The sequence below is a fragment of the Bradyrhizobium sp. Ec3.3 genome (genome assembly GCF_000472925.1).
GTDB lineage: Bacteria > Pseudomonadota > Alphaproteobacteria > Rhizobiales > Xanthobacteraceae > Bradyrhizobium.
Map to the genome: position 1 here is coordinate 1 of NZ_AXAS01000068.1, position 40,766 is coordinate 40,766.

Genomic DNA, 40,766 nt, shown 5'->3' on the forward strand with positions numbered 1-40,766 from the left:
CGTCATCAACGTCTCCGGCCACCGCATGGGCACCGCCGAGGTCGAGAGCGCCTTGGTGGCGCATGAGAAGGTCTCGGAGGCCGCCGTGGTCGGCTTCCCGCACGACATCAAGGGCCAGGGCATCTACGCCTATGTCACCCTGATGGCCGGCGTCGAGCCGACCGAGGATCTGCGCAAAGAGCTCGTGACCTGGGTGCGCAAGGAGATCGGCCCGATCGCCTCGCCCGACCAGATCCAGTTCGCGCCCGGCCTGCCCAAGACGCGTTCCGGCAAGATCATGCGCCGCATCCTGCGCAAGATCGCCGAGGACGAGCCGGGCAGCCTCGGCGACACCTCGACGCTCGCCGATCCCGCCGTGGTCGACGACCTCGTCAAGAACCGCCAGAACCGCCGACCGGCGTGAAGCCAGTACGTCGGACACGATCGTGCGATGGAGGTGAGCATGAGAATCATTCTGTTGGGACCGCCCGGTGCGGGAAAGGGAACGCAGGCCGGCCGATTGGTCGAGAGGCTCGCTGTTCCCCATCTGTCGACCGGCGACATGTTGCGCGCCGCGGTGCAAGCCGGGGCGGACATCGGGAAGAAGGCGGCAGGCATCATGGCGCGAGGCGAACTGGTGCCAGATCAGCTTATCGTCGCGGTCGTCGTTGGTCGCGTTTCGCAGGCCGACGCGCAGCGCGGCTTTGTCCTCGACGGGTTTCCTCGCACGATCGCTCAAGCCGAAGCATTCGACCATCATCTGCGCGGTATCGGCATTGAACTCGATCATGTGATCGAATTGAAGGTAGACGAAGCGATCTTGCTGGATCGCATCATGACGCGCGCAAGCGAAGCGAGGCTAAGGGGAGAAGCGGTTCGCGCCGACGACAACAAGGAAGCGCTAAAGATCCGGCTTGATACCTATAACCAACAGACGTCGCCGTTGATCGAGTTTTATCGGTCGTTGAGGTTGCTGAGGAGCATCGATGGCCTCCAACCGGTCGATACCGTGACCAAAAGGCTATTCGAGGCGATCGGATCCAACGCTTCTCAAGTGCACGTTAGCGCAACCGGCAGCGCATAGACGCCAGCTGATGGGCATGCGCCACTTGTCGGTGACGCGTTCTCAACCCAGCGTGTGAGCGCCGATGGCGCCGCGCGCGGGGTCGTATTTCTTACCCGTCATCTCTCGTCCACTCGGACGTGACATAAGGGCAAGGCACCTATCCAAGCACGCGGAGTGATGCCGATTGCGCTGCTTAACGGCGTTCTGCCGTTGACCTTCCCCATCGACGCGCGCAACGTCGGCCTCTACGTGATTCCGCCATTTTAGGAGCTGGCTCGTGACCGCATCAATTCAAGGCATCATTCCCGTGATGCTGACACCCTTCACCGAAGCGGATGCCATCGACTTTCAGGGGCTCGAAAACCTCATTGAGTGGTACATAGCGAACGGCGCCGATGCGCTGTTCGCCGTGGCCCAGTCGAGCGAGATGCAGTTCCTTGGCCTCGAGGAGCGCGTTGAGCTGGCCCGTTTTGTCGCGCGAAAGGCAGCAGGCAGGCTGCCTGTCATCGCGTCCGGCCACATCAGCGAATCGCGCCAGGATCAGTTGACCGAGCTCACCTCGATCGCCGCCACCGGCGTCGACGGCCTGGTGTTGGTGACGAACCGCCTCGATCCAAAGCGCGAGGGCAGTGCCGCTTTCATGGATCACCTGCGGTGGTTGCTCGATCGCCTGCCGGCCGATCTGCCGCTCGGTCTTTACGAATGCCCCGCGCCGTTCCGCCGGCTCTTGTCCGACGACGAGCTGAGATTCTGCGCCGAGAGCGGACGGTTCGCGATTCTCAAGGACGTATCCTGTGATCTCGCCACCGTGCAACGCCGGGTGGCGCTGACGAAGAATTCAAAACTTGCCGTCGTGAACGCCAATGCGGCGATCGCCTTCGATGCGATGAAGGCCGGTTCGCGAGGCTTCACTGGTGTGTTCACGAACTTTCACCCGGACCTCTACAAGTGGCTCATGATACACCATTCCACCGAGCCGGCACTGGCGGACGATCTTTCCGTCTATCTCGCGCTCGCCGCGATGGCCGAGCCGATGGGCTATCCCAAGCTGGCGAAACTGTATCACCAGCGGCTCGGCACGTTCTCCTGCATCAGGAGCCGGGCTGTCGACTTCGACATCCATGAGCGCTTCTGGGCGCTCGACGCGCTGCTTGACAAGGTCATGCAGGGGCAGGCGAGCTTCCGCGCCAGGATTGCGGCGGCGTGCTGAGAATCGTCGCAGCCGCTGTCCGAAGGGAGCGCGAACGTGACCGTTGCAAACCTTGATCATGGCGGCAAGGCGGCTGTCGAAGGTGTTTTTCGAGTATATCGACGGCGCGGCCTTCAGCGAGGAGACCGGCAAAGGACGAAGCGAGACTGCCCGTGCAATTTGTCGGCCCGATCCACGTGCACCCAAATGGGCGGTTCGTTTATCTCGCCAACCGCTCGGACGGAACGGTCGAGTTCGCCGGCCGCAAGGTGCATGGAGACGGAGAGAATTCCGTTGCGGTCTTTTCGATCGATCCCGCAAGTGGCGAGCCGACGCTCATCCAGACGATCGATACGCAAACGTTCCATTGCAGAACATTCTCGATCCATCCAAGCGGCCGGATGCTTGTTACGGCAGCCGTGGTACCTCTCGACGTTCGCCAAGGCGACAATGTCCAGACCAGCCGGGTTGACCGTCTTTTCCGTTGGTGACGACGGCAAGCTGAGTTTTGTGCGAAAGTACGACGTTGAGGTCGGAAGCGACTGGATGTTCTGGTGCGGAATGGTGGCACTCTAGATCCGACCGATCCAGTCCAGCCGGGGCGCTGGGACGAGACCATAGTTGTAAAAGTTCAGCCCTTTGGCGCCTGCCTTCATGCAAGCGTCGGCCTGGCGTCTCAGGCCTTCGGCGCCGGTGACGTCATGCGGGAACACGCGGAGCCCAGCGCCAAGAAACTTTTCGTTCCCAAGCGCGGCTTTGCCTTGCGTCAAGGTCGCGGCACATTCATCCGGCGAACGTCCATAGACGCAAAGAATCGCCCCGTCGCAGACCTTGCCTATCGCCTCGAGATCGCAGCCTCCGAGCCAGCCGTTGGCAACATCAATCAAGACGACGCGACTGTCCGCGTGCGCGCGTGCCTTCATTTCCGCGATGAGACTCGTCACCGGCTCCGTTCGCCAAAGCAGATAATCATAGAGCGCTGGAAATTGGCGGAAGCTGTCGAGACCGCTGCCGGGAAATTCCGGAAAGCGCGGTTGTGGCGTCTCGCGCTCGCACGCCTCGACGATCCATTGTGCGACCAGACGACGGGCGGCCTCGACATCGACGCCGGCTGCCCCGGCGCGGGCGCGACAGCTCTCGCAGAAGCAAAGCGACAAGAAAAAATCGTCCTCGGCCGTCAGGCCGACACCGTCTTTCTCGTGATGGAACTCATGGGCGAAGCCCATGAAGGACGGACTCTCGAGTTCGACCATGTCCGGGCGGTAGGCGTGAGTGACGTCCTCGACCAGGGCGCAGACATAGGCGCGCGCGTCGGGATTGGACGGGCAGAGACTATAATAGTTCGGATCGCCGAACGCATTGCGCGTCGTGACGCCTGGGTGAAGGAGACCAAGGCGCGTATTGTGCAGGCATACCGTCCAGCAACAGACTTTCAGGCCACCGGCGTCGCGACGACGCACGAGCTCACGCAAGACGTCCCCGCCTTGTGCGATGACCTCGGCAACCTTCGGTCGGACCGCCACCCCATCCCAACGCGACGGCGTCGGATGAAAGTAGATCGTTCCGTCTTCGGGAAAATAGGCCTTACGTACCGGGCTGCGCGGCTGAACGAAGCGGCCCGCATGGTAGGACGTCGCGAGACTCACGCTGTTCACGCCGGCGCGGTCGCGCAATTCGTCGATGACGCGATCGAAGCCAAGGTCCTGTATGTCCCAGGCGTAAGTCCACATTGAGCGATGCATCGGTGACCTTTCAGCGCCGAAGCGCTTTTTTGCAGAAATGGAGTTTGCGCGCGTCGGCACCGTCGACTGTCCGGGCTGAATGATCCTTCATCTTCGAGCCAGAATTGTCCGCTCTGCAATCTCGGGGACCGGAACAGGGCAAATCGCCACCTACAGCGCCGCGATGGCGGTTATCTCGATGCGCAGGTCGGGGTCGGCGAGCCGTGCCTCGACGCAGGCCCGAGCCGGCGGCTTCTCGGGATCGACCCAGGCGTCATAGACGCGGTTCATCACCTCGAAGTCGGTGATGTGCGGCAGGAAGACGTTCACCGCGACCAGTCTGGACTTGTTGGTTCCGGCTTCGGCGAGCAGAGCGTCGATCTTGGCGAGAACCTGGCGCGTTTGATCCGCGATGTCCGCCTTGCGATTGTCGGCGACCTGGCCGGCGATATGAACCGCGCCATTGTACGTCACCGCCTGCGCCATCCGTGGGCTGACCTTGTAGTGTTTCATCATTGCAGGCCCTTGCCATTGTGAGATCGAACGATTGGACGATATAGTCGAAGCAGGTGGCAGGCGGCGACGCCTTTCGTGGAGCCCGCGCGACATTGAGGTATGACGGCCCGATCATCGACGCGCATCATCACCTTTGGGACTTGAGCCTTGGTCGGCATCATTGGCTCGCGGTCAGAGCCGGTGAACGCGGCGGTCTCGGTGATCTTGCGTCGCTCAGGCGCGACTATCTGCCTGAGGACTATCGTCGCGATGCGGCGCGGCAAAACGTCGTGGGCAGCGTTCACGTGGAAGCCGGTTGGGCGAGCGATGACTGCCTCGGTGAGACGCGGTGGCTCGAAACGCTCGACAAGACGGACCGCGTTGCGGAGCGCTATGTCGTTCACGTTCCGCTGGCGAGCGCAAAAGCGCCGGCCTTGATCGAGGCGCAGGCACGCTTTTCGCGCGTGGTTGGCGTCCGCGATATCCTGAGTTGGAGCGAGGACCCCGCGCGCCGTTTCGCCGCTCGGGGCGATTGCATCGACGATCCGCAATGGCGATCCGGCCTTGCACGGCTGGAGGCTCACGCGCTTGCCTTCGATCTGATGGTCTTCCCCAATCAGCTTGCTCGGGCGGAAAGATTGGCGCGGGACTTTCCGAACCAGCTTTTCGTTCTCGACCATTGCGGCAGCCCGATCGACCGCGATCCCGACGGGATGTCGCGTTGGCGAAAGGCTCTCGCGAGCCTGGGCCGCGCGCCCAATGTATCGATCAAGATCTCCGATCTCGTGGCCTATGATCATCACTGGACGCTCGAAAGTCTGGCCGAAGTGGTGCTCCACTGCCTCGAATGTTTCGGCGTGGCACGGGCGATGTTCGCCAGCGATTTCCCGGTGGCGGGGCTCCACGCGTCGTTCGATGAGGTGTACGACGCCTTCAAGGCCATCGCCTCCCAGCTTTCTGCCGATGAGCAGAGGGCCCTGTTCTTTGCCAATGCGGCGCGTCTCTATCGGTTCGACGACCTCTCATCTTCGCCGCGACTCTCGCCCCGAGACCAGGAGCAGGGCGAGGATGAGTGATCCGAAGAGAATGCTTCGCCACCCCGGCGAGGCATTGACCACCGTGATGAGTGCTGTGATCGTCACGAGAAGAACGGCGCCGGGAATGGAGCCGGCATATGTGCCCGAACCACCGAGGATCGACGTGCCACCGAGCACGACTGCTGCGATTGACGAAAGAAGGTAGGGATCGCCGATCCCGACGTAACCCTGCCCGTTCATGCCGAGGAGGAGAAGACCCGTCATCCCGGCGGTCAGGCCACTGATCGCGTAAACAGCGACGGTCGTCGATCGAACATTGACGCCGGAGAGGGTGGCTGCAAGCGAATTAGCGCCGAGCGCGAAGACGCGCGCGCCGAATGGCGTCGCGTGTAGCGCGATGAGCGAAAGGGTCGACGCGACGGCCCAAACGAGGACGCCGGCAGGGACGCCGGTCGGCCGCGCGGAGCCGAGCCACTCCAGCAATGGACTCTGCGCTGAAACTGCGCTGCCGCCGGCAAGCAGGATCAAAAGACCCTGCAGAAAGGTCGCCATGGCCAGGGTCATGATCATGGGATGGGCGCGCAAGAGAGCGACGCCGATTCCGTTGAGGGCCCCGATCACGGTCGCAGCGGCCAGGGTTATGAGAGCTGCAAACGCACCACTCTCGTCGCCGGCAAATGAGACGAGAGGCACGCCGACGGCGCTGACCGTGATGATGGCGCCGACCGAAAGGTCGATGCCGCCTGCAATGACGACGAACGTCTGCCCAATAGCGGCAAGACCGACGACGGCGCCAAGCTCGACGAGATAGCGGAGATGGCCAAAGGCCCCGAAACCTGGCTTTGCGAAGGACGCGGCGATCCATAGAGCGGCGACGATCAGAACCGTCAGGAAAGGCCGGCTCATCAGCAGCGTGCGCCGTTGGAACTTTGGAAAGCGGACCGTCTCTGTCGATCTCATGGCGAACTCCTGCGCGCCGTAAATTCCGGCAGCGCGACGGCGCCGACGATGATCAGGCCTTGCGCGATGTAATGCGCGACCGGCGGGAAGCCGAGGAAATACATCACGTTGATCATGACGCTGAGGAGGAGGCTGCCGGCAACCGCGCCGCGCATCGCTCCGCGGCCGCCGAGAAAGCCCACGCCGCCGAGAACTGCCGCGGCAATCGAGTTGAGCGTGAATGCTTCGCCGATCACCGGATCGCCCGAGCCCGTTTGTGCGGCGACGAAGAGGCCCGCGCAGGTCGAAAGCAGCCCGCTGACGGCATAGGCAGCGATCCGTGCCGAGTCGACGGGCACGCCGGCGCGGTACGCGGCGACGGAATTTTCTCCGGCCGCGTAGAGGCTAAGGCCAAGGGGCGTGGCGAGATAGAGTTTCCAGAGGACGACGGCGAGGATGACGAGCAGTGCCGCCACAGGCGTCTCGCCGGCAAGCGAATCCGACAACCATGCGGGGATCGCGCCGCCCGGTCTTGGCAGGATCAGCAGGGCGGCGCCGCCAACTATGAATGAGGCAGCGAGCGTGACGACGATGGCGGGCAGGCCAAGACGCACGACGACTATTCCGCAAGCCGCGCCGGTGACGAGACCTGCGACCATCACCAAAGCCGCGCCACCGGCGACGCCGAGCGGGCCGGCCATCGTGGTCGCGGCGATGACCGCGCCCAGACTGACCATCGCGCCGATCGCCAGGCTGACGCCGCCGGCAAGCATGAGTATTGCTTGCGCCATCGAGACCAGCACGAGCGGCAGCCAGCTCTGCGAGAATTTCGCGACGCCGCTCACGCTGATGAGGCCGGGGAAGAGATAGGCGTAAAGGGCCAGAAACGCCGCTACGACGGTCAAAAGGCCTTTGACGCCTCGGTTGCGCTGTCGTTGCGCCGGCCAATACAGCCGCGGTGCACTTCCGGCCGCGCTCATGCTGCCGTCCTCATGAGGTCTGCGCCCATCGAGGCGGCCACGATGGCCTCTTCGCTCAGGGCCTCGCGTTCGATGGTGGCGACGATCCGCCCCTCGCGCATCACGGCGACGCGGTCGCAAAGATGAACGAGTTCGGGCGTATCGGAGCTTGAAAGCACGATCGCCTTGCCTTCGCCGGCGAGACGGCGCAGCAGCGCGTAGATTTCGCGCTTTGTTTCGACGTCAACGCCGCGCGTCGGATCGTTCAGCAACAGAACTTGCGGCTCGGCCGGCGTCCATTTCGCCAGCGCCACTTTCTGCTGGTTGCCACCGGACAACGCCTGCACTTGCCGCGTGAGATCGCCCTTGATCGTGAAGCGGTCGGCGAGCGCGCTGGCGAGCGCACGCTCTTTCGTTCGGTCGCGCAACGACAGCCCAAATGCGCGTGCGAAGCTTGGCAGCATGAGGTTCCAGCCGATGTTGTGAATGAGATGAAGGCCTTCGCGTTTGCGATCAGCCGGCACATAGGCAAGTCCCAGCGCGTTGGCCTTGCGAACCGACGAGGGAAGCTTCGCTCTGCCGTTGAACTCTGCGGTCCGCGCGGAGGCGGGCAGGGCGCCATAGAGACTGAGGAGCAAATCCTCTTGTCCTTGCCCGACCAATCCGCCGACGCCGAGAACCTCGCCGCGCCGGATCGAAATATCGATGTTGCGCAAGACGCCGGCGGAAAGACCCGAGACCGACACGATCGGATCTCGGTCGGTGGTCGGTGTCCAGGCGGGGAAGAGGTGGCCTGTGTCGCGGCCGACCATCAGTCGCACCAGATCCGCGGCCTCGACGCCCTCAATCGACCGGTCCGCGGTGACGACGCCGTCCTTGAGGACGGTGACGTGCTGGCACACCCGCATGATTTCGTTGAGTCGATGCGATATATAGAGAATGGCGACGTTCTTTGCGCAAAGGCGGTCGAGCAGGCTCGTCAGCGTCTCGACCTCGTGTGCGGACAAGGACGATGTCGGCTCATCGAGAATGAGAACGCGCGGCTCTCGAAACAAAGCCTTGGCGATCTCGACCATCTGGCGCCGGCCGAGCGGCAGGTCGCCAACCGGGGTCGCCAAATCCTCGTCGAGCCCGACGAGGTCCATCGCCGCCCGCGCGCGCCGGGCGAGGCAGCGATAGTCGATCAATCCATAGCGGCGCGGCAGTGCGCCAAGGCCGATGTTCTCGGCGATGGAGAGCTGGCTGGTGAGGCCGAGCTCCTGTTGCACTACTGCGACGCCCGCGCGATGCGCGTCGCGGGGATTGAGCCCGCGAAACGAGCGGCCGTCGATTTCCACGACGCCCTCGTCGGGGAGCAGAGCCCCCGACAGGATGTTGATCAGCGTCGACTTGCCCGCTCCGTTCTCGCCGAGCAGCGCGTGAATCCGGCCCGGATGAAGCGCGATGGACACGTCGCGCAGCACGGGATTTCCGAAGAACGACTTCGACACACCGCGTGCGGCAAGGGTCGGAGCAGGCGTCATCTTCGCGACCGTTCCCGGTTCTGGCCTATTTTTGAGCCAGAAGCTCGTCAAAGAGCTTCTGATCGTAAGGAGAGTAGATGTAGCCGTCAGCCGGGAAATCTTTCGCCTTGGCCAGATACTGGTCAATGTTCGAGTTATCGATGATCGGCAAAGGAATCTTGACGAAGGCGGGGACATCCTTGCCAGTCAACGCCTGCACGGCCGCGTAGGTCGCAAAAGCGCCGAGCCAATTGGGCTGCATCGTCGCCCAAGATTTGAGGCTCTTTGCCTTCCACAGTTCGAGGAATTGGCGCGCGTTCTCCCCCGTGATCGGAACCTGCTTGCGGCCTTGCTTGTCAAAGGCGAGAACCGCGCCAGCCGAGAGAGCGCCGCCGAGCGACAGGATTCCGTCGATCTCGGGATGGGCGAAGAGAAGGTTGGTCACCGCTTCCTGGGCCGGCGCGACGTTATAGGCGGTGTTCGTCTCGGCGAGGATGGTCACATTGGGGTTGGCCTTGAGCACCGGCTCGGCGCCCTTGCGGCGGTCATCGCTGACGGAGATGCCGGCCGGGCCGTTCAGTACGAGGATCTTGCCCTTGCCGCCGATCGCGTCGATGAGGAATTTCGCCGCGCTCGCGCCCCACTGCTCCGAATCCGTATTGATCTTGGCGGTGACCTGATCGGTGTCGACGAGGCTGTCGAAATTGATGACGGCGATGCCCTTGGCGCAGGCGTCGGCGATCACGCGGCCCGGCGCGGAAGACGAGCCGGCAATGAGGATGATCGCATCGACATTGGAATCGATCATCGACTGGATTTGCTGGATCTGGGTGTTGGCATCGCCCCGGGCATCAGTGACGACGAGTTTCGAGACGAGACCCTGCTTCTTGAGTTCGTCGACCTCTTTCTCGATCGTCCCCTGTGTCTCCTTCATCCAGGTCGGCACCGAATAGATATCGGCCCAACCGATTGTGAATGGCGGCTTGCGATCGCCCTTCATGCATTTGGCCGCGGCGGCGGCTTCGCTTGCCGTTCCGATCAGAGCGAATAGGCCAAGGCAAATGGCGCTAACCGCCGACAACGACGACTTCATCATCCTTCTCCCTCCAATGCGCGGCGCGCGGCGGCGCCTTCAAGGCCTGGCGCTGAGCGACGGATCGGCAGGGGCCTCCACAGGCCGATCGCAACGGCTTGCTCCTGATTCCACTATAATGGACATACTTTCATTATAGCGGACGTCGAAAAGCTAGCGTCGTTTTAGAAATCGCGCAAGAGACCGAATGCGTCGACGCTCCGAAATCGATGAGCTGCGAACTCGTCAATCTGATGCCGGCGGCCGGGATTCTCGAATGTGCCGACAAGGAGGGCCGCGTTTTTCTTGGCCGCAAATTGTACTTCCTTGGCCTTGCCTATCAGTCGCAGTTCGTCCTGAACCGCGAATGCCGGTCGTATCTCGATGAACTCGCCGAGACGGCGCGCGAGACGTCTCAGTTGTGCATGCTCGATGGCGACAAATACGCGAAGGCGCCAGGCCGTTTCGCATCAGCTCGGATGTTGGCGAGAGGATTCCGACTCTCTGAACCGCGTCGGGGCGCCTGCTGGTCTCGCTCATGAGCGACGAGAAGATCCTCTCCTTCATTCCAGAGGAGGACTTCGTTTTGTCGAGCGGCGTCAGGCTGGACCCGAGGGCTCTTCTTGCCGATGTTCACAAGGCCCGGGAGGACGGGTTTTTCTCGTCCGACACGGGCGTGGCGTAGCTTTTCCGCTGCTTCTGCGATCTCACGCAAGTTCGCCGGTCAGAAGCTGGGCGCGGCTGCTCCCCGCACTGAATGCTTGATCGCAGACGATACGCGGTACATAAAAATGCACATCAACGAACGGGATTGCGACTCTATTGTGCAGAAAGTGTAGGATATGGATTGGGAGCGGGTGAGAATATTCCTGGAAGTCGCGCGCGCAGGGCAGATGCTCAAAGCGTCAAAAAATCTGCGATTGAATCACGCGACGGTTGCGCGTCAGATAACCGCGCTGGAAAAGAGCCTGAAGGCGAAGCTGCTCGAACGACACACATCCGGCTGCTCGCTAACTGCCGCAGGGGAGGCCCTGGTCCAGGCGGCGGAGCGCGCGGAAAGCGAGTTTCTCAAGGTTGGCGCCAGCATCGGCGGCAGTGCAGACGCCGTCACCGGCACGGTGCGAGTTGGAGCACCCGATGGACTTGGCAACTACTTCCTGGCTGAGCATCTGGGCGCGTTGGCTGCGCGCCATCCGGGGCTGATCATTCAACTCGTGCCACTCCCGCGCACGTTCTCGCTTTCGCGTCGGGAGGCGGATATCGCGATCACACTCGACCGGCCGAAGCAGGGCCGGCTCATCTTGTCCAAGCTGACCGACTACACCCTGAGCGTATACGGCTCGGAGAGCTATCTCGAGCGCGAGGGGCCGATAAAGGCTCATTCCGATCTAGCCGGTCGTCTCTTCGTTACGCACATCGAGGACTTCGCTTATAGCCGGGCTCTCGACTATGCGTCCGTTCTCGGCCGGCTGATGTCTCGCCGCTACGAGTGCGGCAGCGTCATTGCCCAGATGGAGGCGGTCCGAACCGGGCACGGGATCGGCATTTTGCACGACTACGCTGCAAGGCGTTACCCGGAGCTGCGGCGCTTGCTTCCCGACGTCCGCTTCGTTCGAAGCTATTGGCTGACGTCACATCCTGACACGCACGGAACGCGCAGGGTTCAGGAAGTGCATCGGTTCATCGCCTCGTCGGTCAAGGCAGCCAGATCGTCCTTTGAGTTGGACTGATCGCGATGCCGGCCCGAGCTACGCACCGCGATACCAGCTCGCCAGATTCCAGGTCGTGACGTCCCAACCCGAGATGTCGGCCATGAGGTTGTTGACGCCTGCGCCGACGATGTTGCGCGAGAGCAGCGGCAGGAACACGTTGGCATCGCAGAAGGTTTCGTCGACCTTGATCAGTAATGCGGCGCGCTTGACCGGATCGAGCTCGTTCTGCGCGGCCTTGTAGGCCTTGTCGGCCTCTGGATCGGACCAGCGCGAGATGTTTCGGCCGAGCCATTTGTTCTCCTTGTTGGCGATCTCCCAGGAGACGCACTGGTTCAGGAACCGCTCCGGATCGGGCTGCGGCTGCGTCGTGTTGTACATCTCCATGTCGGCATAGAATTTCGAGTAGGTATCGGGATTGCCGACGTCCGACGAGAAGAACACCGATGCGACGACCGACTTGAGCTCGATCTCGATGCCGGCGCGCTGGCAGGCCTGCTTGATGATGGCCTGCGTCTTCTGGCGCGGGGCGTTGATCGAGGTCTGGAAAACGAATTTGAGCTTCTTGCCGTCCCTCTCGCGGATGCCGTCCGCGCCCCTTGTCCAACCGGCCTCGTCGAGGATCTTGTTCGCCTTGTCGACGTCGAACGCGTATTTGAGCTTGCCCGACTTGAACTGCGCAGGCTGGTTGACGAAGCTCGCCGTTGCGATGCCGCCGCGGCCGTAGATGAATTTCTCGATCGCCTCGCGATCGATCAGGAGGTTGATCGCCCGGCGAACGGCCGGATCGGACAGCGTCGGGTGCCTGGTCTTGACGCTGGAGCGCTCGCCGTCGACCTCGGTCCACGGGTCCGTCGTGTTGAGGATGATGAACTCGACGTTGCCGGAGGGCGTGACGTCGACCTTGCCCTTTCCGTTGGCCTCCATGCGCTTGAGGACCTCCTCCTCCACCAGGAGGTTCCAGGCATAGTCGTATTCGCCGGTCTGGAGCACGGCGCGCGCGGCGGAGACCGCGTCGCCGCCACCCTTGACTTCGAGCGTGTCGAAATGCGGCTGGTTCCTGACATGATAGTCGGGATTGCGTTCGGCCCGGATCATGTCGCCCGGCTTGAACTCGACGAACCTGTACGGGCCGGTGCCGATCGGCTTCAGATTGCCCGGTGCTTCGCGCGACTTCGCGCCGACATAGTCGCCGAAATGATGTTTTGGCAGGATCTGGCCGACCGAGCCGACGAAGGGATCGGCCCAGAACGGGGTCGGGCTCTTGAACTTCACCTTGACGGTGTGGTCGTCGATTTTCTCGACGGTGATGTCCTTGTAGGAACCCGTGGTGTACGCCGCGGTCGCGAGATCCGCGGCGTACGTCCAGGTGAAGACGACGTCGTCGGCGGTGAAGGGCTTGCCATCGTGCCATGTCACGCCCTGCTTCAGCTTCCAGGTCACGCTCATGCCGTCGGGCGCAAGGGCGCCGTTCTGCTTGCTCGGGACCTCGGCGGCGAGGCAGGGGATGAGGTTGCCCTCCTTGTCCCAGCCGGCGAGCGGCTCGAAGAAAATGCGCGAGGCGATCTGGTCCTTGGTGCCGAGCGCGAAATGCGGATTGAGCAGCGTCGGGGCCTGCCAGAGCAGGATTTTGAGCGGGCCGCCGCCGCCGGCCTTGGTCGGCTTGTATGGCAGCGTGGCGTCCGCCATCGCCACGTCGTTCCAGGCCAGGATCTGGCTCGCGACCGGCGCTGCGATCCCGATCGCAGCCAGTTTCTGGATGAACGAGCGACGAGATAGCGCGCCTTGCTTCACCTCCGCGATGAACCCGCGGATTTCGTTTTCGTTCATCGTCCACCTCTCAAAGAAGACTCGTCACCGACTGAAGCCCATCATGTTTCATCATAGCGGAGGCGGCAATGCCGACAAGGCAGGGAAAGCCTGCGGCGAAATGGCGTGTCTAAGCGTGAGATGCGAGTTCGAGGGTGCGCGACGTCGTCATTGCAATGACGACGCTGAGGCCGGATGCATGAAGGCTGTCGGCTGTGCAATCTGCGCGAGGCCCCTATGCTCTCGGTTCCCGACATCGCTAATCCGTTGCCCTTCACAGGCGCGTCTCATTATATTGCCTCGGTAATTGCGACCGGAGCAGCCTGCGCGGCGCTCCGCGATGAGGACCACGCGATGGATGACACGATTGGCTTCCCCGATCCCGGCCTCGACCTGTCGGACGGCTTCAAGCCGCACACCTCGCACTGGGGCGTGTTCTCGGCGCGGAACAGTGAAGCCGGGTTAGAGGTCAGGCATTATGCAGGCGATCCCGATCCCAACGGCATCATCGACAATTTTCCCGGCGCGCTCCGCCACCAGGCGCGCATCGCCCAGCCGGCGATCCGCCGCGGCTGGCTCGAGCGTGGGCCCGGCCCCGATGATCGCCGCGGCCGCGACGAATTCGTCTCCGTCAGCTGGGAGAAGGCGCTCGATCTTCTGGGGGACGAGCTGACGCGCATCCGCGACACGCGCGGCCCCTCGGCTGTGTTCGGCGGCTCCTACGGCTGGTCGAGCGCGGGCCGCTTTCATCACGCGCAGAGCCAGGTTCATCGCTTCCTCAACATCGCGATGGGCGGCTACGTGCGGTCGGTCAACACCTATTCCTCGGGCGCGTCCTCCGTGCTGCTGCCGCAGATCCTGGCGGGCTATGAAGACATCACCAAGCGCAACGTCACCTGGGAGCAGATCGCGACCGAGACCGATATCGTGCTGGCGTTCGGCGGCATGGCGCTGAAGAACTCGATGGTGGCTGGCGGCTCGATCAGCAAGCACGTCGAGCGCGGCGCCATGAGTGCTGCGCGCCGGCGCGGCTGCGAGTTTATCCTGGTCAGCCCGCTGCGTGACGATCTGCCAGTGGAGGCCGGCGCCGAATGGATGACGTGCGTGCCCGGCACCGACACCGCGCTGATGCTCGGCATCGTCCACTCGCTGGTGGCTGAGGGCCTGCATGATCAGGCTTTTCTCGATCGCTACACCGAAGGCTGGCCGGTCTTTTTGCGCTATCTGACCGGCGAGAGCGATGGGCAGGCCAAGAACGCCGAATGGGCCGCCGCGATCTGCGGCGTCGAGGCGAACACGATCCGCAAGCTGGCGCGGCGCCTTGCCGGGAAGAGGGCGCTCATCACCGTCTCCCATTCGCTGCAGCGTGCCGAGCATGGCGAGCAGCCGGTGTGGATGGGCATGGTGCTGGCGGCAGCGGTCGGCCAGATCGGCCTTGCCGGCGGCGGCTACGCCTATTCATTGGGGGCGATCGGCTATTACGGCCGCCGCGTCAACGACGCGCCGGGGCCGACGCTGGGGCAGGGCCGCAATGGTGTCGCCGATTTCATTCCGGTGGCGCGCATCGCCGACATGCTGCTCAACCCTGGAAGCACCTATCGCTACAATGGCGAGACGCGCACCTATCAGGATATCCGTCTCGTCTACTGGGCCGGTGGCAATCCCTTCCATCACCATCAGGACATCAACCGCCTGCGCAAGGCCTTCTCGAAGGTCGATACGCTGGTCGTGCACGAGCTCGCCTGGACCGCCACGGCGCGGCACGCTGACATCGTCCTGCCCTCGACGATGACGCTCGAGCGCGAGGACATCGGCTATTCCACCAACGATCCTCTGATGATCGCCATGCACCGGATCGCCGAGCCGTTTGGGCTCGCGCGTGACGACTACGAGATCTTTGCCGATCTTGCCGAACGGCTCGGCGCGCGCGAACCCTTCACGGAAGGACGCAACGCGCGGCAGTGGCTGGAACATCTCTATGAGCCGACCCGTGCTTCGCTCGGGGCGCGCGGTCTCGAGGCTCCGAGCTTCGAGGAATTTTGGCGACGCGGCAGCCTGGTCGTGCCGCAACAGCCCGATGACGGCGGCAGGCTGCGCCGCTTCCGCGAGGATCCCCTCGCTCATGCCCTACCGACGCCGAGCGGACGCATCGAGATCTTTTCGCAAAAGATCGCCGGCCACGGCGATGCGGATTGTCCGGGCCATCCGGTCTGGCTCGCGAAGACCGATGTACCAAAGCCCGGCTCGCCATGCTTCCTCGTCGCCAACCAGCCGGTGACGCGCCTGCACAGCCAGCTCGACTTCGGCGGCCATTCGGCGGCAGCAAAACATCGCGGCCGCGAGGTCGCGCGCATGAACCCGCGCGACGCTAGCGTTCGCGGCATCAAGGATGGCGACATCATCCGCCTGTTCAATGAGCGCGGCGCCTGTCTTGCCGCGGTGCATGTCACCGACGGCATAGCGCCCGGTGTCGTCCAGCTGCCGACCGGCGCGTGGTACGACCCGATGGATCCGGAGGACGACGCGCCGCTCTGCGTTCACGGCAATCCGAACGTGCTCACCCGCGACATCGGCACCTCGTCCTTTGCGCAGGGCTGCACCGGCCAGCTTACGACGGTCGAGGTGGAGCGCTTCACCGGCAACCTGCCTCCGATCCGCGCCTTCGATCCGATATAGCTTGTGTAGGATGGGTGGAGCGCAGCGAAACCCATCAGCTTCGTCGCCCGATAAAAGTTTGATGGGTTTCGCCTTCGCTCTACCCATCCTACCGATCTTCGAAAGCGGTGCCTCAGCCCGCCTTCGTGCCCGTGATGATTGCGAGCGCCTCGACAAGGCGGTCGAGATCGGCCTCCGTGGTGTAGAGCGCCGGCGTCACGCGGATGCATTGCCCCTTGGCGACACCTGCGCGGCGCACTGTGTGCACCTTGAAGCCATCCCTGAGTTTTGCCACCACGGCGTCATTGTCGGCCTTGCTCGTCTTGCCGGCAAGGCGGAAGGAGGTGATGGCGCCGTAGGAGCCGGCCTCGTCCGGCGTCAGGATCTCGATATCCCTGAATGCGCGAACACGGCTCACCCAGTAGTCGCGCAAGTAGCGCAGGCGGGCCTGCTTGGCGGGTGCGCCGATCTCCTGGTGTAGCGAGACCGCCGTCGGCACCGTCAGCACGGTCGCGAAATTCACGGTGCCGGTGTGCACACGCGAGCGGATATCGGTTGCCGGATAATCCTCGTCGCCCATGTCGCGGTCGATGTCGGCGATGCGGTCTTTCCTGATGTAGAGGAAGCCGACGCCGAGCGGCGCGCCGATCCATTTGTGCAGGTTGAAGCCGACGAAATCGGCCTCGAGCTCACCGACTTTGAAGTCGAGCTGCCCCCAGGAATGGGCGGCATCGACGATGGTGTCGATGTCCTTGGCCTTCGCCATGCGCACGATCTCGGCGATCGGCATCACGAGGCCGGTGCGGTGGCTGACATGCGTCAGCAGCAGCAGCTTGGTCTTCGGGTTGGCATCGATCGCTTTTGCGTAGGCGTCCAGCACGGCCTGCCGGGTCGCTGGCTCCGGCACGTCGAATTTGACGACGTCGACGCCGCGCCGCGCCTTCAGCGCGTTCATCGCATACTGCATCGAATCGTAGTCGAGATCGGCATAGAGCACGGTGTCGCCCGTCTTCAGCCTGTTGTAGCCGCCGATCAGGAGCTGCAGCGCCTCGGTTGCACCGCGCGTCAGCGCGATCTCCTCGGGCGCAGCGCCGACCGCTTCCGCCACCTTGACGCGCACAGCCTCGAAATCGGCACCAAAGCGCTGCCGGGCATAATAGGAATTCTGGGAGTTGACCATGTCGGCCTGGCGGATGAACTCGCGCCGCACCGGCTCGGGCATGATGCCCCAATAGCCGTTCTCCAGGTTGACGATGTCAGGTGTCACGGCATAGAGCCCGCGCGCTGCATCCCAATAGGCCTTGTCAGTGGCGATCGCGGCCGCAGGTCCCGTCGGCGCCTTCGGCAATCCTTCCGCCGCCATCACCGGTGCCGCAAGCGGCGCGACCGCCGCGGCCGCGAGGCCTTTCAGAATCGACCGGCGATTGGACGACAGCGTCTTGATCAAATGCATCTTGAGCCTCTCACTTTAGCGCGGCGACCAGAGCAATGGTCCACGAAGCGGAGATGACGGGACTGTGACCGTCCAAAGGTGGCGCGTCGATCCGGGACGCGGCGGGGAGTGCGTAGGATGGGTTGAGCACTTGCGAAACCCATCATGCTTCATCGCCGGACGACCGCGATGGGTTTCGCTTCGCTCTACCCATCCTACGGGGTGGCCGCCGCCATTGACGCCCCCCGCCCGAGACACGACATATCCTGCATCCCGACTCCGCACCCCCCGCCCCGGAGCAAGCCATGAACGCGCCGTCCAACGTCGATCCCGTCACCGCGCAGCCCGAGCGCGACGTCCTGCACTGGCTGACCAACGAGACCCGCGATCAGCGCTTCATCGACAACATCTTTGCCGAGATGTGCATCCGCCTCCAGCAGGCCGGCATTCCGGTCGCGCGGGCGACGCTTCATGTCGTGGTCAACCATCCGCAATGGCTGGGCGCGCGGATGATGTGGGCCGACGGGATGCGCGGGGCGGAGATTTCGCGGGTCGATTACGATGTCAGGGAAACATCCCAATATATCGGCAGTCCCGCCAACGAAATCCATGACGGCGCTACCGAGGTGCGCGAGCATCTCGAACGGGGCCCATCAGCGGGCCGCAAGCATGCCGTCTATGACGAGATGCGGGCGAAGGGCCTGACCGACTATGTGGCATGGCCGATGTACCATACGCTCGGCAAGCGGCACATCGTCACCTTCGCGACCGACCGTCCCGACGGCTTCGACGACGCGCATGTTGCCGCTCTCAAGAGACTGTTGCCGGTGCTGGCGCTGGTCAGCGAGATCCGGATCAAGAACCGCCTGGCGCGAACCCTGCTCGAGACCTATGTCGGCTCGCATGCCGGCGAACTCATCCTGGCCGGCGCCACAAGGCGCGGCAGCGGCACGACCGTGCACGCCGCGATCCTGATCTGCGACTTGCGCGATTTCACCCGCATCTCCGACAACTGGCCGCGCGATGACGTCATCGATCTCCTCAACGACTATTTTGACGCGATGTCCGAGCCGATCGTGCGGCATGGCGGGGAAATCCTGAAATTCATCGGCGACGGCCTGCTCGCCATCTTTCCGCTCAGCCAGCCCTCGGCCTGTGCAAACCTGCTGCGGGCCGTGAGTGAGGCCCGTCAGGCCATGGCGGTGCTGAACGAAAACAACAGCGTCACCGGCCGCGCGCCGCTGCATTACGGGATCGGTGCCCATGTCGGCGACGTCATGTACGGCAATATCGGCTCGCGCTCCCGGCTCGACTTCACCGTCATCGGCCCTGCCGTCAACATGGCCTCCCGTCTCGAGACGCTCACAAAACAGTTGGGGCGAACCGTGCTGCTTTCGCGCGCCTTCGCCGACCTCGTGAAGAACGAAGTCGAACTCGAACGCGTCGGCGAACACCCGGTGCGCGGCTTCAACGAGCCGGTCGAGGTGTTCGCGTATCACGGCTGAAGGTCGGTCTGCTGCGCGCTCCGTAGCCCGGATGGAGCACAACGTAATCCGGGGTTGACTCCATCGGCGTGTTTCCCGGATTTCGCTGCGCTTCATCCGGGCTACGATCGCCTCCGGCGCGGGGAGGTCGGATTGCGCCTGTTTCGTTGGGGTTCGCCAAAGCTTCTACCGATCCTACGAACCCCAATGATGGCATCATGCCCCTGATTTGCCCGACGTGTCAAATGATTTCGTAAAATCGGAAGCCATCGCGCCGTCCGCCACCGGCTACTTTGCATGGGGTTGTTTTCGATGTTTTGGTTTTGGCGACGCGGCTAGCGCGCCTCAGGCGCTGCTGCCCTTCAGCCGCTCGTTGCGCCGGCGCAGGCCTTCCATGGTGGCGAGCAGGATGACGGAGACGGTGGTCAGGATCACCGCCGCCGCCGTGATGGTCGGGCTGATGTTCTCGCGGATGCCGCTGAACATTTCGCGGGGCAGGGTGCGCTGCTCGGGGCCGGCCATGAACAGCACGATCACCACCTCGTCGAAGCTGGTGGCGAAGGCGAACAGCGCGCCTGATGCCAGACCCGGCAGGATCAGCGGCAGGATCACGCGGCGGAATGCGTAGAGCGGCGGCGCGCCGAGGGAGGCTGCGGCGCGCGCCAGGTTCATGTCAAAGCTTTGCAGCGTCGCGCCGACCGTGATCACCACGAACGGCGTTGCCAGCGCGGTGTGGGCCAGGATCAGGCCGAGATAGCTGCCGGTCAGCCCGATCGGCGCGAAGAAGAAGTAGAGGCCGACCGCAGTGATGACGCCGGGCACCACGACGGGCGACAGCACGATCGCCAGCACCAGCGGCTTGAACCGGCTCTTCCACTGTGCCAACCCCAGCGCGGCCAGCGTGCCGAGCACGACCGACAGCACCGTCGCGGCGACGCCGATGATCATGCTGTTCTTCAGCGACGTCATCCAGCGCGCCGAATGGATGAACTCATCGTACCAGCGCAAGGAAAGGCCGGGCAGCGGATAGGTGAGGTAGGCGCCGGAGCTGAAGGATAGCGGCATGATCGCGAGGATCGGCGCCATCAGGAAGATGAAGACCAGCGTGGCAATGATGATGGTCGCGCCCCACGCGATGCGCTGGCTGGTCGTGCGGAGGGAAGCATCGCCGCTCAATTCTTCATTCCTCCGGTGACCTGCTGCCCCTGCACCAGCCTTCCGTAGAGGACGCCGAGCAGCAGCGTTGCGACCAGCAGCAGCGCGCCCAAAGCCGAGGCAAGGCCCCAATTGGCGGTTTCGGTGGTGTAGAGGGCGATGAAGTAGCTCATCATCTGATCGGCGCCGCCGCCGACGAGTGCGGGCGTGATGTAGTAGCCGAGCGCCAGGATGAAGACGAGCAGGCTTCCCGCGGCGATGCCGGGCAGGGTCTGGGGCAGGTAGATCCGCAGGAAGGCGGTGAGCGGCGGCGCGCCGAGCGAGGCGGCGGCCCGCATATAGGCCGGCGAGATCGCCTTCATGCTGCTGTAGAGCGGCAGGATCATGAAGGGCAGCAGCACGTGGGTCATCGCCACATAGACGCCGAAGCGGTTGTAGATCAGCCGCATCGGCGCATCGATGATGCCGAGGAAGCGCAAGCTGTCGTTCACCACGCCATTGCTCTGCAACAGCACGATCCAGGCGCAGGTGCGCACCAGCAGCGACGTCCAGAACGGCAGCAGCACGAAGATCATCAGGAGATTCGATCTCCCGGCCGGCAGCGTTGCCAGGAGGTAGGCGACCGGGAAGCCCAGGATCAGGCACAGCACCGTGACACTGAAGCTGATGATGAAGGTGCGGACGAAGACGTCGCGGTAGATGGCCTGATCGGGCGGGGCGGCGACGATCGCGCCGTCCACGTTCCGCGTCAGGTCGAGCGCCGCCAGCAGGTAGAAGCCTGTCACCGGCCCGCTCGCGCCCTTGATCGCCGCCCAGGTGGTGCGTTCGCGCCATGCCGGATTGATCTTGCCCAGCGTCTCCTTCGCCGTGCCGGGCTCAGGCGGGGCCTTCAGATTGCGCGCCGTGCTGGTGAGGATGGTGCGGAAGCCGTTGACGGCGTAGTTGAGCCGCTTGGCCGCGATGGCGAGCGTCCCGGCGGCGCGCGCCGCCAGGATGTCGTCGGCCAGCGCAGCATAGGCCTTTTCGTCCGGGAGGTCCCTGCCGTCCCAGTCGGCCAGCGTCGCCACCGTGTGCGGCAGCACCTTGCGCACCTCCCAGTCATCGACGGCGTGCCAGAGCATGCCGGCGATTGGTCCTAAGAAGGTGAAGAGCAGGAATGCGAGAAGCGGCAGGACCAGCGCCAATGCCTTGACCTGGCGCGCCCGCTCCGCCCGTTTGAGGCGGCGCTTGAGCGGCACGTCGGTCGGCGCATCGGCGCTGGTCAGGAACGCTTCCGTCATCGCTTCAAGCCCTGCGGGCGCGTTATTTCGCGGTCCACTTGTTGAAGCGTTCGGTCAGGCGGTCGATGTTCTCGAGCCAGAATGCAACGTTGATCTCGACCGCATTCTTCATGTTGTCCGGCGCCGTCGGCAGATCCTTCAGAACGGCCGGCTGGATCAGCCCCGCGGCGTCCTTGTTCGAGGTGCCGTAGGCGATGTTCTCCGACAGCTTGGACTGGTTTTCGGCCTTGCCGGCGAAGTCGAGGAACTTGTAGGCGGTGTCCTTGTTCGGGCTGCCCTTCAGGATGACCCAGCTGTCGAGCGTATAGAGCGCGCCGTCCCACACCATGCCGAAGTTCTTCTTCTCGTTCTTGTTCGCGGTGTCGATGCGGCCGTTATAGACCGAGGTCATCGCCACTTCGCCCGAGGCGAGCAACTGCGGCGGCTGGGCGCCGGCCTTCCACCAGACGAGGTCGCCCTTGATGGTGTCGAGCTTCTTGAAGGCGCGATCGACGCCCTCGTCGGTGGCCAGCACCTTGTAGACGTCCGCCGGCGGGACGCCGTCGGCGATGAGGGCGATCTCCAGCGTGGTCTTCGGACCCTGGCGCAGGGCGCGCTTGCCCGGATATTTCTTGGTGTCGAAGAAGTCCGCCCAGCCCTTCGGCGCCTCCTTCAGCTTGTCCTTGTCGTAGCCGAGGACGAAGTCGTACAGGATGGCGCCGACGCCGCAGGGATTGACCGACGGCGGCAGATAGGCGGCCTCGCCGCCGATCTTGGTGTAGTCGATCTTCTCGAACAGGCCCTCATCGCAGCCGACCGCGAGTTCCTCGCTCTCGACCTGGACGACGTCCCAGGTCGCGGCGCCGCCCTGCACCTTGGCCCGCAGCACGCCGATGCCGCCGTCCCAGGACTCGTCGTTCATCGGGATGCCGGCCGCCTTCTTGAACGGTTCGAAGTAAACCTTCTTCTGGGCGTCCTGATATGCACCGCCCCACGATACGACGGTGAGATCGCGCGCCTGCGCGACTGTTGCCAGCGCGACGCCGGCGGTCAGCGTGGCGGCGAATCCGAGTGCCATCTTGAGTTTCATCATCGTCTTCGTTCCCTTCTTGTTGCGAGTTGCGTCCTGGAAGTGATGTGTCCCGGCCCGATCGCCTGGAGGAAGTGGTTCGATTACACCGGATCGAGGGCCAGGCAGTCTTCAGGGCGGAACGTGACGGACACGTTTTCACCCTGCCTCAAGCTGTGATGTTCGCCCGGCTGGAGCTTGACCATGAACTCCTCGTTGCCCGCGACCTCGAGCACGGCCAACGTGTGGTCGCCGAGATAGATGGTGCTCTGTACGGTGGCCGGCAGGCGGTTCGGTCCCTCGCTCGTCGCCCCGTCCATGATAATGGAGATCCGCTCCGGTCGCACCGACAGCGAAGTAGTGGCGCCACTGCTTGCCACGTTGACCGCCCGGGCCATTATGGTGCCGCCGGAGGCAAGCGCGACGCGGCAATATCCCTGCTCGATCGTCTCGACGGTGCCGGCCAGCACGTTGTTCTCACCGACGAAGTGAGCGACGAAGCTGTTCACGGGGTGCTCGTAGAGCGCGTCGGGCCGGTCGATCTGCTGCACGATGCCGTCGTTGAACACGGCGATGCGGTCCGACATGGTGAGCGCCTCGCTCTGGTCGTGCGTGACGTAGACGACGGTGATGCCCATCGTCTCGTGCAGTTGCTTGATCTCCAGCTGCATCTGCTCCCGCAGGCGCTTGTCCAGGGCGCCGAGCGGCTCGTCCATCAGCACGATCTGGGGATTGAAAACCAGCGCGCGGGCCAGCGCAACGCGCTGCTGCTGGCCACCGGACAATTGTCCCGGACGCCGCTGCGCCAGGGCCTCCATCTTGATCATGCGCAGCGCCGCGCGCACGCGCTCCTGTGCCTCGGCCTTGTTGACCTTGCGGACGGACAGCGGGAAGGCGACATTCTCCTCGATCGTCAGGTGCGGAAACAGCGCATAGTTCTGGAACACCATTCCGATGTCGCGCTTGTGCGGCGGCATGTTCTTGATCGGCCGGTCGGCGAGGTAAATCTCGCCATGGGTCGGGACCTCGAAGCCCGCCAGCATCATCAGCGTGGTCGTCTTGCCCGAGCCGGACGGGCCGAGCAAGGTGATGAACTCGCCCTTCCTGATGTCGAGGTCGAGGTTCTTCACCACGAGGTGCTCGCCGTCGTAGGTCTTCTGGATGCCGGAAAAGCGCACCAAGGCCGGCGCGGCTGCGATCATGGCGCCTTCCATGCTGTCCTCCCGTCTGCTGATGAGTACCGAGCCGGGACCATTATCAACCGGGATAGCGAGATGTGGCGTCAATCTTCCGGCGGTGTCCGGGTGCTGCGTCCAGGACGCGGTCGATCCGCGAGGCCAACGGGTAACGGCGAAGGTCGCACGCCGTCATCGAAACTTCATTGCCGCAGGCCATACGCAATACACTTTCTCCGCCAGGCGTGGTCGTCCGTGCCCTGAACGGAGCGCGGACGCTGTGTGGCGTTGGATCAGTCCCCTGATCCCGCTGCCCGCGCGCTTACGGCCGCAGGCCGGCAAGGCGCCGTCAGCTCCCCGTCCAAGGTCGGACGGGAAGCTTAGCATCCTGCGAGGAGAATACCAGCGGCGCAAAGCCGCCCGGGCTGCGCCTGCAATGACGCCGCCGTCGATCCGCCCAGCGCGAATACCGCAAAGGCTCACACGCTCGCGACGCGTATCCTGTCGGAAGGCTCGTCGGTCCTCAGCCGGTCGTTGGCGCGCTCGAAGCTCGCACAAAGGAGCTCGATCTCGTCGGGCGAAATCGGAGCACGATAGAGCCGGCAGGTATACTCCGTGCCGGCGCGCCCCTTGGGCGCGCTACGCTCGGCGAGAAACATGCAGTCCCGGCAGATGCTGGCGTTGAGGCGCTGATGTGTCGCGTCGAGATGATTGAGGATCTCTCTCAGGGAATCGCGCAGCCGGATGCGTTCCTCAGAGTCGAGTGCGGTCACGGCGTTCAGCACGGGATTGATCGGATCGTGCTGCGCGAGGCACTTTTCGCCCTGGGCGGTGACGCAAAGCACCACCGAGCGCTTGTCCTCGTGCGAAGGCTTGCGGATGATGTATGACTTGGTCTCGAGCGTCTTCACGATCTGCGAAGCCGTGGCCCTGGTCGCGCCGATGAAGCCCGCCAGTGCGGACGGTGTCCGCGAGAACCGGTTGGCGCGCCCGAGGAAGCGCAGCGCCATCCATTCCCGATCACGCAACCCGTGTCGGTCGCCTTCGAAATACCAGGCTCTCGCCGCCTGGATCAGCAGCTCGACTGCTTCGCGTGCCAGCGGCATGACCTACCCCGACCGTCGCGACGCGGGTCGCCGCGGATCGCGCCGTCGATGGCGTGTCTGATGTGGCAGTGTTGGACGGAAGTCGCTGTCGCCATCAGCGTCGGACGATGGCTCGAATTTGCTCAACCGAAGCCCCTGCATTCCAAGTCACTCAGCCCGCATTTCTTATCCAGCGCAAAAACGATGACTGACCTTGTCATGAAAAGCAAGTAGAGACGCTCTTGGATATACCTGCGTATAACCAAGTCTTGCGTCCCTGCGCGAGTTCTCCACAGTGTGCAACTTGAACCGGCGTGCCCACGGCACTCCAGCTGCGTGAATCACCTCATGCGCCAAACGATGAGCATGGATGGATGCGACAGTTGTGTGAAAACGAACAATGTTGTTCGCCGGTGAGGCAGCATGATGAGAGCCTATGCATGAGATGACGCCATGCACCCTCGTTTGACTGCTTGAGGCGTCACTTGACGGAATTCGGGAGGCGATATGCAACATTCCCGCGCAGGAATTGTATGCAAGCCGGCCTTACCATGCGCCGTCTCTGCCTGAGGCATGAGCGAATCCATCGGAGCGGCGCCGATCGAGTTCAACGAGCTATGCCCGCAGTGCACGGCGATTCTGGTCGCCGCGGTGTTGACGCTCCGCTTCCAAGATCGCGCGTGGGCACCGAGTCATGCGTTTGGCGCGAAGGCCCATTCGCCGCATGGCAGCGCTAGCCGGCCTTCAACACGTCTCTCAGCTCGCGAAACGCATCCGCGCTGGGCGGAGCCGAAGCATCCTGGCGCATCGCGCCGTAGATCTTCGGCACCATGTCGAGGGCATGATCGAGCCCCGGATCACGCCCTGATTGATATCCGCCCATCAGGCGAAGGTCGCGCGTGTCTTCATACTTGGCGATCATGGATCGGAGCTTGCTCACGAGCTCGCGCTCCTCGGGATCCCAGACGCAGTGCGCAAGGCGCGAGACTGAGGCGAGAATGTCCACGGCCGGGTAACGCGCCTGGTCGGCAATGTGCCGGCTGAGCACGATGTGTCCATCCAGCGTGCTGCGAATGGTGTCGGCAATCGGCTCGTTGTGATCATCGCCGTCGACCAGCACGGAGAAGATTCCAGTGATCGTGCCCGTGCCTTCCTCTCCGGGCCCGGCCCGCTCGAGCAGGCGCGGCAGATCGGTGAAGACGCTCGGTGCGTAGCCGCGCGCGACCGCAGGCTCGCCGGCAGCCAGCGCGACTTCACGGGAGGCGTGGGCAAACCGGGTGATCGAATCGACCACCAGCAGGACCGATTCGCCGCGATCGCGAAAATACTCGGCGATCGCCATCGCGGTCTTCGGCGCCAGCCGTCGCATCATCGGGCTCTCGTCGCCCGTCGACACGATCGTGATGGCGCGGTCGCGGCCGTGGCCGAGCACGTCCTCGACGAATTCACGCACCTCGCGGCCGCGTTCGCCCACCAGGGCCAGGACGACGGTGTCAAAACCGGTGCTGCGCGCCAGCATCGCGAGCAGCGTCGACTTGCCGACACCTGAGCCGGCAAAGATGCCAACGCGCTGGCCGGCGCAGATCGGCGCGAACAGATCGATCACGCGCACGCCGGTGCGCAGCGGCTTGTGGACACGCGCCCGCTTCATGGCCGAGGGCGCTTCCGCTTCGGCCGAGACCGCGCGCGATCCCGGAATCAGCGCGCCCATGCCGTCGAGCGGTGCGCCGAGCGCGTTGATGACGCGTCCTTTCCAGCTCGCATCGGGCGCAAGCGACAGCGGAGGCAATCGGAATGCGACCGAGCCGAGCCCGCCCGCGAATTGCCGGTCGAACGGCTTTGCGATGATGCCGTCGCCGTCGATGCGAACCACTTCCCCGATCTGGGACCGGCCACCCGACGTCACCCCGATGAGCTCGCCGAGCTTGACGAAACGGGACAGGCCGGACACGCGAAAATGCGTCGGCGCGATCTCCGAAATGGCGCCGCTGATGCTTGCAATGGGGGTGCTCTGCTGCAGCTCCTGCAGCGCCCACTCAATTTGCCGGAGAGCGTTCAAGGGAAGTCCTCAGAGGGAAGGCTATTTGGCGGGGTCGCCCAGGGTGCGAATCGCGTTCTGAAGCGAGCTTTCAGTGCCTTCGATGAGCGAATTGGTGCCGTCGAAGGCGCGCGACGCCGACATCAGCCGCGTCAGCTCGAGCATCGGATTGGCGCCGGATCCCTCGACATAGCCCTGCTTGAAGCCGTCCCGGCCGAAATCGGAGATCGCGGTCGCAGGCCGATCGGGGACGACGCCCGAATTGCCGTAGCGGTCGAGATTGGCGTCGGCAGGAATGTTGAATAGGCCGATGGTGCCGATCTCGTTTTTGTCCTGGGTGATCGTGCCGCTGCGCGAGATCGAGACTGGTCCGCCGTTCGGGTCGAGTGTGAGCTGCGCGCCGCCGCTATCGATGACGGGGAAGCCGCTCACGGTCTGAAGGTCGCCATTCGGCGCGATCTGGAGCCGGCCGTCGCGCGTATAGACCGTGCCGTTCGGGCCGGCGAAGGCGATCCAGCCCTGTCCCACCACGGCGACGTCGAGCGGGTTGCCGCTTTCGGTGACATTGCCGGCCGCGCGCGAGATGATGTTGTCGCCGGGCGAGGAGAAGGCGACGGGATTGGCGCCCGCCTTCGACAGCACCGTCTCGAATTTCACGACGTCGGTGCGAAAGCCGGATGTGTTGACGTTGGCGACGTTGTTGGCGATCGTCTGGAGGCGCTTTTCCAGCGCGACCTGCGCCGACAATCCCACATAAAGAGCCGATTGCATGACTTACTTTCCGAGCCGGATGGACTGAAGTTTCGAGAGCATGTCGGTATCCATGCTGGCAGTCGTCGACGCGCCGCCAATCAGGACCAGCGCGGGGTTGGTCGAGCTGCCGTTGCTGGCGTCGCTCGCGGCCTGTTTCGCATCCCACATCGCCGCGAAACGCTGCACGAATTTGGTGACCTTGGCCGGATCCTGGAAATCGGTGAGTTTGATCATCTTCGTCAGCATCGTGGCCTGGCTGTCGATGTCGGCCGAACTGACGGTCGCCGGGAGGCCGAGAGCCGTCTGCGCCACTTGCGTCAGCGCTTTGTCGGCGAGGATCTGGTAGGCATTCGTGATCGAGGAGGCCTTGCGTGTGAAATAGAGCGCCAGCCGCAGGCCCTCGTTCTGATCGCCAGCGTTTTGCTCCATCGTCTGCGTGGCGTACTGGGTGGCTGTGCCGGTCGTGGCCTGGGTGGTCTGGGTCGCCTGGCTGCCGAGCGCGGCGAAATTGAAAGCTGCGGCGAATTCCCGGTAGCGGGCGTCGGTGAGCTTGTTGGCGAAGGTCGTCGTGGTCGCGATACCCTCGGTCAGCACCTTCCGCATGAACGCCTTGGCGTAGATCATGTCGCTGAGGCCATAGGCCTTCATCGCGTAGGAGTAGAGGCGGTAGTTCTTCAGGAAGTCGTCGATAGTCTTCACCTTGCCGATATTGGCGAGGAAATAGTCGGTCTCGCGGCTGACATCCGGCTGCTTCGCGATGAGCGTCAGCGACTTGCCCATGTCCTTGGTTATTCTTGTGTAGTCCGCGATCGTGGATAGCATGACATGCGCCCCTTTGGCCGCCATTGCGACATCGTCCCAAGCTGCCGCGAATAGCTTGCGCGGGGCTGGCCAGGGGAAGCCAGCTTCGCGCAAGCGTCGCCGCATAGACATGGCCGACGGGATTGGCGATGGAGCGGCGCGTTGGGCAGTTTCGTGGGGATCATCATCACGGTGGCCGCCTTGCTCGGCGGATTTGCCGCCATGGGCGGGCATCTTGCCGTGCTCATGCAGCCGTGGGAATTCGTCATCATCTTCGGCACGGCGGCCGGCACCTTCATCGTCGCCAACCCCTGGAAGGTCGTCGCGGACACCGGGCTTGCGGCGGTTCAGGCCGTTACCGGGGCGGTGCCCGGGGAGCGCTACTATCTCGATCTCCTGGGCGCCCTTCACGCGCTGATGCGCGAGTTGCGGGGCAAGGGCCGCAACGAGGTCGAGGCGCATATCGACGATCCCTCATCCTCCGAGATCTTCAAGACGTTCCCGAGCGTGCTGGCGGATACCGCGCTGTTGCAGTTCATCTGCGACTACGTGCGCCTGATCATCATGGGTAACGCCCGCACGCACGAGATCGAAGCGCTGATGGACGAGGAGATCCATACCATCGTGAAGAGCAAGCTCACGCCCTACAATGCGCTCGTCGTGGTGTCGGAGGCGTTGCCGGCGCTTGGCATCGTTGCTGCGGTGCTTGGCGTCATCAAGGCCATGGGCGCGCTCGACCAGTCACCCAAGCTGCTCGGCGGCTTCATCGGTGCGGCGCTGGTCGGCACGTTTGCCGGCATCTTCCTCTCCTACGGCATCATCTCGCCGTTCGCCCTGAAGATAAAGATGACCCGCGAGAAGCGCTGTCGGCCCTACATCATCGTCAAGCAGACGCTGCTCGCCTTTATGAACGGTGCCATGCCGCAAATCGCGGTCGAGCACGGCCGCAAGATGATCGCCAGTACCGAGCGGCCGTCGATCGACGTGGTCGAGAACGAGACGATCGCTGGGCCGAAAGCCGTCGTGGCCGACGCCGAACCGAAGGCCGCCAGAGCATGATGATGGAAGGGATCGACGTCGAGCAGCAGAAGCGGCTGCCGAACTATCTGCTCGATGCGGCGGGCATATCCATCGACCGCATGCCGATGCTCAATGTGATCTTTGATCGCATGGCGGCATCCTGCACGGACAGTCTTCAGCCGATGGCGGGTACCCCCTGCTACTTTTCGGTCAACGACATCAGCAACGGCCGCGTCGGCGACATCGTCAAGGATTACGAAGGCAACGCGGTTGCCGCGGTCCTCTATGCCGAGCAATGGGACGCCCGGGTCCTCGTCATGCTCGATCGCGATTTCGTGTTTACGATGGTCGAGGCGCTGTTCGGCTCGGACGGCGCGGAGCCGCCGATCGATGTCGAGCGCGCCTTCTCGAACATCGAGCTGCGCGTAGTGCAGGTGCTGTTCGAGCGCTTCGCCAAGGCGCTCCAATCGGCTTTCGCCGCGACGTCCGATGTCACCTTCAAGCTCGAGCGGGTCGAGACCGCGATGGCCTCGCTTGCGATCGGGCGCAGCAGCAATATGTCGGTTTGCGCCAACATCATGCTCCAGGCGCTTTACCGCGGCGGGCAGATGTTCCTGATCATCCCGCATTCGGCGCTCAATCCGCTCAGGCAGAAGCTCGCCCATGTCGTCGTCTCGGACGGCCGTGCCGCCGATCCGAACTGGCGCGGGCAAATGGAGAGCGAGGTCCAGCGCACCGAGGTCACCTTGAACGCCGTGCTGGACGAGTGCGTGCTCTCCCTCGGAGAGGTCGCAAAGTTTCAGGTCGGGCAGGTCATCGAGCTCAACGCCACGCCGCGAACGCTCGCCAGGCTCGAGAACAACAACCAGGTGCTGTTCTGGTGTCAGATCGGCCAGCTCGATGGCTATTATGCCATGCAGGTAGCGGATCCCGTCGATCAGAAGCGGGAGTTTGTCGATGATATCCTATCTCGTTGATGCGGTTCTGCTCGTTGCGCTCGCCTTCACCAGCATGCGGGTGACCCGGATGCACCGTGAGCTGGCGCGGCTGCGCAGCTACCAGGGCGAATTCTCGACGATCGTGCAGGAGACGGCGGGCGCCTTCGATACCGTGATCAAGGCGGCCCACGACTCGACCGCCAATCTCGGTCGGCTGGCCAACGTGCTCAGCAGCAAGATCGATCAGGCTCACGAGGCAATCACGGCGCTGGACGCGCGGCGGTCGCAGGCTGTCGCGGGGACCAAGGGCGGCAGCGGTGCGGGTGAGCCGTAGGGCTGCGGCTCGCGGACGCCGGGGTCGTCACCCGGCGTCGGCGCGCAGGCAAGGGGATCGTTCCGGAGCAGAACTCCGGGAGGAGCGTTTTCAAGAGGCAAGACCAAATGGCGCAAACTTTCGATTATGAGTCATCTGCCACCCGGGCGGCGGCGTCCGGCGAGGCACAAATCGACGCCTCCCCGCTGGAGCGGCTGGCGGAGATCGCGGCGCGTACGGCCGAGGATTCCGGCAAGTTCGCCAATGTCGACGCGATCCTGCGCATTCCCGTCACCGTGCAGGTGGTGCTGGGCGCTGCGACCATGCCGGTGGCGAACCTCATGAAGCTCGGCCGCGGTGCGGTGGTCCCGCTCGATCACAGGGTCGGCGAACCCGTTGACGTCGTGGTCAACGGCCGTATCGTCGCGCGCGGCGAAGTCGTGGTCGTCGAAGAAGACAATTCGCGTTTCGGCGTGTCGCTCACGGAGATCGTGGGGCCGCTGGGCGGTCACGGTGAAGCCTGATCGTGGCGGAACCGATGGGCATCGCAGCTCCTCTCAAGCAGCGCGGTGTTGCTGCGCTGGGAGGAACAGAGAAAGTCGCGGCACTCCTGCTCGCGATGGGCCGGCAGGCTGCCGCAAGCGTCCTGCAGCAGTTCGAGCCGCAGGATATCCGCATCGTCACGAAGGCCGCGGCTGAGCTGCGCCCGATCACGGCGCAGGAGCTGGAAGGGATCGTCGAGGAATTCGCCCAGCAGTTTTCGATGGGCGCCAATATTCTCGGCACGCTCGGCGGCCTGGAGGCCGTGCTCGGCGACGTCCTGCCGGCCGAGCAGGTCTCCCAGATCATGTCGGACCTGCTCGGAAATTCCTCGAGATCGGTCTGGGATCGCGTGTCGTCCGTCTCGGAGAACTCGCTGGCGAGCTACCTGTCAAAGGAGCATCCGCAAACCGCTGCAGTGATCCTCTCCAAGGTCAAGCCAGCCTGTGCCGCCAAGGTCATGAGCCAGCTTCCCTCGAGCCTGCGCAACGAGCTGATGCGGCGGGTGCTGAGCCTCAAGCCGATCGTCGACGACGCGATCCGCATCGTCGAGAAGACGCTGCATGAGGACCTGACGCTGAACTTCGCCCGGAACCTCGGTGCCGACACCTATGCGCGGGTTGCCGACATCATCAACAAGATGGAGCGTGGTCACATCGAGGACATGCTGAAGAGCCTGTCGGAGAAGCGTCCGAAGTCGGCGGAGGTACTCAAGGAGCTGCTGTTCACGTTCGACGACGTGGTCAACCTCACGCCGAAGGCGCGCACCATGATCTTCGATCAGGTGCCGACCGACCGTATCGTCGTCGCCCTGAAGGGCACGGACAAGAATTTCCGCGAACTGATCCTGTCCTCCGTCGCCTCGCGCGTCAGGCGCGTCGTCGAGCACGAGCTGGCGATCGGCGAGCCGTCGAACCAGCGCGACGTGCTGGAGGCGCGGCGCGTCATCACCGACCTCGCGCTCGATCTGGCGGAGAAGGGCGAGATCGAGCTCAACCCCGACCAGGAGGATGAGCTGGTCTTTCGCTGACCGCTGAACAGCATGGCAGAGACATCCGATCAGGAGAGCAAAACAGAAGAGCCGACCGAGAAGAAGATCCGCGATGCCCTCGAGCAGGGCAGGATTCCGGTGTCTCGGGAGGCCTCCGTCTTCGCCTCGATGGCGGCACTGATGGTGATTCAGGCGTTCCAGATCGGGCAGGGCGTGCAGCAGCTCGTTCCGACCCTGAAAGCTCTGCTCGACGACCCCGACGGCTTTCGCCTGCGAACGGCCGCGGACGCGAAAGACCTCCTGTCGGTCGTCGGGCTGGAGGCGCTGCGCTTCCTGGTTCCGCCGGTCCTCATTCTCGCGGTGTTCGGGCTGGCAGCCTCGCTGCTCCAGAACGTGCCGCGGCTGGTGCTCGCCCGCATCCAGCCGGATTTTTCGCGGATATCGCCCGCGCAGGGCTGGAGCCGGATCTTCGGAACGCAAGGGCTCGTGGAATTCGCAAAATCGGTCTTCAAGCTCGTTTCGGTGGGCCTGGTTGTCGGCTTCGTGCTGCGATCCTCCGAGGCGAGGGCGTTCGAGGCGATGTACACCGATCCGGTGGCGTTGCCGGAGATGATCCTGACCATCGCCATGCGCATCGTTTCGGCGATCTGCATCGCGACCATCGTGCTGGTGGCGATCGACCTCGCCTGGGCACGCTTCCACTGGCGGCGCGAGTTGCGCATGACGAGGCAGGAGCTCAAGGATGAGCACAAGCAGGCCGAAGGCGACCCGCTGATCAAGGCGCGGCTGCGGTCGCTGGCGCGCGATCGCTCGCGCCAGCGAATGATCGCGGCTGCATCGCGCGCCTCGCTCGTGATCGCGAACCCGACGCACTTTGCGGTGGCGCTGCGCTATCAGCGCGACGAGAATCCGGCGCCGATGGTCCTCGCCAAGGGCATGGACGCGATCGCGCTCAAGATCCGCGCGGTGGCCGAAGAGAACAGGATTCCTGTGATCGAGAACAAGGCCCTGGCGCGCGCGCTCTACGAGGCGGTGCAGGTCGATCAGCTGATCCCGCCGGAATTCTTCCGGCCGGTCGCCGAGATCATCTATTTCCTGCAATCGCAGAAGGCGCCGCGAAGCGAAAAGGTTCAATGACGGGTCTTGCGACGAAAGCTTGAGAAAAGCTTAACTTCCTATGTTCGTCTGCATAGACGAGATCGGGAGCTGCCGTGGGACCGCTTTATCTGCTTGAACTTGCTTCCTCGCAAGCCCGATGGCTGGAGCTGCGCCAGTCGACGATCGCAGCGAACGTCGCCAACGTCAACACGCCCGGCTTCAGGGCGCGTGACGTCGAGCCGTTCAACAAGGTCCTCGATGCCACGCCGGTCAGGCTCGCGACGACATCGCCGTCGCACATGCAGTTGAGCGCGGCCGAGACCGACACGCGAACCAACGCCAAGAAAGACAGCTGGGACGTCGTGCACTCCGGCAACTCCGTCAGCCTGGAGCAGGAGATGCTCAAGAGCGGCGAGGTGAACCGCGACTATTCGATGAATGCCGCGATCGTGCGGTCGTTCCACCGGATGCTGCTGACCGGCGTGAAAGCCTGAGGTGACCTGACATGGTGGATTCCCTGCAGGCTTCGCTCGCGGTCGCAAGCTCCGGACTCGAGGCGCAGTCGACGCGGATGCGCATCGTCTCGGAAAACCTCGCGAATGCGAATTCGACGGGGCGCACCGCCGGTGCCGACCCGTATCAGCGCAAGACCGTGACCTTCGATGCGGAGATGGACCGCGCCGCGGGCGGCCAGCTCGTCAAAGTCAAGGAAGTTGGCGTCGATACCACTCCATACCGGGTCGAATACGAGCCGGGGCATCCGGCTGCCGACAAGGCCGGCTACGTCAAGCTGCCCAACGTCAACATGATGATCGAGATGGCCGACATGCGCGAGGTCAATCGATCCTATGAGGCCAACCTTCAGGTCGTGAAACAGGTGCGGTCGATGGTCGGTATGACTATCGATCTCCTAAGGAGCTGACGATGTTAGAGGCAATTGCGTCCACTGCCATCTCTGCGGGCCAGGCGGTGGCCCGCTCGATTGAAGCGCAGGTGACCGCGCCTGCGGCGGGCGCCGTTCAGTCGGGTGGGGATGTTGGCTTCGACTCCGTGATGAATCAGGTCACGACAGATGCGATCGGGACGCTCAAGGCCGGTGAGGCCGCGTCGATCTCGGCGATCCAGGGCAAGGAATCGACGCGGCGCGTCGTCGAGGCGCTGATGTCGGCGGAGCAGACGCTGCAAACGGCGGTCGCGGTTCGCGACAAGGTCGTGCAGGCCTACCAAGAAGTCGTTCGCATGTCGATCTGACCTGAAGGAATCAAGCTGTGAAATCGCTCGCCATCGCGGCCACCGGAATGAACGCGCAGCAGACCAATATCGAGGTCATTGCGAACAACATCGCCAACATCAACACGACGTCGTTCAAGCGGGCGCGTGCGGAATTCACCGACCTCTTCTACCAGATGGATCGCATGCAGGGCGTTCCGAATGCGACGGGCTCATCGCCGATCCCGGAGGGCGCCAATCTCGGTCTTGGCGTCAAGTCGGCGGCCATCCGCAAGCTGCACATCCAGGGCGCGCTCACGCAGACCGGCAATCCCTACGATTTGGCAATCAACGGCCGCGGCTGGTTTCAGGTGTTGGGCCCGAACAACGAGGTGCAATATACCCGCGCGGGCTCGTTCAACACCAATGCCAACGGCCAACTCGTCACAATGGACGGCTATTTGCTGGATCCTGCGATCACGGTGCCGCAGGGAACGGTCCAGGTCACGGTCAACCAGACCGGACAAGTGTTTGCCAAGCTGGACACGGAGGTGAACCCGCGCCAGATCGGCCAGCTCAACCTCGCGAACTTCGCCAACGAAGCTGGCCTCGAACCGCTGGGCAGCAATCTCTATCGCGAGACCACGGCTTCCGGCACGCCGGTCGTCGGTCTGCCGGGCGATTCCGGCTACGGCAAGATCAACCAGCAATATCTCGAGGCTTCGAACGTCGATCCCGTCAAGGAAATCACCGAGCTGATCTCCGCGCAGCGCGCCTATGAGATGAATGCCAAGGTCATCACGGCCTCGGATGAGATGGCCCAGACCGTGTCGAAGGGTCTTGGCCGCTAGTTCCGGTGTATCCATGTCGAACAGGCTCGGCCTGATCATGCGCGGGTTGGCCGCCGCGCTGCTGGTGCTCGCTTCTGCATCCCTGGCTGCGGCCGAGGATCGGCGACTTCCGGTGCCGGCCGTGTCGATACGCGCGGGCGAACTGATCCGCGAGGACATGATCACGGAGCGTGCCTTCGCGGCCAACCTTCTCGGCGTCGCCATGTTCATCGAAGGACGTCAGGTGCTGGTCGGACGCATGGCGCGGCGCACGCTGCTGCCGGGCCAGCCGATCCCGACCAATGCGGTCGAGGATCCCTGGACCGTCGCGCGCGGGGCTATGGTCAAGGTCGTGGTCGAAGACAGCGGCCTCTCGATCGTCACCTACGGCTCGGCCCTGCAATCGGGCGCGGCGGGCGCGCTCATTCCGGTGCGCAACACCGACACTGGTGTGGTCATCAGGGGTATCGTCCAGCCGGACGGCACCGTTAAGGTGATGGATGGATCATGATCAGGCTGCTGCTTGCGTTCATCCTCATCGCCTCCGCGACAAGCGCCCAGGCTGCCGTCCGTATCAAGGATATCGCTGATATCAAGGGACTGCGCGAAAACCAGATCGTCGGTTATGGCCTCGTCATTGGCCTCAACGGCACTGGCGACACGCTGCGCAACGCCCCGTTCACGGAACAGTCGCTCCAGTCGATGCTCGAGAACATGGGCATCAATGTCCGGAACGACACCACCAGCACGACCAACCCGACGCGACCGACCACGCTGCGCACGCGCAACGTCGCGGCGGTCATGGTCACCGCGGACCTGCCGCCGTCGATCTCGCCGGGCGAGCGCATGGACGTGACGGTGTCCTCGCTCGGAGACGCCACCTCGCTGCTCGGCGGCACCCTCGTGATGACGTCACTACGGGGGGCTGACGGCGCTGTCTACGCGGTGGCGCAAGGGGCCGTCACCGTTGCCGGGTACAGCGTGGGAGGCCAGGCGCAGAATGTCAGCCAGGGTACGCCGACCGCCGGTCGCATTCCGAACGGCGCGCTGATCGAGCGGGAGGTCCAGGGGAGCCTTCACGAGATGGAGTTCCTCGTGCTCGAGCTGAAGAACCCCGATTTCGTCACTGCAACGCGAATTCTCGATGCCATCAACCGCTATGCCGGCGGCCGCTACCGGGCGCAGATCGCCTTCGAGCGCGACTACCGGACCATCGTGCTGTCGAAGCCGAGCTATGCCGGCCCGGTCCGCTTTCTTGCCGAGATCGGCGAATTGACCGTCGAGCCGGATACGCCCGCACGGGTGGTGATCAACGAGCGTACCGGCACGGTGGTGATTGGGCGCGACGTGCGGATTTCGACTGTCGCGGTGACGCACGGCAATCTGTCGGTTCGCATAACGGAGCTTCCCGTCGTGTCGCAGCCCGCGCCGTTCTCGCGGGGGCAGACCGTGGTCGTTCCGCAGACCATGGTCGAGGCCAACGAGCCCGGGGCCCAGGTTGCGATCCTCAGCGGCGTCGATTTGCAGCGGCTGGTGCGCGGTCTCAACCAGATCGGCCTGAAGCCGTCCGGAATTATCGCGATCCTCCAGGCGATCAAGACGGCGGGCGCGCTCCAGGCCGATGTGATCGTCCAATGACGCGCAAGCGCCATGCAAGCCTGATCGCGCATGTCTGTCGTCTCGATCGCGATTCGCGTACGGCCCGATGCTGAAGCTGGATTACAAAACGCATCTCTTCTGCTTGATCGCGGTGTCGGTGCTGGCGAGCGCATCGCCGGCTGCGGCGCTGGACGAGCCGAAGCCGTCAAAGCCGCTCAATCTGCTCTCCTTCGCGCGAGCGCGCGCGGCTGGTCCGCAGAAGCCTCGCGCGCCGATCACGCCGCCTCCTAATGACACGAATTCGGTGAGGGCGACGGCCTGGGCTGCGGAAGATGCCGCACCCCTGACCACCGGCGCGGTGCCGGCTCCCGAGACGCCGCCTGTCACGCGCCCGCCCAAGACGGGCAGCGTAGCGCCGAAGCCCGCGCCACCCGTTGCGGCTGCGGCGCCCGAGAATGACGTTGCGCAGTTCTGCAGCAGCGTCGCAGACCCCGCCGTCGACGCGCGGCTGGCCTGGCAGTTGAAGGAGCTGGAGAAGGCGGAAAATCTGCTGCGCGAGCGGATCGCGGAGGTCGAGGCCAAGCGGACCGAATACGAGAAATGGATGGCGCTTCGCGACGAGTTCCTGAAGAAGGCCGAAGCGAGCGTGGTCGAGATTTATTCGCGCATGAAGCCGGAATCTGCCGCGACCCAGATCGCCAGCATGACGGACGAGACCGCCGCGGCCGTGCTCGCCAAGCTGAGCCCCAGGAGCTCGAGCGCGATCTTCAATGAAATGGATACGGCCCGCGCGGCGCATCTGGCCGATCTGCTCGGCGGAATGCGTCGCGTGGACGACGGAAAGACCAAGTAATGAAGAAGCCGATGCTCATCCTGTCGCTCGTGTTCCTGAGCGGTTGCGCCCAGGACCCGTCTGAGATCCTGCATGGGCCGCAATTGTCTCCCGTGGGCGACGGCCTGAGGACGCAGGCATATCCGATCCCGGTGACGCCCCGCGTCCGCACCCCGGTCAGCTACCGTTCGACCTGGGACGACGGCACCGATCTCTACCGCGACCCCCGCGCGCGGCGCGTCGGTGACGTCGTGACGGTGATCATCTCGATGCAGGACAAGGCGAAGCTCGACAACAAGACCGATCGCTCGCGCGACTCTCAGATCAAGTTCGGCCTCGACTGGTTGATGGACGTTGCGGGATGGAAGGACAAGGGCCAGGCAGGCGCCAACCTCTCCACCAATACCCAGATCAAGGGCAACGGCCAGATCGACCGCGCAGAAGACATCCAGCTGTCGGTTGCCGCGATCGTGACCGACGTGCTGCCGAACGGCAACATCATGATCAGCGGATCGCAGGAATTTCGTGTCAACACGGAGATGCGCGTGCTCAACGTCGGGGGCATCGTGCGTCCGCGGGACATTTCGCGGGGAAACACGATCTCTTATGAGAAGATCGCCGAGGCACGCGTGTCCTATGGCGGTCGCGGAAATCTGTCTGACGTGCAGCAGCCAGGATGGGGGCATCGGGTCTATGACACCGTGGCGCCGTTCTGAGGCCGAGGCCAATCGGGTCGCGTTGCGACGACAGGGGCCGCCATGCGCCTGATCGCGGCCATCGTGATCCTGACGCTGCTTGCGGTCGGCGCCGGCGCCGTCACGGGCTATCACCTGCTGGTGACGGCCGAGCGCGTCGTCGATGCCAGGAAGAACGTCACCCCGCCGCCCGTTGCGTCGACCTACACAGGGACGGCACGGTTGCGGAAGCTGTCGCCGGTCGTCACCAATCTTGCGGCGCCCGCCAACAATTGGGCCCGCGTCGAAGCCTCCATGGTCACCGACAGCATGAACGACGAGGAGGCGGGCATACTGGCCGCCCACATCAGCGAGGACATCGTCGCCTATCTCAGGTCGGCGACGGCTGCCCAGTTCGAAGGCGCGCGCGGGCTTCAGCATCTGCGGGATGACTTGTCCGAGCGCGCCAATGTCCGCTCCTCGGGCAAGGTCCGCGAATTGATTATCGAGACGTTGGTGATCCAGTGAGAACGAGAGTCCTGCTGCTTGCGTTGCTGCTAACCCTGCTGCCCGAGGTGGCACTCGCCCAAATTCCGGACCTCAACTCGCTGCTGCCGCCTGGAAACGGCTCGACCAGCGGCCGCATCATCCAGCTGATGGCGCTGATCACGGTGCTGTCGGTGGCGCCCGGTCTGCTCATCATGGTGACGAGCTTCACGCGATTTGCGGTGGCGCTGTCGTTCCTGCGCTCCGGTCTCGGCCTTCAGACCACGCCGGCCAACCTTGTCCTGATCAGCCTCGCGCTATTTATGACCTTCTACGTGATGGCGCCGACGTTCGATCGCGCCTGGGAGACCGGCGTCCAGCCGCTGATGAAGAACGAGATCTCGGAGGAAGAGGCCTATCTGAAGATCACCGATCCGTTCCGCGAGTTCATGCTGGCCCATGTCCGCGACAAGGATCTCCAGACCTTCGAGTCGCTCGCCGCGGAAAGCTTTCGCAGGAAGTTCGACGATAAGCGCATCGACCTGCGCGTCATCATCCCGGCCTTCATGATCTCCGAGCTCAGGCGTTCGTTCGAGATCGGATTCCTCATCATGCTGCCGTTCCTGGTCATCGACATGATCGTGGCGACGCTGACGATGTCGATGGGCATGATGATGATGCCGCCCACAGTGATCGCGCTGCCCTTCAAGATGCTGTTTTTCGTGCTGATCGACGGCTGGAACCTGCTCGCCTCCGGACTGGTGCGGTCGTTCTCGTAAGAGCCGCGATCGTCGGCCTACCGGCTGGTTATGGTTAGTGAAAAGTAATATTAACCATATGATATTGCTACGAAATTCAAGCTGCCCTTAATCTGGAAGCAAGATTCGACGTGCTAGCAATGCGTCACGGCGGGTTGGACCCCACCCACATCAGTCCAAAGGCATGATGCCGCCCCTCCGTACCGGTGAAAGCCCGGTATGTCCCCTGATGAAAATGTAACGCGTACATAAAGGGACATTCGCAATGTCGAGCCTGCTTACGAACTCTTCCGCCATGACCGCGCTCCAGACCCTGCGGTCTGTGAGCTCGCAACTCTCTACCACGCAGACCCGGATCTCCACCGGCCAGCGCGTGGCCACCGCTTCGGACAACGCCGCCTACTGGTCGATCGCGACTTCGATGCGTGCCGACAACGCTGCGCTCTCGGCCGTCTCCGACTCGCTCGGTCTGTCGGCCGCGACCGTCGATACCGAATATACCGCTCTGAACTCGGTCATCGGCGACAGCAACTCCGGCCTGACCAAGCTCCAGTCGCTGCTGGTCGAAGCCAAGACCGCCGGTATTGACCGCACCAAGATCCAGGCGGACATCACCCAGATCCAGCAGCAGATGCAGAGCACCGCCAATGCGGCGACCTTCAACGGAATTAACTGGCTGAGCATCAACACGGGCAGCGGATCCACGGCCACGCCGGCGACCTTCAACCTCGTGTCGTCTTACTCTCGTGTCGGCAACACGCCCACCACCGGTTCCATCACCGTGACGACCGCCAACTACGCGCTCTTCACCACCGGCGGCGCAAGTCCGACCGGCATTCTCGACGCGCAGACCTCGAGTGTGTCGGTCGCCAACATGACCATCGGCACGCTGACCGATGCGGCGACCGACCAGGCCACGCTCGATGGCTACATCGCGCAGGTCACCGCTGCGATCAACTCGGTGGCCTCGGCCGCCGCCAATCTCGGTGCCGTCAAGAACCGCATCTCGACCAACACGGACTTCGTGAAGTCGCTGATGGACTCCGTGGATCGCGGTGTCGGCCAGCTCGTCGACGCCGACATGAACGCGGAATC

General features: G+C 63.7%; 41 protein-coding genes and 1 pseudogene. 26 read left to right on the plus strand and 16 right to left on the minus strand.

Annotation, left to right across the window (positions count from 1 at the left end):
- The 4 genes and pseudogenes from YUU_RS53295 to YUU_RS53300 all read left to right on the plus strand — a co-directional run.
- Positions 1–403 (plus strand): annotated as a pseudogene (locus YUU_RS53295) (acetyl-coenzyme A synthetase); the annotation flags it as partial.
- A 39-nt stretch (positions 404–442) separates the two neighbouring features.
- Complete coding sequence (locus YUU_RS0139120; RefSeq protein ID WP_035664622.1) at positions 443–1,063, plus strand: adenylate kinase; 621 nt, start codon at positions 443–445, stop codon at positions 1,061–1,063.
- Between the two features lie 259 nt (positions 1,064–1,322).
- Positions 1,323–2,255, plus strand: a complete 933-nt coding sequence (locus YUU_RS0139130) for a dihydrodipicolinate synthase family protein (RefSeq protein WP_027527164.1) — start codon at positions 1,323–1,325, stop codon at positions 2,253–2,255.
- Between the two features lie 152 nt (positions 2,256–2,407).
- A complete protein-coding gene (locus YUU_RS53300; protein WP_198031912.1) occupies positions 2,408–2,725 on the plus strand; it encodes a beta-propeller fold lactonase family protein in 318 nt (105 codons plus the stop codon).
- A gap of 81 nt (positions 2,726–2,806) precedes the next feature.
- On the opposite strand, the gene YUU_RS0139140 is transcribed toward YUU_RS53300, so the two are convergent.
- Together YUU_RS0139140 and YUU_RS0139150 are read right to left on the minus strand one after the other, a co-directional pair.
- A complete protein-coding gene (locus YUU_RS0139140) occupies positions 2,807–3,976 on the minus strand; it encodes a hypothetical protein (protein ID WP_027527166.1) in 1,170 nt (389 codons plus the stop codon).
- A 150-nt stretch (positions 3,977–4,126) separates the two neighbouring features.
- Entirely contained in the window at positions 4,127–4,471 is a 345-nt protein-coding gene (locus YUU_RS0139150; protein ID WP_027527167.1) for a RidA family protein, read from the minus strand.
- Between the two features lie 92 nt (positions 4,472–4,563).
- Between YUU_RS0139150 and YUU_RS53305 the strand changes: the two genes are divergently transcribed.
- The gene (locus YUU_RS53305) at positions 4,564–5,526 is read left to right on the plus strand and encodes an amidohydrolase (protein ID WP_035664624.1); all 963 of its coding nucleotides are present in this window, start codon (positions 4,564–4,566) and stop codon (positions 5,524–5,526) included.
- Here YUU_RS53305 and YUU_RS0139160 read toward each other — a convergent pair.
- The 4 genes from YUU_RS0139160 to YUU_RS0139175 are packed head-to-tail and all read right to left on the minus strand — an operon-like array spanning position 5,473 to position 9,983.
- Complete coding sequence (locus YUU_RS0139160) at positions 5,473–6,447, minus strand: ABC transporter permease (protein ID WP_051390140.1); 975 nt, start codon at positions 6,445–6,447, stop codon at positions 5,473–5,475. The two genes, YUU_RS53305 and YUU_RS0139160, sit on opposite strands and share 54 nt — an antisense overlap.
- Positions 6,444–7,406, minus strand: coding sequence for an ABC transporter permease (locus tag YUU_RS0139165; RefSeq protein ID WP_027527169.1), 963 nt, complete (start codon positions 7,404–7,406; stop codon positions 6,444–6,446). The genes YUU_RS0139160 and YUU_RS0139165 overlap by 4 nt, the downstream gene beginning before the upstream one ends.
- Positions 7,403–8,908, minus strand: a complete 1,506-nt coding sequence (locus tag YUU_RS0139170; protein ID WP_027527170.1) for a sugar ABC transporter ATP-binding protein — start codon at positions 8,906–8,908, stop codon at positions 7,403–7,405. Before YUU_RS0139170 ends, YUU_RS0139165 begins: the two co-directional genes overlap by 4 nt.
- 25 nt (positions 8,909–8,933) lie before the next feature.
- Positions 8,934–9,983, minus strand: a complete 1,050-nt coding sequence (locus tag YUU_RS0139175; protein ID WP_156944772.1) for an ABC transporter substrate-binding protein — start codon at positions 9,981–9,983, stop codon at positions 8,934–8,936.
- A 514-nt stretch (positions 9,984–10,497) separates the two neighbouring features.
- Between YUU_RS0139175 and YUU_RS59400 the strand changes: the two genes are divergently transcribed.
- Positions 10,498–10,644: a hypothetical protein gene (locus YUU_RS59400; protein ID WP_156944773.1), complete on the plus strand. Its 147-nt coding sequence runs from the start codon at positions 10,498–10,500 to the stop codon at positions 10,642–10,644.
- Positions 10,645–10,801: 157 nt separating this feature from the next.
- Complete coding sequence (locus YUU_RS0139190) at positions 10,802–11,689, plus strand: LysR family transcriptional regulator (RefSeq protein ID WP_027527173.1); 888 nt, start codon at positions 10,802–10,804, stop codon at positions 11,687–11,689.
- Between the two features lie 18 nt (positions 11,690–11,707).
- Here YUU_RS0139190 and YUU_RS0139195 read toward each other — a convergent pair whose 3' ends face one another.
- Positions 11,708–13,498, minus strand: a complete 1,791-nt coding sequence (locus tag YUU_RS0139195; RefSeq protein WP_027527174.1) for a peptide ABC transporter substrate-binding protein — start codon at positions 13,496–13,498, stop codon at positions 11,708–11,710.
- Between the two features lie 333 nt (positions 13,499–13,831).
- On the opposite strand from YUU_RS0139195, the gene YUU_RS0139200 reads away from it, so the two are divergent.
- The gene (locus tag YUU_RS0139200; RefSeq protein ID WP_027527175.1) at positions 13,832–16,153 is read left to right on the plus strand and encodes a molybdopterin guanine dinucleotide-containing S/N-oxide reductase; all 2,322 of its coding nucleotides are present in this window, start codon (positions 13,832–13,834) and stop codon (positions 16,151–16,153) included.
- A gap of 112 nt (positions 16,154–16,265) precedes the next feature.
- Here YUU_RS0139200 and YUU_RS0139205 read toward each other — a convergent pair whose 3' ends face one another.
- The gene (locus YUU_RS0139205) at positions 16,266–17,585 is read right to left on the minus strand and encodes an aminotransferase class V-fold PLP-dependent enzyme (protein ID WP_027527176.1); all 1,320 of its coding nucleotides are present in this window, start codon (positions 17,583–17,585) and stop codon (positions 16,266–16,268) included.
- A 284-nt stretch (positions 17,586–17,869) separates the two neighbouring features.
- Here YUU_RS0139205 and YUU_RS0139210 point away from each other — a divergent pair, with 284 nt between their 5' ends.
- Positions 17,870–19,069: an adenylate/guanylate cyclase domain-containing protein gene (locus YUU_RS0139210; protein WP_027527177.1), complete on the plus strand. Its 1,200-nt coding sequence runs from the start codon at positions 17,870–17,872 to the stop codon at positions 19,067–19,069.
- Between the two features lie 324 nt (positions 19,070–19,393).
- Here YUU_RS0139210 and YUU_RS0139215 read toward each other — a convergent pair whose 3' ends face one another.
- The 8 genes from YUU_RS0139215 to YUU_RS0139250 form a co-directional block, all read right to left on the minus strand.
- Positions 19,394–20,224, minus strand: coding sequence for an ABC transporter permease (locus tag YUU_RS0139215; protein WP_027527178.1), 831 nt, complete (start codon positions 20,222–20,224; stop codon positions 19,394–19,396).
- Positions 20,221–21,483, minus strand: coding sequence for an ABC transporter permease (locus YUU_RS0139220; RefSeq protein WP_027527179.1), 1,263 nt, complete (start codon positions 21,481–21,483; stop codon positions 20,221–20,223). The genes YUU_RS0139215 and YUU_RS0139220 overlap by 4 nt, the downstream gene beginning before the upstream one ends.
- Positions 21,484–21,505: 22 nt before the next feature.
- Complete coding sequence (locus YUU_RS0139225) at positions 21,506–22,555, minus strand: ABC transporter substrate-binding protein (RefSeq protein WP_027527180.1); 1,050 nt, start codon at positions 22,553–22,555, stop codon at positions 21,506–21,508.
- A gap of 80 nt (positions 22,556–22,635) precedes the next feature.
- Positions 22,636–23,745, minus strand: coding sequence for an ABC transporter ATP-binding protein (locus YUU_RS0139230; protein WP_027527181.1), 1,110 nt, complete (start codon positions 23,743–23,745; stop codon positions 22,636–22,638).
- A gap of 440 nt (positions 23,746–24,185) precedes the next feature.
- A complete protein-coding gene (locus YUU_RS0139235) occupies positions 24,186–24,812 on the minus strand; it encodes a MarR family winged helix-turn-helix transcriptional regulator (protein ID WP_027527182.1) in 627 nt (208 codons plus the stop codon).
- 712 nt (positions 24,813–25,524) lie between these two features.
- Positions 25,525–26,850 (minus strand): flagellar protein export ATPase FliI, encoded by a 1,326-nt coding sequence (gene fliI, locus YUU_RS0139240; protein WP_027527183.1) that lies wholly within the window; start codon positions 26,848–26,850, stop codon positions 25,525–25,527.
- 21 nt (positions 26,851–26,871) lie between these two features.
- The gene (flgF, locus tag YUU_RS0139245; RefSeq protein ID WP_027527184.1) at positions 26,872–27,600 is read right to left on the minus strand and encodes a flagellar basal-body rod protein FlgF; all 729 of its coding nucleotides are present in this window, start codon (positions 27,598–27,600) and stop codon (positions 26,872–26,874) included.
- Between the two features lie 3 nt (positions 27,601–27,603).
- Positions 27,604–28,404 (minus strand): DUF1217 domain-containing protein, encoded by an 801-nt coding sequence (locus YUU_RS0139250; RefSeq protein ID WP_027527185.1) that lies wholly within the window; start codon positions 28,402–28,404, stop codon positions 27,604–27,606.
- 141 nt (positions 28,405–28,545) lie between these two features.
- Here YUU_RS0139250 and motA point away from each other — a divergent pair, with 141 nt between their 5' ends.
- The 17 genes from motA to YUU_RS0139335 form a co-directional block, all read left to right on the plus strand.
- Entirely contained in the window at positions 28,546–29,442 is an 897-nt protein-coding gene (gene motA, locus YUU_RS0139255) for a flagellar motor stator protein MotA (protein ID WP_027527186.1), read from the plus strand.
- Positions 29,439–30,380 carry a flagellar motor switch protein FliM gene (locus YUU_RS0139260; RefSeq protein WP_027527187.1) on the plus strand — a complete coding sequence of 314 codons (942 nt, stop codon included), beginning with the start codon at positions 29,439–29,441 and terminating at the stop codon, positions 30,378–30,380. Before motA ends, YUU_RS0139260 begins: the two co-directional genes overlap by 4 nt.
- A complete protein-coding gene (locus YUU_RS0139265; protein WP_027527188.1) occupies positions 30,361–30,675 on the plus strand; it encodes a hypothetical protein in 315 nt (104 codons plus the stop codon). The genes YUU_RS0139260 and YUU_RS0139265 overlap by 20 nt, the downstream gene beginning before the upstream one ends.
- Before the next feature lie 107 nt (positions 30,676–30,782).
- Positions 30,783–31,178 carry a flagellar motor switch protein FliN gene (fliN, locus tag YUU_RS0139270; protein ID WP_027527189.1) on the plus strand — a complete coding sequence of 132 codons (396 nt, stop codon included), beginning with the start codon at positions 30,783–30,785 and terminating at the stop codon, positions 31,176–31,178.
- Positions 31,179–31,180: 2 nt separating this feature from the next.
- Positions 31,181–32,224, plus strand: coding sequence for a flagellar motor switch protein FliG (locus tag YUU_RS0139275; RefSeq protein WP_027527190.1), 1,044 nt, complete (start codon positions 31,181–31,183; stop codon positions 32,222–32,224).
- Between the two features lie 12 nt (positions 32,225–32,236).
- Positions 32,237–33,322 (plus strand): flagellar biosynthesis protein FlhB, encoded by a 1,086-nt coding sequence (gene flhB / locus YUU_RS0139280; protein WP_027527191.1) that lies wholly within the window; start codon positions 32,237–32,239, stop codon positions 33,320–33,322.
- 74 nt (positions 33,323–33,396) lie between these two features.
- Positions 33,397–33,777 carry a flagellar basal body rod protein FlgB gene (flgB, locus tag YUU_RS0139285; RefSeq protein WP_027527192.1) on the plus strand — a complete coding sequence of 127 codons (381 nt, stop codon included), beginning with the start codon at positions 33,397–33,399 and terminating at the stop codon, positions 33,775–33,777.
- Positions 33,778–33,788: 11 nt separating this feature from the next.
- Complete coding sequence (gene flgC / locus YUU_RS0139290; RefSeq protein WP_027527193.1) at positions 33,789–34,205, plus strand: flagellar basal body rod protein FlgC; 417 nt, start codon at positions 33,789–33,791, stop codon at positions 34,203–34,205.
- 2 nt (positions 34,206–34,207) lie between these two features.
- Positions 34,208–34,534 carry a flagellar hook-basal body complex protein FliE gene (locus tag YUU_RS0139295; protein WP_027527194.1) on the plus strand — a complete coding sequence of 109 codons (327 nt, stop codon included), beginning with the start codon at positions 34,208–34,210 and terminating at the stop codon, positions 34,532–34,534.
- A gap of 17 nt (positions 34,535–34,551) precedes the next feature.
- Positions 34,552–35,343, plus strand: coding sequence for a flagellar basal-body rod protein FlgG (gene flgG / locus YUU_RS0139300; RefSeq protein WP_027527195.1), 792 nt, complete (start codon positions 34,552–34,554; stop codon positions 35,341–35,343).
- Between the two features lie 13 nt (positions 35,344–35,356).
- Complete coding sequence (gene flgA, locus YUU_RS0139305; protein ID WP_245288243.1) at positions 35,357–35,833, plus strand: flagellar basal body P-ring formation chaperone FlgA; 477 nt, start codon at positions 35,357–35,359, stop codon at positions 35,831–35,833.
- Complete coding sequence (gene flgI, locus YUU_RS0139310; RefSeq protein ID WP_027527197.1) at positions 35,830–36,960, plus strand: flagellar basal body P-ring protein FlgI; 1,131 nt, start codon at positions 35,830–35,832, stop codon at positions 36,958–36,960. The genes flgA and flgI overlap by 4 nt, the downstream gene beginning before the upstream one ends.
- Positions 36,961–37,027: 67 nt before the next feature.
- Entirely contained in the window at positions 37,028–37,774 is a 747-nt protein-coding gene (locus tag YUU_RS0139315; protein ID WP_027527198.1) for a MotE family protein, read from the plus strand.
- The gene (gene flgH, locus YUU_RS0139320; protein WP_027527199.1) at positions 37,774–38,469 is read left to right on the plus strand and encodes a flagellar basal body L-ring protein FlgH; all 696 of its coding nucleotides are present in this window, start codon (positions 37,774–37,776) and stop codon (positions 38,467–38,469) included. Before YUU_RS0139315 ends, flgH begins: the two co-directional genes overlap by 1 nt.
- A 42-nt stretch (positions 38,470–38,511) precedes the next feature.
- Positions 38,512–38,955, plus strand: coding sequence for a flagellar basal body-associated FliL family protein (locus YUU_RS0139325; protein ID WP_027527200.1), 444 nt, complete (start codon positions 38,512–38,514; stop codon positions 38,953–38,955).
- Entirely contained in the window at positions 38,952–39,692 is a 741-nt protein-coding gene (gene fliP / locus YUU_RS0139330) for a flagellar type III secretion system pore protein FliP (protein ID WP_027527201.1), read from the plus strand. The genes YUU_RS0139325 and fliP overlap by 4 nt, the downstream gene beginning before the upstream one ends.
- A 244-nt stretch (positions 39,693–39,936) precedes the next feature.
- A partial coding sequence (locus YUU_RS0139335) for a flagellin (protein WP_035664628.1) occupies positions 39,937–40,766 on the plus strand: 830 nt, incomplete at its 3' end.

Bases quoted from the DNA above. Each gene is read 5' to 3' on its own strand.
- YUU_RS0139325 (WP_027527200.1), top strand. From the start codon at position 38,512: ATGCGCCTGATCGCGGCCATCGTGATCCTGACGCTGCTTGCGGTCGGC.
- YUU_RS0139170 (WP_027527170.1), bottom strand. From the start codon at position 8,908: ATGACGCCTGCTCCGACCCTTGCCGCACGCGGTGTGTCGAAGTCGTTC.
- YUU_RS0139315 (WP_027527198.1), top strand. From the start codon at position 37,028: ATGCTGAAGCTGGATTACAAAACGCATCTCTTCTGCTTGATCGCGGTG.
- flgC (WP_027527193.1), top strand. From the start codon at position 33,789: ATGGTGGATTCCCTGCAGGCTTCGCTCGCGGTCGCAAGCTCCGGACTC.
- fliN (WP_027527189.1), top strand. From the start codon at position 30,783: ATGGCGCAAACTTTCGATTATGAGTCATCTGCCACCCGGGCGGCGGCG.
- YUU_RS0139210 (WP_027527177.1), top strand. From the start codon at position 17,870: ATGAACGCGCCGTCCAACGTCGATCCCGTCACCGCGCAGCCCGAGCGC.
- YUU_RS0139235 (WP_027527182.1), bottom strand. From the start codon at position 24,812: ATGCCGCTGGCACGCGAAGCAGTCGAGCTGCTGATCCAGGCGGCGAGA.
- YUU_RS0139250 (WP_027527185.1), bottom strand. From the start codon at position 28,404: ATGCTATCCACGATCGCGGACTACACAAGAATAACCAAGGACATGGGC.
- YUU_RS0139295 (WP_027527194.1), top strand. From the start codon at position 34,208: ATGTTAGAGGCAATTGCGTCCACTGCCATCTCTGCGGGCCAGGCGGTG.
- YUU_RS0139120 (WP_035664622.1), top strand. From the start codon at position 443: ATGAGAATCATTCTGTTGGGACCGCCCGGTGCGGGAAAGGGAACGCAG.
- flhB (WP_027527191.1), top strand. From the start codon at position 32,237: ATGGCAGAGACATCCGATCAGGAGAGCAAAACAGAAGAGCCGACCGAG.
- YUU_RS0139260 (WP_027527187.1), top strand. From the start codon at position 29,439: ATGATGATGGAAGGGATCGACGTCGAGCAGCAGAAGCGGCTGCCGAAC.
- flgA (WP_245288243.1), top strand. From the start codon at position 35,357: ATGTCGAACAGGCTCGGCCTGATCATGCGCGGGTTGGCCGCCGCGCTG.
- flgF (WP_027527184.1), bottom strand. From the start codon at position 27,600: ATGCAATCGGCTCTTTATGTGGGATTGTCGGCGCAGGTCGCGCTGGAA.
- YUU_RS59400 (WP_156944773.1), top strand. From the start codon at position 10,498: ATGAGCGACGAGAAGATCCTCTCCTTCATTCCAGAGGAGGACTTCGTT.
- YUU_RS0139230 (WP_027527181.1), bottom strand. From the start codon at position 23,745: ATGGAAGGCGCCATGATCGCAGCCGCGCCGGCCTTGGTGCGCTTTTCC.
- YUU_RS0139220 (WP_027527179.1), bottom strand. From the start codon at position 21,483: ATGACGGAAGCGTTCCTGACCAGCGCCGATGCGCCGACCGACGTGCCG.
- flgH (WP_027527199.1), top strand. From the start codon at position 37,774: ATGAAGAAGCCGATGCTCATCCTGTCGCTCGTGTTCCTGAGCGGTTGC.
- YUU_RS0139150 (WP_027527167.1), bottom strand. From the start codon at position 4,471: ATGATGAAACACTACAAGGTCAGCCCACGGATGGCGCAGGCGGTGACG.
- YUU_RS0139140 (WP_027527166.1), bottom strand. From the start codon at position 3,976: ATGCATCGCTCAATGTGGACTTACGCCTGGGACATACAGGACCTTGGC.
- YUU_RS0139195 (WP_027527174.1), bottom strand. From the start codon at position 13,498: ATGAACGAAAACGAAATCCGCGGGTTCATCGCGGAGGTGAAGCAAGGC.
- YUU_RS0139265 (WP_027527188.1), top strand. From the start codon at position 30,361: ATGATATCCTATCTCGTTGATGCGGTTCTGCTCGTTGCGCTCGCCTTC.
- YUU_RS0139205 (WP_027527176.1), bottom strand. From the start codon at position 17,585: ATGCATTTGATCAAGACGCTGTCGTCCAATCGCCGGTCGATTCTGAAA.
- YUU_RS0139160 (WP_051390140.1), bottom strand. From the start codon at position 6,447: ATGAGATCGACAGAGACGGTCCGCTTTCCAAAGTTCCAACGGCGCACG.
- YUU_RS0139175 (WP_156944772.1), bottom strand. From the start codon at position 9,983: ATGATGAAGTCGTCGTTGTCGGCGGTTAGCGCCATTTGCCTTGGCCTA.
- flgI (WP_027527197.1), top strand. From the start codon at position 35,830: ATGATCAGGCTGCTGCTTGCGTTCATCCTCATCGCCTCCGCGACAAGC.
- YUU_RS0139200 (WP_027527175.1), top strand. From the start codon at position 13,832: ATGGATGACACGATTGGCTTCCCCGATCCCGGCCTCGACCTGTCGGAC.
- YUU_RS0139225 (WP_027527180.1), bottom strand. From the start codon at position 22,555: ATGATGAAACTCAAGATGGCACTCGGATTCGCCGCCACGCTGACCGCC.
- YUU_RS0139165 (WP_027527169.1), bottom strand. From the start codon at position 7,406: ATGAGCGCGGCCGGAAGTGCACCGCGGCTGTATTGGCCGGCGCAACGA.
- YUU_RS0139190 (WP_027527173.1), top strand. From the start codon at position 10,802: ATGGATTGGGAGCGGGTGAGAATATTCCTGGAAGTCGCGCGCGCAGGG.